Annotated in this window: 58 protein-coding genes (1 of these 58 cut by a window edge); 28 read left to right on the top strand and 30 right to left on the bottom strand. The window is 69.1% G+C overall.

Features of this window, described 5'->3' with window-relative positions:
• The 5 genes from sucB to B0F77_RS24025 all read left to right on the top strand — a co-directional run.
• On the top strand, positions 1-1,351 hold the 3' portion of the coding sequence (sucB, locus tag B0F77_RS24045; protein ID WP_086665232.1) for a 2-oxoglutarate dehydrogenase, E2 component, dihydrolipoamide succinyltransferase. 404 nt of this gene lie to the left of the window's left edge; 1,351 of the gene's 1,755 nt are visible here — the last part of the coding sequence; its start codon lies beyond the left edge, outside the window; it ends in the stop codon at positions 1,349-1,351.
• Between the two features lie 170 nt (positions 1,352-1,521).
• Positions 1,522-2,412, top strand: a complete 891-nt coding sequence (locus B0F77_RS24040; RefSeq protein WP_086665231.1) for a TIGR01777 family oxidoreductase — start codon at positions 1,522-1,524, stop codon at positions 2,410-2,412.
• Positions 2,409-2,987 (top strand): phosphatase PAP2 family protein, encoded by a 579-nt coding sequence (locus B0F77_RS24035; protein WP_086665230.1) that lies wholly within the window; start codon positions 2,409-2,411, stop codon positions 2,985-2,987. The genes B0F77_RS24040 and B0F77_RS24035 overlap by 4 nt, the downstream gene beginning before the upstream one ends.
• Complete coding sequence (gene lipB / locus B0F77_RS24030) at positions 2,944-3,687, top strand: lipoyl(octanoyl) transferase LipB (protein WP_086665229.1); 744 nt, start codon at positions 2,944-2,946, stop codon at positions 3,685-3,687. The genes B0F77_RS24035 and lipB overlap by 44 nt, the downstream gene beginning before the upstream one ends.
• A 43-nt stretch (positions 3,688-3,730) precedes the next feature.
• The gene (locus B0F77_RS24025; RefSeq protein WP_143466875.1) at positions 3,731-4,237 is read left to right on the top strand and encodes a hypothetical protein; all 507 of its coding nucleotides are present in this window, start codon (positions 3,731-3,733) and stop codon (positions 4,235-4,237) included.
• Between the two features lie 43 nt (positions 4,238-4,280).
• Here B0F77_RS24025 and B0F77_RS24020 read toward each other — a convergent pair whose 3' ends face one another.
• The gene (locus B0F77_RS24020) at positions 4,281-5,210 is read right to left on the bottom strand and encodes an LLM class F420-dependent oxidoreductase (protein WP_086665227.1); all 930 of its coding nucleotides are present in this window, start codon (positions 5,208-5,210) and stop codon (positions 4,281-4,283) included.
• Positions 5,211-5,292: 82 nt separating this feature from the next.
• Between B0F77_RS24020 and B0F77_RS24015 the strand changes: the two genes are divergently transcribed.
• A complete protein-coding gene (locus B0F77_RS24015) occupies positions 5,293-6,375 on the top strand; it encodes an epoxide hydrolase family protein (RefSeq protein WP_086665260.1) in 1,083 nt (360 codons plus the stop codon).
• On the opposite strand, the gene B0F77_RS24010 is transcribed toward B0F77_RS24015, so the two are convergent.
• Together B0F77_RS24010 and B0F77_RS24005 are read right to left on the bottom strand one after the other, a co-directional pair.
• On the bottom strand, positions 6,370-7,362 hold the full coding sequence (locus tag B0F77_RS24010; protein WP_086665261.1) for a CaiB/BaiF CoA transferase family protein: 993 nt from the start codon (positions 7,360-7,362) through the stop codon (positions 6,370-6,372). The two genes, B0F77_RS24015 and B0F77_RS24010, sit on opposite strands and share 6 nt — an antisense overlap.
• On the bottom strand, positions 7,359-7,649 hold the full coding sequence (locus B0F77_RS24005) for an antibiotic biosynthesis monooxygenase family protein (protein WP_086665226.1): 291 nt from the start codon (positions 7,647-7,649) through the stop codon (positions 7,359-7,361). The genes B0F77_RS24010 and B0F77_RS24005 overlap by 4 nt, the downstream gene beginning before the upstream one ends.
• A gap of 96 nt (positions 7,650-7,745) precedes the next feature.
• On the opposite strand from B0F77_RS24005, the gene B0F77_RS24000 reads away from it, so the two are divergent.
• Positions 7,746-8,522, top strand: coding sequence for a cyclase family protein (locus tag B0F77_RS24000; RefSeq protein ID WP_086665225.1), 777 nt, complete (start codon positions 7,746-7,748; stop codon positions 8,520-8,522).
• A gap of 157 nt (positions 8,523-8,679) precedes the next feature.
• Here the strand turns inward: B0F77_RS24000 and B0F77_RS23995 are convergent, their stop codons facing one another.
• The 8 genes from B0F77_RS23995 to B0F77_RS23960 form a co-directional block, all read right to left on the bottom strand.
• Positions 8,680-9,597, bottom strand: a complete 918-nt coding sequence (locus tag B0F77_RS23995) for an acyltransferase domain-containing protein (RefSeq protein ID WP_158102805.1) — start codon at positions 9,595-9,597, stop codon at positions 8,680-8,682.
• A 64-nt stretch (positions 9,598-9,661) separates the two neighbouring features.
• Positions 9,662-10,876 (bottom strand): ketosynthase chain-length factor, encoded by a 1,215-nt coding sequence (locus B0F77_RS23990; protein WP_086665223.1) that lies wholly within the window; start codon positions 10,874-10,876, stop codon positions 9,662-9,664.
• A complete protein-coding gene (locus B0F77_RS23985; protein WP_086665222.1) occupies positions 10,873-12,141 on the bottom strand; it encodes a beta-ketoacyl-[acyl-carrier-protein] synthase family protein in 1,269 nt (422 codons plus the stop codon). Before B0F77_RS23985 ends, B0F77_RS23990 begins: the two co-directional genes overlap by 4 nt.
• A complete protein-coding gene (locus B0F77_RS23980) occupies positions 12,138-12,833 on the bottom strand; it encodes a beta/alpha barrel domain-containing protein (protein WP_086665221.1) in 696 nt (231 codons plus the stop codon). Before B0F77_RS23980 ends, B0F77_RS23985 begins: the two co-directional genes overlap by 4 nt.
• Positions 12,834-13,019 (bottom strand): hypothetical protein, encoded by a 186-nt coding sequence (locus B0F77_RS23975; protein WP_086665220.1) that lies wholly within the window; start codon positions 13,017-13,019, stop codon positions 12,834-12,836. It lies immediately after the preceding gene.
• Between the two features lie 28 nt (positions 13,020-13,047).
• Positions 13,048-13,983: an aromatase/cyclase gene (locus B0F77_RS23970; protein WP_086665219.1), complete on the bottom strand. Its 936-nt coding sequence runs from the start codon at positions 13,981-13,983 to the stop codon at positions 13,048-13,050.
• A gap of 33 nt (positions 13,984-14,016) precedes the next feature.
• A complete protein-coding gene (locus tag B0F77_RS23965; RefSeq protein WP_086665218.1) occupies positions 14,017-14,268 on the bottom strand; it encodes an acyl carrier protein in 252 nt (83 codons plus the stop codon).
• A 167-nt stretch (positions 14,269-14,435) separates the two neighbouring features.
• Positions 14,436-15,245 carry an AfsR/SARP family transcriptional regulator gene (locus tag B0F77_RS23960; protein WP_086665217.1) on the bottom strand — a complete coding sequence of 270 codons (810 nt, stop codon included), beginning with the start codon at positions 15,243-15,245 and terminating at the stop codon, positions 14,436-14,438.
• Between the two features lie 208 nt (positions 15,246-15,453).
• On the opposite strand from B0F77_RS23960, the gene B0F77_RS23955 reads away from it, so the two are divergent.
• The 4 genes from B0F77_RS23955 (at position 15,454) to B0F77_RS23940 (ending at position 20,923) form a co-directional block, all read left to right on the top strand.
• Complete coding sequence (locus tag B0F77_RS23955) at positions 15,454-15,636, top strand: hypothetical protein (protein ID WP_143466874.1); 183 nt, start codon at positions 15,454-15,456, stop codon at positions 15,634-15,636.
• Positions 15,633-17,894: a TOMM precursor leader peptide-binding protein gene (locus tag B0F77_RS23950; protein ID WP_086665215.1), complete on the top strand. Its 2,262-nt coding sequence runs from the start codon at positions 15,633-15,635 to the stop codon at positions 17,892-17,894. Before B0F77_RS23955 ends, B0F77_RS23950 begins: the two co-directional genes overlap by 4 nt.
• Before the next feature lie 29 nt (positions 17,895-17,923).
• The gene (locus tag B0F77_RS23945; protein ID WP_143466873.1) at positions 17,924-18,565 is read left to right on the top strand and encodes a hypothetical protein; all 642 of its coding nucleotides are present in this window, start codon (positions 17,924-17,926) and stop codon (positions 18,563-18,565) included.
• A 129-nt stretch (positions 18,566-18,694) separates the two neighbouring features.
• On the top strand, positions 18,695-20,923 hold the full coding sequence (locus B0F77_RS23940; RefSeq protein ID WP_158102804.1) for a sensor histidine kinase: 2,229 nt from the start codon (positions 18,695-18,697) through the stop codon (positions 20,921-20,923).
• A 139-nt stretch (positions 20,924-21,062) separates the two neighbouring features.
• On the opposite strand, the gene B0F77_RS23935 is transcribed toward B0F77_RS23940, so the two are convergent.
• Positions 21,063-21,668 carry a response regulator transcription factor gene (locus tag B0F77_RS23935; protein WP_086665212.1) on the bottom strand — a complete coding sequence of 202 codons (606 nt, stop codon included), beginning with the start codon at positions 21,666-21,668 and terminating at the stop codon, positions 21,063-21,065.
• Between the two features lie 111 nt (positions 21,669-21,779).
• Between B0F77_RS23935 and wrbA the strand changes: the two genes are divergently transcribed.
• The 6 genes from wrbA (at position 21,780) to B0F77_RS23905 (ending at position 27,371) form a co-directional block, all read left to right on the top strand.
• Complete coding sequence (gene wrbA / locus B0F77_RS23930) at positions 21,780-22,367, top strand: NAD(P)H:quinone oxidoreductase (protein ID WP_086665211.1); 588 nt, start codon at positions 21,780-21,782, stop codon at positions 22,365-22,367.
• A complete protein-coding gene (locus B0F77_RS23925; protein WP_086665210.1) occupies positions 22,368-23,390 on the top strand; it encodes a ketoacyl-ACP synthase III family protein in 1,023 nt (340 codons plus the stop codon).
• 79 nt (positions 23,391-23,469) lie between these two features.
• Positions 23,470-24,288: an SDR family NAD(P)-dependent oxidoreductase gene (locus B0F77_RS23920; protein WP_086665209.1), complete on the top strand. Its 819-nt coding sequence runs from the start codon at positions 23,470-23,472 to the stop codon at positions 24,286-24,288.
• Between the two features lie 92 nt (positions 24,289-24,380).
• Entirely contained in the window at positions 24,381-25,454 is a 1,074-nt protein-coding gene (locus tag B0F77_RS23915; RefSeq protein WP_086665208.1) for a winged helix DNA-binding domain-containing protein, read from the top strand.
• Entirely contained in the window at positions 25,451-26,512 is a 1,062-nt protein-coding gene (locus tag B0F77_RS23910; protein ID WP_086665207.1) for a winged helix DNA-binding domain-containing protein, read from the top strand. The genes B0F77_RS23915 and B0F77_RS23910 overlap by 4 nt, the downstream gene beginning before the upstream one ends.
• A gap of 25 nt (positions 26,513-26,537) precedes the next feature.
• A complete protein-coding gene (locus B0F77_RS23905) occupies positions 26,538-27,371 on the top strand; it encodes an SMP-30/gluconolactonase/LRE family protein (RefSeq protein ID WP_086665206.1) in 834 nt (277 codons plus the stop codon).
• A gap of 49 nt (positions 27,372-27,420) precedes the next feature.
• Here the strand turns inward: B0F77_RS23905 and B0F77_RS23900 are convergent, their stop codons facing one another.
• Positions 27,421-28,011, bottom strand: coding sequence for a malonic semialdehyde reductase (locus tag B0F77_RS23900; protein WP_086665205.1), 591 nt, complete (start codon positions 28,009-28,011; stop codon positions 27,421-27,423).
• The gene (locus B0F77_RS23895; protein WP_086665204.1) at positions 28,001-29,365 is read right to left on the bottom strand and encodes a GMC family oxidoreductase; all 1,365 of its coding nucleotides are present in this window, start codon (positions 29,363-29,365) and stop codon (positions 28,001-28,003) included. Before B0F77_RS23895 ends, B0F77_RS23900 begins: the two co-directional genes overlap by 11 nt.
• Before the next feature lie 128 nt (positions 29,366-29,493).
• Between B0F77_RS23895 and B0F77_RS23890 the strand changes: the two genes are divergently transcribed.
• Positions 29,494-30,522 carry an MDR family NADP-dependent oxidoreductase gene (locus B0F77_RS23890; protein ID WP_086665203.1) on the top strand — a complete coding sequence of 343 codons (1,029 nt, stop codon included), beginning with the start codon at positions 29,494-29,496 and terminating at the stop codon, positions 30,520-30,522.
• 112 nt (positions 30,523-30,634) lie between these two features.
• Here the strand turns inward: B0F77_RS23890 and B0F77_RS23885 are convergent, their stop codons facing one another.
• The 6 genes from B0F77_RS23885 to B0F77_RS23860 form a co-directional block, all read right to left on the bottom strand.
• On the bottom strand, positions 30,635-31,807 hold the full coding sequence (locus tag B0F77_RS23885) for a nucleotide disphospho-sugar-binding domain-containing protein (RefSeq protein ID WP_086665202.1): 1,173 nt from the start codon (positions 31,805-31,807) through the stop codon (positions 30,635-30,637).
• Between the two features lie 13 nt (positions 31,808-31,820).
• A complete protein-coding gene (locus B0F77_RS23880) occupies positions 31,821-32,564 on the bottom strand; it encodes an NAD-dependent epimerase/dehydratase family protein (RefSeq protein ID WP_245848586.1) in 744 nt (247 codons plus the stop codon).
• A gap of 39 nt (positions 32,565-32,603) precedes the next feature.
• The gene (locus B0F77_RS23875; RefSeq protein ID WP_086665200.1) at positions 32,604-33,053 is read right to left on the bottom strand and encodes an ester cyclase; all 450 of its coding nucleotides are present in this window, start codon (positions 33,051-33,053) and stop codon (positions 32,604-32,606) included.
• A 104-nt stretch (positions 33,054-33,157) separates the two neighbouring features.
• Positions 33,158-34,741, bottom strand: coding sequence for an MFS transporter (locus tag B0F77_RS23870; protein WP_086665199.1), 1,584 nt, complete (start codon positions 34,739-34,741; stop codon positions 33,158-33,160).
• Positions 34,742-34,747: 6 nt separating this feature from the next.
• Complete coding sequence (locus B0F77_RS23865) at positions 34,748-35,923, bottom strand: nucleotide disphospho-sugar-binding domain-containing protein (protein WP_143466872.1); 1,176 nt, start codon at positions 35,921-35,923, stop codon at positions 34,748-34,750.
• A 110-nt stretch (positions 35,924-36,033) separates the two neighbouring features.
• Positions 36,034-37,443, bottom strand: a complete 1,410-nt coding sequence (locus tag B0F77_RS23860; RefSeq protein WP_086665197.1) for an NDP-hexose 2,3-dehydratase family protein — start codon at positions 37,441-37,443, stop codon at positions 36,034-36,036.
• A gap of 170 nt (positions 37,444-37,613) precedes the next feature.
• On the opposite strand from B0F77_RS23860, the gene B0F77_RS23855 reads away from it, so the two are divergent.
• A complete protein-coding gene (locus B0F77_RS23855) occupies positions 37,614-38,789 on the top strand; it encodes an acyltransferase family protein (RefSeq protein WP_211293973.1) in 1,176 nt (391 codons plus the stop codon).
• A 54-nt stretch (positions 38,790-38,843) separates the two neighbouring features.
• Here the strand turns inward: B0F77_RS23855 and B0F77_RS23850 are convergent, their stop codons facing one another.
• The gene (locus B0F77_RS23850; protein WP_086665195.1) at positions 38,844-40,055 is read right to left on the bottom strand and encodes a cytochrome P450; all 1,212 of its coding nucleotides are present in this window, start codon (positions 40,053-40,055) and stop codon (positions 38,844-38,846) included.
• A gap of 118 nt (positions 40,056-40,173) precedes the next feature.
• Between B0F77_RS23850 and B0F77_RS23845 the strand changes: the two genes are divergently transcribed.
• The 6 genes from B0F77_RS23845 to B0F77_RS23820 all read left to right on the top strand — a co-directional run bounded on the left by B0F77_RS23845 (position 40,174) and on the right by B0F77_RS23820 (position 45,415).
• Positions 40,174-41,289 carry an epoxide hydrolase family protein gene (locus B0F77_RS23845; RefSeq protein WP_086665194.1) on the top strand — a complete coding sequence of 372 codons (1,116 nt, stop codon included), beginning with the start codon at positions 40,174-40,176 and terminating at the stop codon, positions 41,287-41,289.
• A gap of 77 nt (positions 41,290-41,366) precedes the next feature.
• A complete protein-coding gene (locus B0F77_RS23840) occupies positions 41,367-41,918 on the top strand; it encodes an RNA polymerase sigma factor (RefSeq protein WP_086665259.1) in 552 nt (183 codons plus the stop codon).
• Complete coding sequence (locus B0F77_RS23835) at positions 41,915-42,697, top strand: cupin domain-containing protein (protein WP_086665193.1); 783 nt, start codon at positions 41,915-41,917, stop codon at positions 42,695-42,697. Before B0F77_RS23840 ends, B0F77_RS23835 begins: the two co-directional genes overlap by 4 nt.
• On the top strand, positions 42,697-43,509 hold the full coding sequence (locus tag B0F77_RS23830) for an ABC transporter ATP-binding protein (protein ID WP_086665192.1): 813 nt from the start codon (positions 42,697-42,699) through the stop codon (positions 43,507-43,509). The genes B0F77_RS23835 and B0F77_RS23830 overlap by 1 nt, the downstream gene beginning before the upstream one ends.
• Positions 43,509-44,855, top strand: coding sequence for a hypothetical protein (locus B0F77_RS23825; RefSeq protein WP_086665191.1), 1,347 nt, complete (start codon positions 43,509-43,511; stop codon positions 44,853-44,855). Before B0F77_RS23830 ends, B0F77_RS23825 begins: the two co-directional genes overlap by 1 nt.
• Positions 44,856-44,887: 32 nt before the next feature.
• Positions 44,888-45,415: a hypothetical protein gene (locus B0F77_RS23820; protein WP_086665190.1), complete on the top strand. Its 528-nt coding sequence runs from the start codon at positions 44,888-44,890 to the stop codon at positions 45,413-45,415.
• Between the two features lie 50 nt (positions 45,416-45,465).
• On the opposite strand, the gene B0F77_RS23815 is transcribed toward B0F77_RS23820, so the two are convergent.
• Genes B0F77_RS23815 through B0F77_RS23805 form a run of 3 tightly spaced genes read right to left on the bottom strand, consistent with a single transcriptional unit; the run spans position 45,466 to position 47,778 of the window.
• A complete protein-coding gene (locus tag B0F77_RS23815; protein ID WP_211293975.1) occupies positions 45,466-46,626 on the bottom strand; it encodes an NAD(P)/FAD-dependent oxidoreductase in 1,161 nt (386 codons plus the stop codon).
• Complete coding sequence (locus B0F77_RS23810) at positions 46,623-47,399, bottom strand: SDR family NAD(P)-dependent oxidoreductase (RefSeq protein ID WP_086665188.1); 777 nt, start codon at positions 47,397-47,399, stop codon at positions 46,623-46,625. Before B0F77_RS23810 ends, B0F77_RS23815 begins: the two co-directional genes overlap by 4 nt.
• A gap of 13 nt (positions 47,400-47,412) precedes the next feature.
• Positions 47,413-47,778: a 2Fe-2S iron-sulfur cluster-binding protein gene (locus B0F77_RS23805; RefSeq protein ID WP_245848585.1), complete on the bottom strand. Its 366-nt coding sequence runs from the start codon at positions 47,776-47,778 to the stop codon at positions 47,413-47,415.
• Between the two features lie 113 nt (positions 47,779-47,891).
• Between B0F77_RS23805 and B0F77_RS23800 the strand changes: the two genes are divergently transcribed.
• Complete coding sequence (locus B0F77_RS23800; RefSeq protein ID WP_086665186.1) at positions 47,892-49,310, top strand: alpha/beta fold hydrolase; 1,419 nt, start codon at positions 47,892-47,894, stop codon at positions 49,308-49,310.
• 43 nt (positions 49,311-49,353) lie between these two features.
• Here B0F77_RS23800 and B0F77_RS23795 read toward each other — a convergent pair whose 3' ends face one another.
• From B0F77_RS23795 to B0F77_RS23785, 3 genes are read right to left on the bottom strand one after another with little or no spacing between them, the layout of a single operon-like run.
• Positions 49,354-50,286, bottom strand: coding sequence for a Gfo/Idh/MocA family protein (locus B0F77_RS23795; RefSeq protein ID WP_245848584.1), 933 nt, complete (start codon positions 50,284-50,286; stop codon positions 49,354-49,356).
• Complete coding sequence (locus tag B0F77_RS23790) at positions 50,283-51,386, bottom strand: acyl-CoA dehydrogenase family protein (RefSeq protein WP_086665184.1); 1,104 nt, start codon at positions 51,384-51,386, stop codon at positions 50,283-50,285. Before B0F77_RS23790 ends, B0F77_RS23795 begins: the two co-directional genes overlap by 4 nt.
• Entirely contained in the window at positions 51,383-51,844 is a 462-nt protein-coding gene (locus B0F77_RS23785) for a nuclear transport factor 2 family protein (protein WP_211293972.1), read from the bottom strand. The genes B0F77_RS23790 and B0F77_RS23785 overlap by 4 nt, the downstream gene beginning before the upstream one ends.
• A gap of 152 nt (positions 51,845-51,996) precedes the next feature.
• Here B0F77_RS23785 and B0F77_RS23780 point away from each other — a divergent pair, with 152 nt between their 5' ends.
• Positions 51,997-52,485, top strand: a complete 489-nt coding sequence (locus B0F77_RS23780; RefSeq protein ID WP_086665183.1) for an SRPBCC family protein — start codon at positions 51,997-51,999, stop codon at positions 52,483-52,485.
• 62 nt (positions 52,486-52,547) lie between these two features.
• On the opposite strand, the gene B0F77_RS23775 is transcribed toward B0F77_RS23780, so the two are convergent.
• The 3 genes from B0F77_RS23775 to B0F77_RS23765 are packed head-to-tail and all read right to left on the bottom strand — an operon-like array spanning position 52,548 to position 55,371.
• Entirely contained in the window at positions 52,548-52,814 is a 267-nt protein-coding gene (locus tag B0F77_RS23775; protein ID WP_086665182.1) for an ACT domain-containing protein, read from the bottom strand.
• Positions 52,814-54,556 carry an acetolactate synthase large subunit gene (locus B0F77_RS23770; RefSeq protein ID WP_086665257.1) on the bottom strand — a complete coding sequence of 581 codons (1,743 nt, stop codon included), beginning with the start codon at positions 54,554-54,556 and terminating at the stop codon, positions 52,814-52,816. Before B0F77_RS23770 ends, B0F77_RS23775 begins: the two co-directional genes overlap by 1 nt.
• Positions 54,556-55,371, bottom strand: a complete 816-nt coding sequence (locus tag B0F77_RS23765) for an AfsR/SARP family transcriptional regulator (RefSeq protein ID WP_086665181.1) — start codon at positions 55,369-55,371, stop codon at positions 54,556-54,558. Before B0F77_RS23765 ends, B0F77_RS23770 begins: the two co-directional genes overlap by 1 nt.
• A 530-nt stretch (positions 55,372-55,901) precedes the next feature.
• Between B0F77_RS23765 and B0F77_RS23760 the strand changes: the two genes are divergently transcribed.
• Positions 55,902-56,179 (top strand): hypothetical protein (locus B0F77_RS23760; RefSeq protein ID WP_211293971.1); only part of this gene is annotated, 278 nt, incomplete at its 3' end.

Below are 56,179 nucleotides of genomic sequence, written 5' to 3'. Positions count from 1 at the left end.
CGACGTCACGATGCCCGCGCTCGGCGAGTCCGTCACCGAGGGCACCGTCACCCGCTGGCTGAAGCAGGTCGGCGACAGCGTCGAGGTCGACGAGCCGCTGCTCGAGGTCTCGACCGACAAGGTCGACACCGAGATCCCGTCGCCGGTCGCGGGCACGCTGCTCGAGATCACCGCCGGTGAGGACGAGACCGTCGAGGTCGGCGGCAAGCTCGCCGTCATCGGTTCGGGCAGCCCGGCTCCGGCCGCCGCGCCCGCCCCGGCGCCTGCTCCCCAGCAGGCCGCTCCGGCACCCGCGCCCGCCGCGGCTCCGGCCCCGCAGGCCGCCCCGGCACCGGCTCCGGCCCCCGCCGCTCCGGCCCCGCAGGCCGCGCCCGCTCCCGCCTCCGCTTCTTCGAGCGACGACGCGAACGGCACGCCGTACGTCACTCCGCTCGTGCGCAAGCTCGCGTCGGAGAACGGCATCGACCTGGGCTCGCTGAAGGGCACCGGCGTCGGTGGCCGCATCCGCAAGCAGGACGTGCTCGCCGCCGTCGAGGCCAAGAAGGCCCCGGCTCCGGCACCGGCCGCCACTGCTCCGGCCGCGCCCGCCGCTCGTACCGCCGCCCCGGCCGCGGTCGACAACTCGGGCAAGCGCGGCACCGTGCAGAAGCTCCCGCGCCTGCGCCAGATCGTCGCGCAGCGCACGCGTGAGTCGCTGCAGATGTCGGCCCAGCTCACCCAGGTGTTCGAGGTCGACGTGACCAAGATCGCCCGGCTGCGCAACCAGGCGAAGAAGGCGTTCGAGGCTCGTGAGGGCGCGAAGCTCACGTTCCTGCCGTTCTTCGCCAAGGCCGCCATCGAGGCCCTCAAGGCCCACCCGGTGCTCAACGCGTCGATCGACGAGGAGCGCAAGGAGGTCACCTACCACGGTGCCGAGCACCTCGGTCTGGCGATCGACACGGAGCGCGGCCTGCTCAACGCCGTGATCCACAACGCCGGTGACCTGAACCTGTCGGGCATCGCCCACAAGATCGGTGACCTGGCCGGGCGCGCCCGTTCGAACAAGCTCACCCCGGACGAGCTCACCGGCGGCACGTTCTCGCTGACCAACCTCGGCAGCAACGGCGCGCTCTTCGACACCCCGATCATCCAGCAGCCGCAGGTCGGCATCCTGGGCGTCGGCGTCGTGAAGAAGCGCGCGGTCGTCATGACCGACGAGGACGGCAACGACACCATCGCGATCCGCTCGATGATGTACCTGGCGCTCACCTACGACCACCGCCTGGTCGACGGTGCCGACGCGGGCCGCTTCCTCACGACGGTCAAGAACCGTCTCGAGGAGGGCGCGTTCGAGGCCGACCTCGGTCTCTGACGCCACTGAGCAGGACTGATATCCGATATATCGGATATCGCTGAACAGTGTGACCAGAAGGTGTGATCTGAAGGCCACCCCGGTTTGCCGGGGTGGCCTTCGGCACATCCTGGGGCCAGTAGGGGATCTGTGGCTGTGCATGCGGTGCTTGAGTGGGGAACGATCTACATATGCGAGTTGTCATCGCGGGATCGTCGGGCCTGATCGGAACGAGCCTGGTGGCGTCCATGCGCGCCGCCGGCCATGAGGTGCTGCGGCTGGTGCGCCGCAAAGCCGCTGCTCCTGACGAGCGCGGGTGGGACCCGTACGCCGGCCGCATCGACGACGGCACGTTCGACGGCGTCGACGCCGTCGTCAACCTCTGTGGTGCGGGCATCGGCGACAAGCGGTGGGACGACGCGCGCAAGCAGGTGCTGCACGACAGCCGTGTCGTGCCGGCCGAGGTGCTGTCGGCGGCGGTCGTCGAGCACGGCGTGCCCGCGCTGGTGAACTCGTCGGGCGCCCACTTCTACGGCGACACCGGATCCCGGCTTGCGGACGAGGACGCGCCGGGCGGCCACACGTTCATGTCGCGGCTGACCCAGGACTGGGAGGCGGCGACGTCCGTGGCCCAGGAGGGCGGCGTGCGTGTCGTACTAATGCGCACCGCTGTCGTCATCTCGCCATCGGGCGGTGTGTTCGGGCGGTTGAAGCCGGTCTTCCAGTTCTTCCTGGGCGGCAAGCTCGGGACCGGCGAGCAGTTCTTCCCGTGGGTGTCGCTGGACGACGTCGTGTCCGCGTACCGGTTCGTCGTCGAGCACGACGACATCCGCGGACCGGTCAACGTCGCGGGACCGACGCCGGTGACGAACGCCGAGTTCACCAAGGCGGTCGGCACGGCGCTGAACCGGCCGACGCCGTGGGTGGTGCCGGCGTTCGCGTTGAAGACGTTGCTCGGCGGTGAGATGGCGCAGGAGCTGTTGTTGAGCGGGCCGGGGCTGACGCCGAAGGTGCTGGAGAGCCGCGGCTTCCACTTCATGCATCCCGCGCTGCCGGCCGCACTGAACGCGGCGGTGGCATGACTCGTGTCGTCGCGGCCCTTCTGGTGATCTCCTGGATCTTGCTCGGCATGCCGGAGGTCACCTGGCTCGACGTGTGGGTGCACGACACGCTGCCGCGGCCGGAATGGCTTCGGACGACTGCATACATTGTGGGGCTGGTGCTCGGGCCGACGATCGGGTGGGGCTTCGCGGCGGTGTTGTTCGTGCTCGCGTGGCGGCGGCGCGATCTACGGCTGTGGAAGGCGTTGGCGTTGCACGGACTGTGTTGCGCGACGCTGCTGGCGCGGTGGCTGTTCGACCGGGTGCGGCCCATCGAGTACCACCTGCCGAGCTACCCGAGCGGGCACACGGTGGCGGTCGCGTCGGTCGGTTTCACGATGGTCGTGTTGCTCGGACGCGGTGTGCTGTGGGCCGCGCTGGCGGTGCTCGTGGCCGGTTTCGCCAGGGTCGTGCTGGAGATGCACTGGGTCACCGACGTCATCGGCGCGGTGCTGGGTGTGACAGGTGTCGGACTCGTGGCAGCGCTCGCGCTGGGGTTGGTAACGTCGGGTCGTGAACTCGTGCCGCACCTCGTCAGACCCCGTCGTCATCCGTGAGCTGGGGCTCATCGACTACATGGCGGCGTGGGACCTCCAGAAGGAGATCGTGGAGGTTCGCGCGGGTGGCACCGGGCCTGACACGCTGCTGTTGCTGGAGCACCCGCCGGTCTACACCTGCGGCCGGCGCACCCTCGACGAGGAACGCCCGCGCGGCGGCAGCACCCCCGTCATCGACGTCGACCGCGGCGGCAAGATCACCTGGCACGGACCTGGCCAGCTGGTCGGCTACCCGATCGTCAGGCTGGCCGAGCCGATGGACGTCGTGGACTACGTGCGGCGCATCGAGCAGGGCCTGATCGACGTCTGCGACCAGCTCGGTGTGCACACCGGCCGGGTCGAGGGCCGCAGCGGCGTGTGGATCCCGGCCGACGACCGCGGCCCGGAGCGCAAGGTCGCCGCCATCGGCATCCGCGTGCAGCGCGGCGTGACCATGCACGGTTTCGAAATCAACTGCAACGCGAGCCTTGAGGCGTTCGGCGACATCATCCCGTGCGGCATCAAGGACGCGGGCGTCGCTTCCCTCTCGCACGAGCTGGGCAGGGACGTCACGGTGGCCGAGGTGCTTCCCCTGGCCCGTGACGCCGTGCTTGCGGCGCTCGACGGAACACTCCCCCTGACGGACCGCACTTTGAGCCAGGCACATCACAAGCCGGTTGGCCCCGTCGCGCCGGGGATCACCTTCGCTAGCATTCCGTAGCCCCGCGGCGGGGAGCTCGCGGGATCGCGGAGGAGGGTGCGTCGTGAGACTTTCTCGACGCCAGTTGTTCACGGCTGCCGGAATCACGGCGCTCGCGTCATCAGGAACGTTCTCGGATGCGGCGGCGGCGCCGAAGAAAGTCACCGCACCCGTCCGCTCCTGGAGTGGTGAGATCAGCGTCGGCGACTGGGAGCAGTACTACCTCGGGCTCGACGGTGGAGCTCACCAGAAGGCGCTCAGCGCATTGGACATCGCATATCGCGACGGTGTTCGCGCTGACGAGCCGTACCTGATGGTGCCGGTCGAGTCCGTGCGACGAGCCGCGCTCGAGTTCGGCGACCACGCGGCCGCCGACGTGTTGCGCGACCGCTTCGAGCTCGACTCGCCGTCGATGCTCGGGCGTGGGCTGAAGCTGGTGTTCGGGCAGGACGGGCTGGAAAAGCGCTTCCTGGACGATCCCGCGTTGCAGCTGCGATATATCGGATATCGGCGGCGCTTCGCGAAGTACGCCATGCCGATGCCGGCAGAGGTTCACAAAGCGCTCGCCTGATATCCCATATATCAGTATCCCATGTATCAGGCCAACCGATATATCAGAGCTGGGGCGCGACGTCCTCGGCGATCTCAGTGATGTGGTCGAGGTCGGCCAGGTCCAGCATCTGCAGGTACACGCGCTGGATACCGGTCGCATCACGCCATGCGCCGATGCGGTCGACGATCTCGGCCGGGCTGCCGGCGAGGCCGTTCTGCTTGAGCTCGTCGACCTCACGGCCGATCGCGGCCGCGCGGCGGGCGACGTCGGCGTCGGTGCGGCCGACACAGGCGACGAGGGCGACCGAGCGGATGATCTCGCTGGGGTCGCGGCCGATCTCCTCGCAGGCCGCGTCGACGCGGGCGTACTGCTCGATGGCGGCGTCGATGCCGACGAACGGCAGGTTGAACTCGGTGGCGTAGGACGCGGCCAGTGCCGGCGTCCGGCGAGCACCCATGCCGCCGATCAGCACCGGGACGCGTTCCTGCGCGGGCTTGGGCAGCGCGGGCGAGTCGGTCAGCGTGTAGTGCTTGCCCTCGAACGAGAAGGTGCCGCCGAGCGGGGTCTCCCACAGGCCGGTGATGATCGCGACCTGCTCCTCGTAGCGCTCGAAGCGCTCAGCCAGCGACGGGAACGGGATGCCGTACGCGGTGTGCTCGCCCTCGTACCAGCCCGCGCCGATGCCGAACTCCACGCGGCCGCCGGACATCTGGTCGACCTGGGCGACGCTGATGGCGAGCGGGCCGGGGTGGCGGAACGTCGCCGCCGTCATCAGGGTGCCCAGGCGGATCGTCGTCGTGTCGCGGGCCAGACCGGCGAAGGTGATCCACGGGTCCGTCGGGCCGGGCAGACCGTCGACCGACCCCATCCTGAGGTAGTGGTCGGAGCGGAAGAAGGCGCCGTACCCGGCGTCCTCGGCCGTCCTGGCCACCCGGAGCAGGTCGTCGTAGCTCGCCCCCTGCTGGGGCTCGGTGAAGATGCGCAGTTCCACGACGAAGAACTTAGCCCTGCGAACGACATCCCCGTGTGAAGTGGGACCGAACCTGTCCTACTTCGAGAATAGCGTCACGGACATGACGATCACGCCGTTCCACCTCCACATCCCGCAGACCGACCTCGACGACCTGCACGCCCGGCTCGACCAGACGCGCTGGCCCCGGCAGCTCCCCGGCGAGGGCTGGAGCCGCGGCGTCCCGGCCGACTACCTGAAGGACCTCGCCCACCACTGGCGGCACAGCTACGACTGGCGCGGACAGGAACAGCGGCTCAACGCGTTTCCCCAGTACACGACGGAGATCGACGGGCTGCGCGTGCACTTCCTGCACGCGCGGTCGAAGAACCCGGACGCTCTCCCGCTGATCATCACGCACGGCTGGCCCAACTCGGTCGTCGAGTTCACCAGCACCATCGACCTGCTGACCGAGCACTTCCACGTGGTGGCACCGTCCGTGCCCGGCTTCGGTTTCTCCGACGCGCCAACGGAAACCGGGTTCGGCACCGCACAGGTCGGGCGCATGTGGGCCGAGCTGATGCACCGGCTCGGCTACGAACGCTATGGCACGCAGGGCGGAGACCTCGGGGCATACATCGCCCAGGAGACGGCGAAAGCCGATCCGGACGGCGTGGTCGGCGTGCACATCGACGGCGGCCTCGGCTTCCCCGACGAGAACGCGGACCTGACCGAGGACGAACGAGCCGCGTTCGCACAGATCGAGCAGTGGTCCAAGTACGCCGTCGACCACCACACGCTCCTGCGCGTCGCGCCGCAGACGTTCTCCTACGGCTGGACCGACTCACCGGCGGGGCTGCTGGGCTGGCTGATGCAGAAGTTCAAGGAGTTCACGTTCACGGCCGCGACGCCGGACCTGGCCATCGACCGCGACCTGCTGCTGACCAACGCGAGCATCTACTGGTTCACCGGCACCGCCGCGAGCTCGTCGTGGTTCATGTACGACAACACGCGGTTCGCCTGGCCCACCGGGCAACAGGTCGCGCCGACCGGTGTGTACAACGGGGCGCCGGGGATTCGCCGGCTCGCGGAACAGACGAACGACATCGTCCGGTGGGGCGAGGGCAACCCCGGCGGCCACTTCGTCGCGATGGAGGAGCCTCGGGCACACGCCGAGGACATCATCGAGTTCTTCGCCAAGCTATAGAAAGCGAGGTGCCGGAGCGGCGGCACCGTCCGAAGTGAACACGCCGCGTGCCACCAGGTGCGGGTGCGAGGCCGCTTCCTCCAAGGTCAGCACCGGTGTCACGCACGCGTCGGACGACGCGAACACCTCCGCCCACTCGTCGCGGGTCCGCGTGCGGAACATCTCGGCGAACGTCTTGCGCAGCAACGGCCATCCGTCGCGGTCAAGCTGAGCCGGCAGATCGTCCGCGGACAACCCCAAGCCGGACAACAACAACGCGTAGAACTGCGGCTCCAAGGACCCCACGGCGACCGAACGACCGTCCGCGCACTCGTAGATCGAGTAGAACGGGCACCCGCCGTCGAGCAGGTTGGCGTCCGGCGAGTCCTCCCACACCGACTGCGCCTTCATCGACCAGATCATCTGCGCCAGCGACGCCACCCCGTCGACGATCGCCGCGTCCACGACCTGACCGACACCGGTGCGCTGGCGTTCCCACAACGCCGCCAGCACGCCCACCACCAGGTACAGGGAGCCGCCGCCGAAGTCGCCGACCAGGTTCAGCGGCGGCTTGCCGATCGCGTGCAGCATCCCGGTCACCGACAGGTAGTTGATGTCGTGGCCCGCGCGCGGAGCCAGGGGTCCGGACTGGCCCCAGCCGGTCATCCGCGCGTAGACCAGCCCGGGATTGACCGCGAGACAGTCGGAAGGCCCCAGCCCCAGCCGTTCCAGCACCCCGGGGCGGAAGCCCTCGATCACCACGTCGGCGGCGGCGATCAGCGACAGCACCGAAGCACGGCCCTCCGCGGACTTCAGGTCCGCGGACACCGAACGCCTGCCGCGCAACAGGAAGTCGCGGGAGGCGTCCGGCACTACGGACAGGCCGCCGGACGAACGCTCGACGCGCACGACCTCCGCGCCGAGGTCCGCGAGCAGCATCGCACCGTGCGGACCGGGTCCGATGCCGCCGAACTCGACGACCCGCAAACCCGCGAGAGGACCCATCAGGCTTCGAACGAGAGGCGCGGCGCGAAGATCGCACCCGACGACTCGGCGAGGCCCCGCATCGCCTTGGCGTGGTTGCCGAAGTCCGGGTGCGCCAAGGCGGCACGCAGCGCGTCGGCGCTCTCCCACAACGCGATGTTGACGTACGACGCCGGGTCGTCCAGCTGGCGCGACAGCGTGTACTTGATCAGGCCCGGCTGCGCGCGCAGGAAGGCCGCCGTCTCGTCGAAGGCCTTCTCGAACTCCTCGGGGTCACCGGTGAGTGTGAAGCGGTTGACGAAGGTGATCATGCCAGGCACTCCCCTGCAGGAAACGGTGTCAGCTCCCCAAAACCATGCACACCGCGTCTTGAGACGTGCTCAAGGAACGCCCGCCAGGCTCGGTCCATGCGCATCATCGATCTGTCTTCCCACATTGACGCATCCGCGTACGAAGCGGACCCGGTGACGCACGAGGTGCTCACGGCCGCCCAGGGTGCCGAACACATGGCCGAGCAGCTCAAGGCACGGCTCGGCATCGAGTTCGACGTGTCCGTGCTGCGGGACTCCGAGTTCCTGACGCTGGACCGGATCAGCCTCACCTCGCACACCGGCACGCACGTGGACGCCCCGAGCCACTACGGCTCGAAAACCACGTACGGCAGCGGAATCCCGCGCCACATCGACGAGATGCCGCTGGAGTGGTTCCACAACCCCGGCGTGAAGCTCGACGTCCGCGGCCACGGCACCGGCGTCATCGGCGTCGAGGTGCTGGAGAAGGAGTTCGCCCGGATCGGCTACACGCCGAAGCCGATGGACATCGTCATCCTCGACACCGGCGCCGCCGAGCACGCGGGCACCCAGACCTACTTCACCGACTACACCGGACTCGACGGGCCCGCCACGAACTTCCTGCTGGACCTGGGAGTCAAGGTGATCGCCACCGACGCGTTCAGCCTCGACGCGCCGTTCCCGGACATCGTCAAGCGCTACCTGACGACCAAGGACGAGAGCGTGCTGTGGCCCGCGCACTTCGCCGGCCGCGACCGCGAGTACTGCCAGATCGAACGGCTCGCGAACCTGGAGGCGTTGCCGGCCTTCGGGTTCACCGTCGTCGCGTTCCCGGTGAAGATCAAGGGGGCCGGCGCGGGCTGGACCAGGGCCGTCGCCCTGCTCGACGACTAGCTCTCAAGTGAGAGCTGAATCACCGTACTTACCTTGGAACGTATGGAAAACAACGAAACAACACCACCCGAGAACGAAGACCACATCGTCCGCGGCATCGACTAGAAGATCCGCCAAAGGGCCGCCCTCCCAGCAGAGGGCGGCCCTTTTATACGTGCTAGACCAGGCGAGCGCGAGCAGCCTCGACGGAATCCGCGGCGTCCAGCAACGGCAACACCTGCGAAGCCCCGTGCCGCACTGCCTTCGTCCGGCGCGCGAAGGACGTCAGGGTCTGACCGGGACCGGCCTCGACCAGCAGCACGTCGTACATCGCCAGCAGGTCGTTCAACGCCGGTCCGAAGTAGACGGCGTCGGTCAGCTGACGAGTCCAGAACCGAGCGGACAACGCGTCCTCCGGGGTCATCAACGTGCCGGTATACCCGGAGTACACCGGCATGCGCGGCGCGGAAGGCGAGACGTTCCACGCGGACAGGGCCTCGTCCACGGCGGGCTGCATCGCCGGGCTGTGGAACGGTGTGGTGGCCGGCACGGTCACCACGATGAACTCGTCCGCCTCCAGCCGCGCCCGGACGAGAGCCAACGGTTCGTCGGACCCCGCCAGCATCGTCTGCCGGGCGGAGTTGACCGCCGCGATCGCCACGTCACCGGCCAGATAGGGCAGCAGCTCGGCCTCGGAGGCCGCCACCGCCAGCATCCCGCCGGACGGGATCGACACGGCCGACACCACCCGGTCCCGCACCAGCGACACCGCGTCCTCCAACGAGAAAACGCCGGCCAAAGTAGCCGCGACGACCTCACCCGCGGAGTGCCCGATCAACGCGACCGGCTTGACACCCCACGACAACACCATGCGCCCCAACGCGTAGTCGACCGCGAACAGCAACGGCTGCGCACGGGACACGTGATCGACATCGGCCCCGGACAGCCAGTCCTCACAGGCGACGGAACCCACTTCGCCGAACAGCTCGACCACCTCGTCGATCACCGAGGTGAACACGGCGTCCGTGCCGTACAGCGACGCCGCCATCCGCGGGTACTGCGATCCCTGGCCCGGAAACATCAGTGCTACATCCACGACACGCCTCCAGAAACGGCTCAAGGCCGTGAAGGAGACACCTTCACGGCCTTGAGGCATGACTTCACCTGTACTCGCGAACCACCATCGCGGAGTTGAACCCGCCCTTGCCGCGCCCGAGCACCAGAGCGGCCTTGACCTTGCCGTGCCGCGCCTCGTTCATCACGAGGTCGATCTCGTACTCCGGCACCGGGTTCTCGACGTTGACGGTCGGCGGGATCGCGCTCCAGTAGATGGAGAGGATCGCCGACGCCACGTCCAGGGACCCGCCGCCGGCGAACAGCCGCCCGGTCATGGTCTTCGGCGCCGTCACCGGCACGCCGAACGGCCCGAAGATGCCCTTGATCGCCTCGGCCTCCGCCTTGTCGAGCTCGGGGATGCCCGCCGCGTCGGCGAACACCACGTCGATCTCCGAGGCGTCCATGCCGGCGTCGCGCAACGCCAGCTCGGCCGCCCGCTTCAGCCCCGGCTCCCGCGACGGCATCCGCGAGTCGAACGTCGAGGCGTACCCGACGATCTCGCCGTAGATCCGGGTGCCTGGACGCCCGGCCGCCGACTCCGGCGTCTCCAGCACCATGATCGCGCCGCCCTCACCGGCGACGTACCCGGAGGCGTCGCGGTCGAACGGCAGGTAGGCGCGCTTCGGGTTGTTGTTGCGGGACAGGCAACCCGACGCCTGGTGCGCCACCCACGCCCACGGGCAGAGCGAGGAGTCCATGCCGCCCGTCAACGCCAGCTGCACGCCCTTGCGCAGCTGACGACGAGCGTGCCCGATGGAGTCGATGCCGCCGGCCTGCTCGGACACCACCACCGCGCCGGGACCGCGTGTGCCGTGACGGATGGAGATCTGGCCCGTGTTGACCGCGTAGAACCACGCGAACGACTGGTACGCCGAGACGTACTCCGGGCCCTGGTGCCACAGCTTCTGCAGCTCCCGCTGACCGAACTCGTACCCGCCCGCCGTCGCCGCGGTGATCACCGCGATGTCGGTGTCCGGGATGTCGTTGGGCTGCACACCCGCGCCGCGCAACGCCCAGTCCGTGCCCACCAGCGTCAACCGCGTCATGTGGTCCGTCTGCGGCAGCAGCCGGCCCTGCAGGTGCCGGCCTGCCTCGAAGCCCGGCACCTCACCGGCGATCTTCGCCCAGTAGTTGGCACTGTCGAACCGGGTGATCGGCTTGATCGCCGCCTCCCCGTGCAGGGTCGCCCGCCAGTACGCGGTCGGCCCCAGCCCGTTCGGCGACGCGATGCCGATTCCCGTCACCACCGCGCGAGTCACCGGCCTGCCCCTTCCACCTTCTTGAGCACCATGGCGCTCTGGAATCCACCGAAACCACTGCCCACGGTCAGCACCGTGTTCACCTTCTTCTCGCGCGCGACCAGCGGCGTGTAGTCGAGGTCGCACTCGGGGTCCGGCTCGTGCAGGTTCGCCGTCGGCGGGATGAGGTCCTCCTCGAACGCCAGCAGCGAGCCGACGATCTCCAGCGAACCGATCGCGCCGAGCGAGTGCCCGATCATCGACTTGAAGCCGGAGACCGGGGTCTTGTACGCGTGCGCGCCCAACGACCGCTTGAACGCCGCCGTCTCGTGCAGGTCGTTCTGCTTGGTGCCCGAGCCGTGCGCGTTGATGTACCCGACGTCCGTGGCGTCCGCCCGCGCCTGCTTCAGCGCGATGTTGATGGCGTCGGACATCTCGATGCCCTCGGGGTGCAGGCCCGTCATGTGGTAGGCGTTGCACCGCGAGGCGAAGCCGGCGACCTCACCGTAGATGTGCGCGCCGCGAGCGCGGGCGTGCTCCAGCTCCTCGAGCACGATGATCGCGCAACCCTCGCCCAGCACCAGGCCGTCGCGGGTCTTGTCGAACGGACGGCACGCGGTGGTGGGGTCGTCGTTGCGGGTGCTCGACGCGCGAATGACGTCGAAGCACACCACGGTGATCGGGGACAGCGGAGCCTCGGTGCCGCCGGTCACGACGACGTCCGCGGAGCCCTCCATGATCAGCTCGGCGGCGTAACCCACCGAGTCCAACCCCGAGGTGCACCCGGTCGAGACCACCGAGACCGGACCTTCGGCGCCCACGGTCCACGCCAGCTCCGTCGCCATCGAGGACGGCGTGAAGTAGTCGTAGAGGTGCGGGACGGCGTAGGACTGGTCGACCTCCCAGTACTTGCCCCGGTCGGAGCCGACGATGAACTCGCGCTCCAGCGAGGTCGTGCACCCGACCGCGGTGCCGAGCGAGACACCGATGCGGCCGGGGTCGAGCTGGTCGAACTCGATGCCGGAGTCGGACATCGCCTCCCTGCCCGCGACGACCGCGAACTGCGCGGCCCGGTCGAGCCTGCGGATCTCCTGCGGCGTAAGGCCTTCGCGAACTGGGTCGAAGTCCGCTTCACCCGCCATGCGCGAGCGGTACGGAGACGCGTCGAAGTGCGTGATGATGCGAGTCGCCGTACGCCCTTCGGACAGCAGTTTCCAATACGCCTTCGTTCCGATGCCACCAGGTGCGACCACGCCCACCCCGGTGATGACGGCGCGACGACTCATCGGACACCTCCAATCGCCTTCTGTGCGGACACGGTCTGCTCCAATCTCGGACAGGGCAATGGTGAAACGGCCCGATCGAGGCCACCTCGAACGTCGGCGTAGGACCCCTGTACGAGCCCAGCTCCCGCATCGGCCGCGAACAGCTGCTTCGCCGCCGATCCGCCGTCGTCGGGACAACCGAAACCAAGGGGCACACCGGTTTCCGCGACCGACCCGACGATCTCGCCGATCTGGTCTGGCCACAACGCACCCGCGGTGTCGTGCAGCAGCACGGTTTCCGCCCCAGCCTCGGCGGCTGTCAGCACGACCTCCAAAGCGTGTTCGGGGTCGATCAGCCAGCCGTCGAAGAAGTCCCGCGCCTCGACGATCACTCGTCGTTCGGCGCGCACGAGTTGACGCACGGCCTCTCGGAGAATCGAGAAGCCGTGCCCCTGAACAACTATCGCCACCGCGGGCGTTTCCGCGGCGAGCAGTGCGGTGAGGTCCTCCGGCCTGCCGGAGGCGATGAGGGTGGCGGCCCGCAACCGGAGTTCGATCGCGGCCCTGGCGTAGAACCAGCGGCCCGGCCTGCCTCCGTCGACGAACGTGACGCCGAGCGCGTCGAGTCGCCGTGCCGCGACCAGCCTGTCGGTGACGGACAACCCGATCCTGCCCGGTTTGGTTCCCCGCAGCGAGATGTCGTAGAGCTTCATCTAGAACCCCGACAGCAGCACGCGGGAGGCCTCGATCTCGTAAGCACAGGGCGCCACCTCCGAGGGACATCCCTTGCGCTGGTGCTCGACCGCGGCCTTCTCCAGGTACATCGACACCACGTAGAGCCCGTTGCGGCTCGCGGCACGGGCCGCGGCGGTCAGCAGGTCCACCCCGACCAACCCCATCGCCCATCACCTCCTCAAACCCGGCGGGTCACCCGTTCTCGGCGAACTCCTTGGCGTGCCGCAGGGTCGTGAGGCTGTTCGTCCCCAGCGCGTGGCGGATCAGCTCACGTGCGCGCTCGATCGTGCCGTCCGGGCCGAGCACCTCCGGCACGACCTCGGGACGGATGACGACGGTGTGGTGCGAGGTCGCCTCGATGCCGGCCTCGATGCCGTCGCCGATGTCCCGCAACGTCCACCGGCCGACGTGCGCGGCCATGATCGGCGGCGTCCTGGTCTGCTTGTAGACGATCGTGTCGTGCGGAGTGCACACCCGCACGGAGTGCGTCGTGTGGATCGAGCCGTCCGGGCTGCGCGTGTCCATCTCCATGGACTGCACACCGGTGACGGCCTCGGTGAGGTCGAGCCGGGCGACGTGCGGCAACCGCTGCGGCCACAGGTCCGACCGGTACAGGAACTCGTAGACGTCCCTGCGGGTCGCATGGATCGTGATGCTGTCCGAGAACGACAGCACGTACTTGTCGTAGTCGTCGCCGAGCTCGGCGGCGCGCTTGAGCGCCGCGAGCTCGGCGTCGCTGTTGTTGTTCACCGCCTTCAGGACCAGATCGACGGCTTCCGGCTGCGCGGTGGTGAAGTGGTGCAGGAGGTCGACGCGCGTCGCCGAGTCGGCGATCGGCACGATGCGCCACTCCCCTCCCATCGACTTCACCGGCGCCGCCGAACGCTCCTGCTCGAACTTGACGTGCAGGTTCGCCGAGTCCAGCTCACGGCGAGACGTCCACGTGCGCACGTCACCGTTGGCGAAGGCGTGCAGCCGCAACCGTTCGGTGGCCCCGTCGGTCTCGAACACCTCGGCGTGCACCGTGGGCCCGAAGATGTACGGCCAGCGCGTCACGTCCGCGATCAGGTCGTACACCACCTTGGCGGGGGCACCGATCATGACCGTGTGCGTGGTGGTGTGGGTCATGTCCCCGTGTCTCCGTTCTCGGCTCGCCGGCGGTCAGGCCGCGAGGTCTCCGTTGACCTTGGACAGCAGTTCGCGCGGGGTCTCGATGTCCGCGAGTTCGTCGTCGCCGACACCGACGCCGTACCGGCGCTTGATCAGCGCCACCGTCTCCAGCAGGGCCAGCGAGTCGAAGCCCAGCTCGAGGAACGGAGTGTCGAGAATGTCCTGGCCGGCCTTGAACGAGTCGTCCTCGCCGGCGGCCTCGTTGAGAATCTCCTTGAGACCCTCGATGGTCAGTGCGCTCACGGCTTTTTCCTTTCCTCACCGGGCGTTTCCGCTCGCCCACGAAGTGAGGTTGCCAGGACGCACTGGTAGTCCAGTGGAGGTTTCCTCGAACACCAGACCGAAAAAGCGTTGCCGCACAACGAAAAACGGCCCCCGCCACAGTGTGGCGGGGGCCGCTGGAGTCTGAATCAGGCCAGAAGTCCCTGCAGCTGACGGGCTTCCGCACGGTCGAGCCGCGGGTCGGACGTCACGATCGCGTGCTGCAGTTGCTGCAGGCGTGCCGACGGTTCCACGCCGAGCTCGTCGACCAAGGTGCGCCGCAACGCCCGGAACGCGTCCAGGGCCTGCCACTGCCGTCCCGCGCGGAACAACGAGATCATGTACTGCGCGCACAGGTTCTCGTTCATCGGGTTCTGCACCGTCAGCACGGAAAGCTCGCTCAGCAACGCCTTGTGCTTGCCCATCCGCATGTCCGCCTCGATGCGCATCTCCAGCACGCCGAGCCGGGACTCCTCCAGGCGCACCACCTCGACGCTGAGCGGCATGCCCGGCCGCACGTCGACGACGGCGGGCCCGCGCCACATCTCCAGCGCCGAGCGCAACAGCCGGGACGCGGACGCGTAGTCGTCGGCGTCGTAGGCGTGCTGGCCGGACCGCGCCAGTCGTTCGAACTCGTGCACGTCGACGGCGTCCTCCGGCACGTCGAGCAGGTAGCCGCCGTATCGGGTGACGAGCACTTCCTTGGCACCGCTCTCGTCGGACGAGGCCAGCGCTTCGCCGATCAGCCGGCGCAGCTGCAGGATGTAGGTCTGCAGCGTGGTGCGCGCACTGCGCGGCGGGCGGTCGTCCCACAGCTCCTCGATCAGCGTCGGCACGGACACCACGGAGCCGGAGTGCAACGCGAGCAGCGCCAGAATCTGCCTCGGCTTGGCCGCGGACGGCGTGACCGATCGACCGTTCACCTTGGCCTCGACCGGCCCCAGGACCTTGATCTGCATCGCCGTCCTCCTTCTGCTCGAACTTGAGAACCAGTGTGGTCCGCAGGTGGAGACGGCGTTAGTGCACCAGCCATCGATGTCAGGTGAGTTCTCCCCGGCGCGGGTATGAGAACTTCATACCGAGGCGCATTAGCCGGTAACTACCGATCCATTACCGCTGGTCGGCACGATTACCCCAACAATCGACACATAAACATCGGAGATGCACATGTACCCCACCGTCACCGTGGAGCACCTGTCTTCCGTTCCCTTCACCGACGACTCCGACGACATGAAGATCTACGAGTTCGACCGTGAAGCCACGCTGGACGTCTTCATCGGCGGCAGCAGCTGGACGAACACCATGCCCGGCAGCCGGTTCGTGAAGTACGAGGAAGTCCTCGCGGCATGAGACGCGACCTGGCCGAACCGGGTGAGCAACGCATCGGGTTCAAACGACATCTCCGCCCGCAGATCGTGCGGGGCGAAGCGGTGTACCTCTTCGGGGAGTCCGGGGTCACCGCGATCCAGGGCTCGCAGGTCGAGACACTGGCACCGCTGCTCGACGGCACCCGCGACCTCGCGGGACTGCTGCGCGACGCGGCCGAGGACCTCACCGCCGAGCAGGTGGAGCGCATGCTCGCCCGGCTCGCCGCGGCGGGACTGATCGGCAGCAGGGGCATGGAGGACGGTTCGGCCGACATCGAGGCCTCGCTCGCGTACTGGGACGCGGCCGGCCTCGATCCCGCGGACGCGGTGGCGGCGACAACGACGTCGCTCGTCTCCGTCGTCGCGATCGGTGAGATCGATCGCGACGACCTCGTGGACACCTTGCACCGCAACGGACTCGCGGTCACCTCGGGGAGTGGTGACCTGACGGTCGTGGCGTGTGCGGACTACCTGGCACCCGAGCTCCGCGACATCGACGCCGCACATCGCGCCACCGGTACCCCGTGGTTGCTGGTCAAGCCGGTCGGTGCACAGGTGTGCGTGGGTCCCTTCTTCACCCCCGGCGACGGCCCGTGCTGGCGCTGCCTGGCCACCCGGCTGTCGGCCAACCGGTCGGCGGAGGCCCACGTGCGGGCGCGCTGCGGGGAGCGTGGCCCGGCACCGCGGGCCGCCATCGGGCTGCCGTCGCTGCGGTCGACCGCGCTGGAGATCGCCTCGGTCGAGGCGGCCAAGTGGCTCGCGGGCCTGCGCCAGGACACCCAGCGGGCCATCTGGAGTTACGACAGCCTGACCATGCGGGTCACTCAGCACGAGGTGCGGGTTCGCCCGCAGTGCCCCGGCTGCGGTGACCCGGGACTGGTCGCACGCCGGGCGTTCGAGCCGGTCGAGCTGACGAGCCGGGTCAAGCGCTCTTGTGACGGCGGCGGCCACCGGTCGTCGTCGCCGCAGGAGGTGCTCGACACGTACCGGCACCTCGTCAACCCGGTCACCGGGATCGTGCGGGACATCCGCCGCAACGCCAACGGTCCCGCCTTCTTCAACTCCTTCTGGTCCGGCTCGAACATCGCGGCCGCGGGTGACGGGTTGGAAGGTCTGTGCGCGTCGTTGCGGGTCGAGACCGGCGGCAAGGGTGTGACGCCGCTCGACGCCGAGGTCGGCGCGTTGTGCGAGGCCGTGGAACGACGCAGTGGCGCGTTCTGCGGCGACGAAGCTCAGGTGAGCGGCAGCTACCGGTCGCTGGGCGAGCGGGCGATCCACCCCGACACCGTTCAGCAGTACCACCCGCGCCAGTTCGCGGACCGCGACGCCTGGAACGCGAGCCACTCGAAGTTCCAGCACGTCACCACCCCGTTCGACGACGACGAGGTGATGAGCTGGACCCCGTACTGGTCGCTCACCGAAGGGCGGCACAGGTTCCTGCCCACCGGCATGTCCTACTTCGGCGCCCCCTGCCCGCCGAGCGTCTCGTCGAACTCCAACGGTTGCGCCGCCGGCAGCAGCCTGGAGGACGCGGTGCTGCAGGCCCTGCTGGAACTCGTCGAACGCGACGCGGTCGCGATCTGGTGGTACAACCGCACACCGCTGCCCGGCGTGGACCTGGACTCGTTCCACGACCGGTGGATCGACGAGTGCCGCGAGGTGCACGCGCGTCTCGGCCGCGAGGTGTGGCTGCTCGACGTCACCGCCGACCTGGGCGTGCCCGTGATGGTGGCCGTGTCCCGGCGCACCAACGGTCCCCGCGAGGACATCATGCTCGGCTGCGGTGCGCACCTGGACCCGCGGGTCGCAGCCCGCCGGGCGCTGACTGAGCTGAACCAGTGCATGCCGATGGTCTGCGAACCGGTGCGGCTGGAGAAGTTCGACCTCGACACGCGGAACTGGTTCGAGCACACCCGCGTCGCCGAGCAGTCCTGGCTGGCCCCCGACCCCGCCGTGGCGCCGCGGGACGCGATGCACCACGGCTACCAGCACCGGCGCGACCTCGCCGACGACATCCGCGCCATCCAGGACACCCTGGAGAGTCGCGGGATGGAGGTGCTCGTGCTCGACCAGACCAGGCCCGACATCGGGCTCCCCGTCGTCCGCGTCGTCGTGCCGGGACTGCGCCACTTCTGGTCGAGGTTCGCTCAAGGGCGCCTCTACGACGTCCCGGTACAACTTGGTCGACTGGACCGGCCGCACAGACTCGAAGAGCTCAACCCGATCCCGTTGTTCATGTGACTCATCACCTGCCGGAGCGGAGGCGCGCCGTGGTGCCCACGCGATCGCACGTCCCAACGGGACGCCCGCTGTGGTCGTTGCTCGAGGACGCGTTCGTCGACGAGAGCGCGGAACACCTCACCGTGCACGGTCGATGGGGTGCGATCCACCTCGTCGACACCAGCCCGATCGTCCGGGAGGCGTTGCACCGGATGAGCCTCGGTCCGGTCGCGCTGGAGAACATCTCCGCGCTGCACGAGAACTTCGTGCGCTGGAAGACCGGCAGCGGGCCGTGTCTCGTCTGGCGCAAGCTGAAGAACACGCTCGACCAGCTCGGTGGCTGCGTCGTGCCGTCGCTGGGCCTGGACGACGGCGCCGGGCCGATCCTCTCGGTGGTGGCGGTGACCGGTGACGCCGTGTTCACGTTGCCGCACATCGAGGACGACGAGGCCGTCGCGATGCGGCCGGGCACCGAGATCGAGCGGCTGAACGGCGACCAGGCGCTGACCTGCGTGGGTCAGCAGTACCAGGCGATCCTGCACAGCGCGCCGGCGACGGAGATCGCGAAGTCGTTGCTCGACGGGGAAACCACGATCACGCACATCGCGGACGCGCTGCAGGTCAGCAGGACGCTGGTCGCGGACGTCGTCGCCTACCTCGCCGGTGCGCAACTCGTCGTGACGAGGTGCTGAGACGTCGTCATGTTGCTCCGAACGAGGTTCGCGAAACGCGAGATTTCCCAGGAAGCGCCCGTATCATGGCCGCGTCCCGACCCTCGCGTGGGAGCTGCTGCTGTGACTCTGCGACAGGAACGCTCATCGGTGTCCCGTCGCTTGGCGTATGTCGTGATCAGCGTGGTGTTCGCCAACTTTCTCGGCAACGCGTTCTCCTACGTGCTGGAGGCCGGTGCCACGCCGGTGCGCATCGCGGGGTCGCTCGCCTGCCTGTTCGCCATCGGGTACCTGCAACTGCGCGTGTTCAGCAGGCCGGGCGCGGACCTGCGGTCGGGCCGGGCGTACCTGGCGCTGGGCACAATGGCGGTCCTGGTGTATGCGCCGATGGCGTTCTTCCCGAACGCGTGGACCGGGATGCCGGGATTCCTCGCCGGCAGCGCGTTGCTCGTGCTGCCTGGCCGGGTCCGGTGGCTCGTGTTCGGCGCGGTCGCCCTCAGCAACCCCGTGGTCCAGTACGCGAACGGCGTGCAGGTGGCGGTGCAGCTGCTGTACTACGCGATCCTGCCGATGGTCGCCGGTCTGGTCGTGTACGGCCTGTGCCGGCTGCCACCCCTGGTCAAGCAGCTGGAGACCGCCCGGTCGCGGCTCGCCGAGTTCGCGGTGTCGCAGGAACGGCTGCGGTTCGCCCGCGACCTGCACGACCTGCTCGGCTTCAGCCTGTCGGCGATCACGCTGAAGGTGGAACTCGCCCGCAAGTTGATCGGGGAACACACCGACCGGGCGGCGCAGGAGCTGGCCGAGATCCTCGGCATCGCCCGCGAGGCCCTGACGGACGTTCGTGCGGTGGCGTCGAGCTACCGCGAGCTGTCGCTGGCGGACGAGATCGACTCGGCCCGGTCGGTGCTCGCCGCGGCGGGGGTGACGGCCACGATCGAGACGGACCACGCCGAGCTCTCCCCGCGATCCCGGACCGTGCTCGCGACCGTGCTGCGCGAGGGCGTCACCAACCTGTTGCGGCACAGCGACGCCACCCTGTGCTCCATCGAGATCACCGGCACGGGCCGGCTGGTGTCGATCGACATCGTCAACGACGGCGCGCCCGCCGAGGCCGGCACCGACCACGGCAGCGGCCTCACCAACCTCGCCACCCGCACCACCGCGCTGGGCGGCTCGCTGCTCGCGCGGAGGTCCGCGGACGGCACCTACCGGTTGCACGCCGAGGTGCCGGCCGATCCCTCGCCGGAGGAGCCCACGAGCGACCCGCGGCCGGTGGGCCCGCCGATGGCGACGCGGTTCGCACAGGTCCTGGTCACCGCGGTGGTGATCGGCTACGTGGCGATGTCGATGCTGGTGGCGGTCTACGAGTACAGCAAGGTCGGCGTGTTCGGGGTCTTCGCCGCCGTCGCCGGCATCGTGGGCACCGGCGTGCTGACGCTGGCCCTCGTCCCCCGCCAGCACGACCGGCTGACCGCACGCACGGGCACGCTCCTCGCCGCGATGGCCGCGTGCGTCTACGCGCCCCAGCTGCTGTACGGCGACCCGTACCTCGCGGTGCCCGGCTTTCTCGCCGGGGCGGCGGCGCTGGTGCTGCCCGGACGCGCGGGATGGGTGGCGTTCTTCGCGGTCGTCATCGGCCAGGGCGTCATCTACGACGCGCTCGGCGCACACCCCGTGGCGGTCGGCTACGGCGTGATGGCCACGATGAACCACGGCCTGGCTCTGTACGCGCTGACCCGCCTGCGGTCCATGGTGACCGAGCTGCACGAGGCGCGGGAGGAACTGGCGACGGCGGCGGTCACGCAGGAGCGGTTGCGGTTCGCGCGCGACCTGCACGACCTGCTCGGGTACAGCCTGTCCGCGATCACGTTGAAGAGCGAGCTCACCCATCGGCTGCTCACGATCGATCCCGACCGGGCCAGGCAGGAGCTCACCGAGGTGCTGGACATCTCCCGGCAGGCGCTGGCGGACGTGCGGTCGGTGGCGCTGAGCTACCGCGAGCTGTCGTTGAACGAGGAGACCCAGTCGGCGCAGGCGTTGCTGTCCGCGGCCGACATCGAAGTGACCGTGCGGATCGACGCGTGCGACGAGCTGCCCACGGACGTGCGGGTCACGCTGGCGACGGTGCTGCGCGAGGGCGTGACGAACCTGCTGCGGCACAGCAAGGCCGAGCGCTGCGAGATCGTGCTGTGCAGCTCACCGCGGCTGGTGACGATGGACATCATCAACGACGGGCTCGCGACGACGGACCGGAACTCCCGCGACGGCAGCGGGATCGGCAACCTGACCACCCGCGTCTGCGCCCTGGGCGGCAGCCTCGACGCCGGTCCAACGTCCGAGCGCACGTTCCGCCTGCACGCCGAAATCCCCCTCGCCTAACCCCTGTTGCCGGCCGACACGCGGGGGCCTCTCGTACTGTCAGAGCGAACGAAAGCTCCCCGCGTGTCGCAAAATGGGGCTGACGGGGTTCCTGTGGGTGAACGGGTGGTGCTTCGGGCCGGCCGTCCAGATCCAGCGTCTAGATCCAGCCGGCTTCTTCGGCGATGCGGATGGCGTCGACTCGGTTGCGGCCGTTCAGCTTGGTGATGATGGTCGTCATGTAGTTGCGCACGGTTCCCGTCGACAACGACAGCGCGACCGCGATCTCCGGCGCGTCCGAACCCGCCGCGGCCAGGCGCAGCACCTCCAGCTCGCGGTCGGTCAGCGGGCACTCCCCGCGGTCCCAGGCGGCCAGCGCCAGCTGGGAGTCGACCACCCGCTTGCCGGCCGCCACGTCGCGGATCGCGTCGGCGAGCTGGCCGGGCGGGGCGTCCTTGAGCAGAAACCCGTCCACGCGGGCGGCCAGCGCCTTGCGCAGCGTGCCTGGGCGGCCCAGTGACGTGAGCATCAGCGTCCGGACCTCCGGCATCGTCTCGCGGATCTTCGCGGCGGCGCTGAGACCGTCGAGGATCGGCAGGTCGATGTCGATCACGGCGACGTCCGGTTTGTGCTGCCGCGCCATCGGCAGGATCTTGTCCCCCGAGCTCACCTCGGCGACCACTTCGATGTCCGGTTCGAGATTGAGCAGCGCGATGAGGGCACCGCGCACCATGTGCATGTCCTCGGCCAGCAGAACCCTGATCATTGCGCCCCTCCGGCGAGACACCATATCCCGCGGCGTTCAGGCCGCGCTCGACGCCGCGTCGAGGTGTACCGGCAACGGTGGTGGGGACCTGCCTGCGAAAGGGATCCCGCCATGGAACGCAGCGTCAACGTCACCGTCGTCTACTACTCGTCCACCGGGACGATCCACCGCATCGCCACCGAGATCGCCGAGACGGCGGAGAAGGCGGGAGCCGAGGTCAGGCTGGTCAGGGCGGCCGAACTCGCGCCGCAGGCCGCCGTGGACTCACGGCCAGCGTGGGCGCAGCACCTCAGGGCGACCGAGGACGTGCCGATCGCCCAGGTCGACGACGTCCTGTGGGCCGACGCGGTCCTGTTCGGCACGCCCACGCGGTTCGGCAACATGTCCGCGCAGCTCAAGCAGTTCATCGACACGCTGGGGCCAGCGTGGTTCCAGGGACGCCTGGCGAGCAAGGTGTACAGCGCTTTCACCTCCGGCGGCAGCACGCACGGCGGCATGGAGACCACGATCGTCTCCATCTACAACATGGTCTGCCACTTCGGCGGGATCATCGTGCCGCCGGGGTTGAACGAGAACCCCTACGGCACCTCCCACGTGCTCGGCTCGGACAGCGCGCCGGTCAGCGAGATCGCCTTGCAGTCCGCCCGTGTGCAGGCCGACCGGGTCGTGCGCGTCACCCGTGCGCTGAAGGAGGTCTGAGTGCGCGTCGACGGCATCTACGTGCGGGGCAACGGAATCCGGCTCCCCGCGACGCTGGACGTGCAGGACGCCATCGACTCCGGTGAGTGCGAACCGAAGCTGGTCGCGCGCACGGACGTCACCAGCGTCGCGTACTCCCCCGACGAGTCTGCGGCCGAGATGGGCGTTCGCGCGGCCCAGCAGGCACTTGCGCGGGCGGGCAGCACCGGTGACCACGTCGAGTTGATCCTGCACGCCACGACCTACCACCAGGGCCAGGACCTGTGGCCGGTCGGCAGCTACATCCAGCGCGAGACCGTCCGCAACAGCTGTCTGGCGCTGGAGATCCGGCAGATGTCCAACGGTGGCATGGCCGCGCTGGACCTCGCCGTCCGTTATCTCAGTCCGGGTCGCGACGCGCTGCTGACCACGGCCGACCGGTTCTGCCTGCCCGGCATCGACCGGTGGCGCACCGATCCCGGCACGCCTTACGCGGACGGTGCGAGCGCTCTCGTCCTCTCCCGGCGCGGCGGGTACGCACGGCTGCTTTCCTTGGCCATCAACGCGGATTCCGATCTGGAGCCGTTGCACCGCGGTGACGAACCGATGGGGCTCGCTCCGTTCGAGCACCGCATGCCGGTGGACTTCGAGGCCGCCAAGCACGCGTTCGCCAGGAAGTTCGGGCTCTCCTTCGGCATCAACCGGGCCAACGCGGGCCAGGCGGCCGCGGTCGAGGAGGCGCTGGCGGACGCGGACATGAAGCTCGGTGACGCGGACTGGGTGGTGCTGCCGCACTTCGGCCGGCGCCGCCTGGACGTGAACTACCTGCGGCCCTACGACATCGACCCCGCGCGCACGACGTGGGAGTGGAGCCGCACGATCGGGCATCTCGGCGCGGGCGACCAGTTCGCGGGGCTCGGCCACCTCGTCGACACCGGCCAGGCCCGACCGGGGCAGCGGGTCGTGCTGTTCGGCGTGGGCGCCGGATACAGCTGGGGATGCGCGGTCGTCGAGATCGACGCGAAGCCGTCCTGGGCGGCCTGAGTGCGGTTCTAGTGGGATACCAGTCCGCTTTGGCTGGATGTAGGCGACACCCGGTGGCATTTCGAAAGGAACTCAGACCATGTCCGACCAGCCGTTTGAAGGCCAGCGAGTCGTCGTCACCGGTGGTGGCACCGGAATCGGCAAGCACGCGGCCGTCGAGTTCGCGAAGCTCGGCGCCGCGAGTGTGATCATCACCGGTCGCCGCAAGGAACGGCTGGACGAGGTCGCCGAGCTGCACCCGAACATCGTCCCCGTGGCCGCCGACGTCACCACAGCCGAAGGCGCGCAGGCCGTCGCCGACGCCGTCGAGACCAACGGCGCCAAGCTGGACGTGCTCGTGCACAACGCCGGCATCTTCCGCAACACGCTCGCCGAGTACTTCGACGAGAAGGCCAGCAACGAGCTGCTCAACATCAACCTGCTCGGCCCGGTCCGTCTCACCGGCGCGCTGTACCGGTTCCTGGCCAAGCCGGGCGGCAACATCGTGTTCGTCTCCTCGGTCGCGGGCCACAACCCCGAGCCCGGCGCCGCCCTGTACGCGGCCAGCAAGGCGGGCATGCACAGCCTCACGCTGACGTGGGCACGCGAGCTCGCCCCGCTCGGGATCCGGGTCAACGCCGTCGCCCCGGCCGGCGTGCGCACCGAGGTCTACGCGGCCAACGGGCTCAACGAGGAGGAGACCGACGGGATCTTCGCGACGCTGGCGGACATCATGCCGCTGGGCCGCACCGGCACGGTCGAGGACATCACGCCGTGGATCACGCAGCTCGCCAGCCCCGCCAGCTCCTGGGTCACCGGCCAGATCATCACCATCGACGGTGGCCAGGACCTCACCGCCGGCACCGACCACCTGTTCATGTCGTGGTTCCGCGCCCGTCTCGAAGGCGACGCGGCCTGATCAGCACCGTCACCAGAGCGGTCGTCACCGGTAGTCTCCGGTGACGGCCGCGTTTCCGCGTTTCCAGAAGTAGTTGCAGAAAGGGCCTTCCCGTGCTGGACCGCCGCGCGATCAACCGAGCCACCCTCGCGCGCCAACTTCTGCTGCGGCGCCACGACCTGAGCGTGCTCGACGCCACCGAGCGGCTCGTCGGACTGCAGGCGCAGCTGCCGTTCCCGCCCTACATCGGGCTGTGGGCGCGTCTTCAGAGCTTCGACCGCAACGAGTTGTCGAAACTCATCCTGGACCGCCAGATCGTGCGTTCGTCGCTCATGCGCTACACCATGCACCTCGTGACCACACCGGACCTGCTGTGGCTGCGGCCGTTGCTCCAGCCGGTGCTCAACCGGGCGCAGAAGGGCTTCTTCGGCCGCCAGACCGAGGGCATGGACCTCGGCGAGATCGCCGAGCACGGCCGGAAGCTGCTGCGCGGCAAGGCCCTCACCCAGGTGCAGCTGCGCGAGTCGATGAGCGAGCGGTTCCCGGGCCGCGATCCCCTGTCGCTGGCCTACTCCGTGCAGTACCTGGTGCCGCTGGTGCACGTACCGCCGTGGGGCAAGGGCGGTTCGGTACCGTCGACGCTCGCGGAACCGTTCCTGGACGAGGAGTTCGTCTCGGATCCGGACCCGAAGCAGCTGGTGCGTCGCTACCTCGCCGCGTACGGGCCCGCGACCGTGAAGGACCTCCAGGCGTTCACCGGGCTCACGTTCATGGCCAAGGTGTTCAAGGACATGGGCGACGAGCTGGAGGTGCTCACCTCGGACACCGGCCAGGAGCTCTACGACCTGCCGGACGCGCCGCGGCCGGACGGTGACACGCCGGCGCCCGTCCGGTTCCTGCCCGAGTACGACAACCTGATGGTGTCGCACTTCGACCGCACGCGGGTGATGGACGACGACATCCGCAAGAGGGTCTGCGTCGGCGCGGGCATCGCGGCCACACTGCTGGTCGACGGGTTCGTGCGCGGCATGTGGAAGATCAAGGAGCAGAAGAAGACCGCGACCCTGACGCTGACCCTGTTCCAGCCGCTGTCCAAAAAGGACCTCAAGGCCGTGGAGAAGGAAGCCGACGGGTTGTTGCGGTTCGCGGCACCGGACGCGACGACGCGGGAGTTCGTGGTCGAGTGAAGCTCAGCGCACGGCAGCTCAACCGGGCGTTGCTGGCCCGGCAGTTCCTCCTGGAACGCACCGGCAAGACACCGATCGAGGTCGTGGAACACCTGGTGGGCATGCAGTCCCAGGTCCCGCTCTCGCCGTACGTGGGCCTGTGGTCTCGCATAAGCGACTTTCAGCCGTCAGACCTCGCCACCACCCTGGAGAACCGCGAAACGGTCCGCATCGTGCTGATGAGGGCCACCATCCACCTCGTGAGCGCACGTGACGCGCTTCTGCTGCGGCCACTGGTGAAACCCGTGCTGGACCGCACGAACTTCACCGGCCACAACGGCAAGCAGATCGCGGGCATCGACCCGGACGAGCTCGCTCAACGCGGTCGCGAGCTGCTCGAAGCGCAACCGCGCACCCGCGAGGATCTCGGCAAGTTGCTGAAAGAGCACTGGACGGGCCACCAGGCGACCGCGCTGGCCTATGCGGTGCAACTGCTCGTGCCGCTCGTCCAGCTCCCGCCACGGGGGATCTGGGGCCTCGCACCTGGCCGTGGCGCGCACGCCATCCTGAACACCTGGCTGGGCGCCGAATCCCTGCCGGAGCCGTCGATCACCGAGGTGGTCTCCCGTTACCTCAGGGCGTTCGGCCCGGCGAGCGTGCAGGACGTGCAGACCTGGTCCGGGCTCACGAGGTTGTCGGAGGTGGTCGAACGGCTGCCGCTGCGCAGGTTCAGCGACGAGAACGGCCGGACGCTGTTCGACCACGAGGACGCGCCGCGCCCGGACGAGGACACCCCGGCGCCGCCGCGGTTCCTGCCCGAGTTCGACAACATCGCGCTGTCGCACGCTGACCGCACGAGGATCATCTCCCCCGGCTTCAACGGTTCCTCGACGCGCGGGAGCTTCACCGTCGACGGGTTCATCAGCGGCACTTGGAAGATGGCGAAGAAAACCCTGCTCATCGCGCCGTACCAGCGCCTGCTCAAGCGCGACACCGCCGCGGTCGAGGCTGAGGGACGCCGGTTGCTGAAGTTCGCCGCACCGGACGCCGAGCACGCCGTGGTGTTCGAGCAAACCTAGAGCACGCTGCGGTTTTCTTGCCGGTATGACGACGATCGCGCTGCCGGACGGATTCCGGCCAGAGTCGATGACGATCGGGCCCGGTCCGTTCGCGTACTTCGGTTCGCTGGCCGACGGGTCCATCTACCGCGCGGACCTGATCACCGGCGAGGGCAGGACCATCCACCCCGGCCCCGGCACCGCCGCGGCCGGGGTGAAGATCGACCGCCGGGGCCGCCTGTTCATCGCGGGCGGTTTCGCCGGCGACGCGCACGTGATCCACGCGGCCTCCGGCGCCACGCTGGCGTCGTACCCGCTCGCGGGCCTGGTCAACGACTTCGCGCTGACCCCGACGGCCGCGTGGGCCACCGACTCGGTGCTGCCGGTGCTGTGGAAGCTGCCGCTGGGCGGCAACGGCGAGCTGCCGGAGCCGGAGCAGGTCGAGCGGCTGGAGCTCACCGGCGACATCCGGTATCTCGAGGAAGGCTTCAACGCCAACGGGATCTGCCGCACCCCGGACGGCACGGCGTTGCTCGTCAACCAGTCCAACACCGGCGGACTGTTCCACGTCGACACCGCCACCGGCCGTGCCACGAGCGTCGACCTCGGCGGCGAGGACCTGCTGGACTGCGACGGCATGGTGCTCGACGGCGACCTGCTGTACGTGGCGATGGGCGTGCGCAACGAGGTCGTGCTCGTGCGGCTCAACCACGAGGGCACGGTCGGCAAGATCCTGCGCCGGGTGAGCGACCCGCGGTTCGACATCCCGAGCTCGCTCGCCCTGCACGACGACCTGCTGTACGTGATCAACGGCAGGTTCACCACCGAGGCGACGCCGGAGACGACCTACACGTCGGTCGCGATTCCCCGGCCCAGATAAGCGAAAAGAAGCCCCCGCCAGTCCGGCGGGGGCTTCTTCTTGCGGCAGGTCAGGCGGCGGTGACGACCTCGTCGTACTCGAGCCGCGGCGACCGCGGCCACCAGGCGTTCTCGCCGGGCTTGCCGATGTTCATGACCAGCAGCACCTTCTGCTTGCCGTCCGGGAAGAACTCACGGTTCACCGCGTCGGCGTCGAACCCGATCATCGGCCCGGCGCACAGGCCGGCGGCGCGGATGCCGAGCAGGAAGTACGCGGCCTGCATCGTGCCGTTCTGCACGGCCGAGGCCTCGCGGATCGCCGGGTCCGCGAACATGTCCTTGGCCTCGGGGAAGTGCGGGAAGAGCTTCGGCATCAGCTCGTGGAACTCGAGGTCCGCCGCCAGGATCGCGACCAGCGGCGCCTGCGCGACCTTGGCGCCGTTGGGCCCGTACATCGTCTTCACCAGCCGCTCACGGGCGTCGTCGGAGCGGATCAGCACCACGCGCAACGGCTGCTGGTTCATCGACGTCGGGGCGTACTTGACCAGGTCGTAGACGGCCTGCATCGTCTCGTCGGAGACCGGTTCGGACGAGAACGTGTTGGCCGTGCGGGCTTCCCGGAACAGCAGGTCCTGGGCGGCGGCGTCCAGCTCAAGCGACATGGCGCGACTCCTCGATCAGTACCGCGGAGATGCGCTCCGCGAGCATCATGGTGGGCAGATTCGTGTTGGCGGCAGGAACTTCCGGAATGACCGAGGCGTCCGCGACCCACAGGCCGTCCACGCCGAACACCTGCCCGTCCGGCGACACCACGGAACCCATCGCGCACGTGCCGACCGCGTGGTGGTAGGTGCCGGCGTTCGCGAAGATCCACCGGTCCAGCGCCTGGTCGTCCGAGAGGTCGGCCGGCGGGCTGTTGAGCGGCGGGCCGTCGATCTCCCCGGCGAACGGCTTGGTGCCGACCAGGCGCAGCAGGTCGCGCACACCCGACCGCATCAACGCCCTGTCCTCATAGGACCGCAGCAGGCCGAGGTCGATGAGCGGCGCGTCGGTCGGGTCGGCCGAGCGCAGCCGCACCCTGCCCCGCGAAGAGGGCTTGAGCAGCGCCACCGAGATGATCAGGTTCGCGCCGGTAGTCTCGGCGGGTGACGGCGTGCCCGGCAGGAACTGCAGTCCGGACCGGGTCGTCGCGACCGCCTGGTACAGCGCCGGACCACGACCCATCAGCTTCACCGTGACCAGCGGGTGGTCCTGCAACCCCTGCCCCACCGGCAGGTCCGCGACGACCGCGATGCCGAGCGCCGACAACGCCGTGGCCGGCCCGATCCCGGACCGCATCAGCACGGCGGGCGAACCGTACGCGCCCGCGGCGACCACCATGGTGTGCGCGGACACCGTCTCACCGCCGAGCAGCACCACGCCGACGGCCCTGCCGTCCCGGACGAGCACCTTGCACACCAGGGAGTCCGGCCGGATCGTCAGGTTGCTCCTGGACCGCGCGGCCGCGAGATAGGTGACGGCGGTGCTCTGCCGCACACCGCCGATCTCGTTCAACGGCACCGGTCCCGCGCCGATCGCACCGGGCGCGTTGTGGTCCTCGACCCGTTCCATGCCGAGGGAGACCGCGGTCTCGATGAACGCCCGGTTGGTGGACGTCATGTCGTCGGCGGGCCGGCGGATCGGCACGACCGACTCCACGGCCTCGAAGTACCGTGACGCCAGGTCGAACGACCACGGGCCGGGCCACGCGTCGTAGTCGGAAGGCGCACCGCGCAGGGCGATGCACGCGTTGACCGCCGAGCACCCGCCGACGATCCTGCCGCGCGGCAGGTTCAGCGGCTCGCCACCGACCTGCGGTTCGGACCGGTACATCCAGTTGTGCGTGGGGCCCGCGACGGGGTCGTCCGGTCCCGCTTCCAGCAGCAGCACGCGCCGAGAAGGGTCCTCCGACAGCCGTGCCGCCAGAACGCCGCCCGCCGAGCCGCTGCCGACCACGATGACGTCGAAGTCAGCCATGACCCCTAGTCAGCCAGTGCGCCCTGCAACCCCGCTCGCACGTGCCTTGAGATGGCTCAGGTTCCTCTCAAGGCAGGCGAAGCCGTGCTCGGGGACGGTGAAAACCCCACTGTGAAAAGGAGACCCGTATGAGCGCCGAAGCGATTCCTGCGACGTCGCGGGAGCTGCGCCTGGTTTCGCGCCCGGCGGACCGGCTGACCCAGGAGAACTTCGAGCTCGTCGAGGTGCCGACGCCGACACCCGGCGACGGCGAGGTGTTGGTGCGCAACGAGTGGATGTTCCTCGGCTCGGTGTACCGCGACCTGATGAACGAGGAGACCGCGCTGCCGATCCCCAACTACGAGATCGGCAAGACCCCGTGGTGCACCACCGTCGGCACGGTCGTGGTGTCCAACAACGAGGACCTGCCCGTGGGGACGTTCATCCTGCACTACGAGGGCTGGCGCGAGTGGGCGGTCGTGAGCCCGGGGTTCGGCGTGAAGAAGCTCGACCGCTCGCTGTTGCCGGGGGCGGAGTACTACCTCGCCAACGGACCGACCGCGTGGCGCGGCATCGTCGAGATGGCCGACGCCGGCGAGGGCGACGTGGTGTTCGTGTCCGGCGCGACCGGCGCGGTCGGCACGCTGGCCGGTCAGATCGCGAAGGCCCGCGGCGCCAAGCTCGTCATCGGTTCCACCGGCAGCAAGGAGAAGGTCGACTTCCTGCTGAACGAGGCCGGCTTCGACGCGGCGTTCGACTACCACGACGGCCCGGTGCTGGACCGGCTGCGCGAGCTCGCCCCCGACGGCATCACGGTGTGCTTCGACAACGTCGGCGGCGACCAGTTCGAGGCCGCCGTCGAACACGCCCAGCCCGGTGCCCGGTTCGCCCTGTGCGGCGCGCTGAGCGGCCAGATCGGTGGCACGGACGGCGACCACCCGCGCCTCGCCCTGATGCGCGCCATCGCCAAGCAGCTGACGTTCCGCGGGTTCGCCACCTTCGACACCGAAGAGCAGCTGGCGGCGTGGAACCAGACGTTCTCGACCTGGCTGAACGAGGGGAAGATCTCCTTCGCCCACACCGTCGTCAAGGGCGGCGTGCCGGTCGCGGCGGAGGCGTTCATCGCGTTGCTGGACAAGAAGTACGCGGGCACGGTCGTGCTACAGCTCAACGACTGAACGCGCCCGCGAAGATGCCCCCGGCTCGCGAGCCGGGGGCATCTTCGCGCTGCGGAAATGGCGTCTGCAAGTACTACCAGCGGTGCTGTTGGTAGTACTTGCAGACGCACCATCAGACGGCCGCGAGGGCTTCCAGCTCCGGCACCAGCGCGGCCGGGGACGGCGCGTTGTGGATCTCGTGCTGCAGCGCCAGCGACGCCTCCTTGGCCTCGGGCTTGTGGATCAGCTCCTCCAGGCGGTCCTGGATGAACCCGACGTCCTGCTGCTTCTCCACGCCCTCGACGTACGCACCGGCACCGGTGGCCTCCAGCCGCTCCGCCCACGGGAAGTGGTCGGCGAACTGCGGCAGCACCAGCTGCGGCGTGGCGGCCTCCAGCGCGGTCAGGCCCGTGCCGGAACCGCCGTGGTGCACGATCACCGAGCACGTCCGCATGAACAGGTTCAGCGGCAGGTGCGACGACGAGATCACCTTGTCCGCGATCACCGAGTGGTCCTCGGCGTCGATCCCGTTCGGCACGGCGAGGACGACCTCGACGTCACCGAGGCGTGCGATGGCCTCGTAGACCCAGCCCAGCACCTTGCGCATGCCGAGCTCCTTGGGCATCGAGCCGAAGGAGACGCAGATCCGCGGCTTCGACGGCTGCTCCAGCGCCCAGTCCGGCACGGCGCCGAACCCGTTGGACGGCAGGTACCGCACGGGACGGCCCTTCTCCAGTCCGGGCAGCTGGAACGACGGCGGGCACGGGTCGATGGTCAGCTCCGGCTCCGGCAGCCCGGTCAGGCCCATCTGCTGCGCCACCGGGTCGAGGACCATGTGGGCGGTCTCCTCGAACGCCTCCGTCAGCGGGTCGACGCCCCAGCGGTGCCGCACGACGGGCACGCCGAGGATGCCGCCGAGCAGCCGCCCGGAGAGGTCCATCGGGTCGGTCAGGATCAGGTCGGGCGCGAACGCCTTCGCCTTCTCCAGCTGCAGCGGGAGGATCTCCGCGGTGCGGCCGGCGGGACCGTAGGCGATGTTGCCCCAGAACTGGCGGTCCGGCCGCGGCAGCGCCTCGGCCGGGGAGGCGTTCTCGCCGGCCTGCTGGATGATGCCCTGCAGCATCATCTTCTGGTCCTGCTCCTCGCCGAGCGCGATCGCGTCGAGGCCGGTGGACTTCACGAAGGGCACCAGGTGCCGGGGTGTGGTGACGATGACCTCGTGACCGGCACCGCGCAGTGCCCAGCTCAGTGGGACGATCGGCTGCAGGTGCCCGCTCGCCGGCCACGTGCTGATCAGTACTCGCATTGCCGTTGCTCCTTCATCCGGCTGACGGTAGGTCTTCGAGCGGCACGCCGGTCGTGGCGCTGAGATAGCGGTCGACGACGCGCCGGTAGTAGTCGGGGCCGAAACCCAGTTCGCGCACGACGGGCGCGAGGCGGGTGAGCTTGGCCAGGGAGATGTCGTGCCGCGCGTACGCCTCGCGGTAGGTCTTCCGCAACGGCACGCGCAGCCGGTTTTCCAGGTGTGCCACCACGTCCTCGACCGGGACGGGCACGCCGCTGGCGACGTTGACGACCTCGTCGAACACCCGGATGGTCAGCAACGCGTCGAGCAGCCGCACCACGTCGAGCACGTCGATGAGGTCACGATGTGCTCCGCGCCAGACCTCGATCTCGCCGGAACGCACCTGTGCCACCAAAGTCGGCATCATCTGATGTGGACGCTGGTCCGGTCCGACGAGATGACCCAGGCGCACCACCAGATACGCCACCCCGGAGGCGCGGATCAACGCCTCCATCGCGAGCTTGTGGCGCCCGTAGGCGTTGCCGGGGTACACCGGCCCGTCCTCGGTGCCCGGCGAGTCCGGTGAGCCGTACATGGCGGCGGACGCGGTGGAGAAGTACACGAACAGCTTGCCTTCGGCCCGGCACCTGCGGATCTGGTCGTGCAGGATGCCGGTTTCGCGACCGAACTCGTCCGCCGACGTGGCGACGGTCGAGGAAGATCCGGCCGCGAACGCGACGACGTCATGATGCTTGCCCGCGATGCGTGCGAGGTTCATGGCCAGAAAGCCACGCCCGATGACGTCCATGGAAGTCCCTTACTGGGAGATGTCCTGCTCGCTGCGGACACCGATGTGCTGCACCAGAAGGCCGTCGCGGCCCTCGAAGAAGTGCGCCTGCGCGTAGGTGAAACGCGTGCCGACGGGTGCCGGCTGACCCTCTTCGGTCTCGGTTCCGGTGAAGCGGACGCGCAGCACGACCGTGGTGCCCTCGGCGACGGCCTGCTGCACCTCCCACTTCGCGTCCTTGAAGCGGCGGTTGAGCCACAGGATGTGCTGCCGCACGCCTTCCGGGCCGTCGGGGAACATTCCGGGCGGGCCGGTGACGTCGAAGAAGTCGTCGTGGATGAGCCCGTCGACCAGGCTGAGGTCCTGGGTGTTCAACGCGACCTGGAGCTTGAGCGCGAGGTCCTTGTAGTGCTCGCTGATCGACTTCTTGTACGTCGCGGCGAGCGCGACGTACAAGGAAGGTTCGGTGACGGCCGTCATTTGAGTCTCCCTCGAAGATTCCTGGAAAAGAGCCCATCACGGGCGGAAGGCCCGCCGATCGCAGTGATCGGCGAGCCTTCCGGAGAGAAAATCCGGTGTAGCGCTTACTTCTTGGCGTCCGCGTTCCAGTCGGCCGCAGCAGCGTTGTCGCCACCGCCCCATTGCGCCGCGGCTTCGGCACTCCACTCGCCGCCGCCGTCGCCGCCTTCCCACTGGGACGGGTCCCAGGCGGGCTTCGGCATCTTCGGCAGGAAGAAGATCAGCGCGGCCGCCACGGCCTCGAGGGCCACGACCACCCAGATGCTGGTCTCGATCGCCGACAGGTAGCCGGAACCGCCGACCACCGCGAAGAACACGGTGCCGAGGACCGCGACGCCCAGCGCGCCACCGAACTGCTGCACCGAGGTCAGCGTGCCGGACGCCGAGCCCGTCTCCTGCGGGTCGACACCCGCGAGGATCAGCTCGAAGAACGGCGCCATCGCGAGACCCATGCCGATGCCCGCGAAGAACAGCGACGGGGACATCGCCCAGCCACCGACGTCGGGACCGCCCAGCTTGATCGTGAGGAAGAACGCGACCAGGCCGAGGATCATGCCGGCGAGTCCGATGTGGATCAGGCGGCGGCCGAGCTTCGCGGCCAGACCGGCACCGGACGCGGCGAAGCCGAACGTGGAGCCGATCGCCTGCGGCAGCACCGCGAGCGACGCACCCAGGGCGCTGAACCCGAGCCCCAGCTGCAGGTAGACGCTCAGCACCAGCGAGAAGCCGGTGAGCGCGGAGAACAGCGCGAGGCCGGCGCCCAGACCACCGTTGAACGCCTTCTTCTTGAACAGCGACGGCACGACGAGCGGCTCGCCGCCCTTCTTGTCGCGGCGTCCCTCGTACCAGCCGAACACGAAGAACGTGAGCACACCGGCCACGATGGACACGAAGGTCCACGCCGGCCAGCCCTCCTCACGTCCCTGCACGACCGGGACGACCAGCAGCGCGGCACCACCGGAGGCGAGCAGCGCGCCGACCAGGTCCAGCTTCTTCGCCGTCTTGTTGGCCTTCGGGAAGCACTTGATGGCACCGAAGACCGCCAGCAGGCCGAGCGGCAGGTTGATCAGGAAGATCATCCGCCAGCCGGTGCCGAACAGGTCGAGGTTGATCAGCCAGCCGCCGAGGATCGGGCCGCCGATGGTCGCGAGACCGAGGATCGGGCCGTAGGCGCCGAACGCCTTGGCCATCTCCTTGGGCGGGAACACCTCGGTGATGACGCCGAGCCCCTGCGGCAGCATCATCGCGCCGAACAGGCCCTGGAACACGCGGGCGGTCACCAGGACGCCCGGTGTCGTCGCGACGCTGCACAGCGCCGAGGCGATCGTGAAGCCGGTGGCGCCGACGACGAACATCTGCTTCTTGCCGAAGATGTCGCCCAGCCGGCCGCCGATGATCAGACCGCACGCCATGGCGAGCGTGTACCCGGCACCCAGCCACTGGATGAAGGTCGCGCCGCCACCGATGTCCGCCACGATGGACGGCGCGGCGATGACCGTGATCAGCGAGTCGAGAATGTCCATCGCGGTGGCCAGCAGGATGACGCCGAGTGCCAGCCAGCGCCATTTGAACGGCTCACCCTGGCTCGCGTTGGCTCCCGGCCAACTCTGCGCACCCGAATCCGGCGCCGCGTCGATGTTCTGGGTCATAGCTCCTCACTCAGTTTCTTCCGCTGCGCCAACGGCGCGGTGACGGACGAAGTCCTCGATCACCGGCACTACCGCGCCGGGCGAGGGCATTTCCTCTATCGCGTGCTTCAACTGACTCGCCCGATCCCGGTAGGACGCGTCCTCCAGCAACGCCCGGCAGGCCTCGAGCACCTCGACCGGCTCCACCTCCTGCGACTGGAGCTGCCGGGCAGCACCGAACTCGCAGAGACGCTGTGCGGAATCCCGTTGCTCCGCCATGACTCCCGGAGCGAGCAGCTGCGGAAGTCCGGCGATCAGGGAGGACATGGTCGATCCCCCACCCGCGTGGTGCACCGTGAGATCACAGGCGGGCAGCACGGAGGTGAGCGGCATCCACCCGGCGGCGACGACGGCGTCGGGCAGCGGAGCGAGTTTGGCGACCGCCTCGTCCGGCATCGCGAGCACGAGCTCCACACCCAGCGAGGGCAGGGTGCGGACCAGCTCGTCGAAGATGGCCGGGCCCGCGGGGGAGTTCGGCAGGATGGTGCCGAGTGTGATCATGATGCGCGGGCGGTCGCGTTTTTCGAAGACCCACGAGGGAACCGGGGCCGGTGTGTCGTACTGGACGCAGCGCATCGGTCGTCCCGCAACGACATCAGCGGGCCGGATGAGCGCCGGGCAGGTGTCGAGCACCATGTCCGGTTCCGGCAGGGAGTCGAACCCGAGCCTCTCCAGCTCGGGGGCGAACTCCACGGCCGTCCAGCCGTCGATGTCGGAGCGGTAACCGATGCCGATGCCGTTCTCGAACCACGGGATCCCGTGGATCTTCGCGGCCACCCCGGCCGAGAACGCGTGGGCCTCGCCGATGATCGCGTCCGGTTGCCAGGCCTCGGTGATGGCGAGCATGCCGTCGATCGTGCGGGCGGCGAGCCGGCCGAACCCGCGGCCGACCTGCTCCAGCAGGCCTTCCTCGGTACCGGCCTGCGCGAGCTGGTTGCCCGCTCGGTCGTGCAGCATGACCTCGCGCATGTGCATGGGCCCGTAGGTGGCCACGTGCGGGAGCCCGGAGCCGTTGACCGTGGCGGCCATGCTCTCCGGGCTCGCGACGAGCACCTCGTGACCCGCCGCCCGCAAGGCCCACGCCAGCGGGACGACCGGGAAGTAGAGGCCGAACGACGGACCGCTACTCACTAGGATCTTCATGTCGTCCACGCTATTCAAGCCGGATCGGGTGGCACTCGAATCGCGCTGGAGCCGCGTAACCCGATCGTGTTTTTCCCAGGTGGCACAGGTAGTATTTCCGGTCCGCTCGACTAGCCCAGCGCGTTGAGCGCCGCGACCAGGGTCCTGGCCTGCACGTTCACGTAACGCCCGTGCCGCAACAGGTCCGTCAGCTGCCCGACGGTGACCCACGTGTACTGCGGCGGGACCTCGGCGGGGAACGATTCGTCCGCTTCGACGACGAGATAGTCGCTCTCGGTGTCGAGGAATCGCCCACCCTCCTCGGAATGCACCGTCGAGTAATGGATTCTCGACTTCTCCGCGGCCAGCACGTGGTCGAGGAACGGCGGCCGTTCGGCGTCGTGGTAGTTGCCGGGCACGCACTGCACGGTCGGCCCCAGCTCCACCGTGTCGAGGAACCCGCCCTCCAGCCGCGCGTGCACCAGCACGTGCAGCACACCGGCGAACTGCTTCACGATGAACGCCGCGACGCCTCTGCCGTGCTGTTCGAACAACGGCTGCGTCCAGCTGGTCACCTCGCGGTTGCCCGCGATCGCCCGCACCGCCACGCACCGGAAGAACTTCCCGTCCTCCCGGCTGATCTCGTCCTCGGTGCGGATCCAGCCGGGCACCTCGCCCAGCGGCACGCGGGAAACCTCGATGTCGTGGTCGGCGCGCTGCCCGGTGAACCAGCTCAGCACGTCCGGCGTCGCCGACAGCGCGCCGGCGTGCGGGTCGCGCGACGCCAGCAGCGCGGCCTGGAAGTCGTTGGCGGGCTCCGCGTAACCCGGGGCGGGCAGGCAGGACAGCACCGTGCGCGAGTCCATGTTGACGAGGTTGTCCCGGTGCAGCAACGCGTTCACCTGGCCGAGCGTGAGCCAGCAGAAGTCGTCGTCCAGCGGGACGTCCTCGGTCACCTCGACGACGATGTTGCGGTTGCTCTTGCGGTAGAACCAGGACCCGTGCTCGGACTGCAGCACGTCGACGATCACCTTGCCGCGCTGGGCACCCTCGGCGAAGTACTCCAGGTACTTCACCTTGGCGCCCTTGTGCACGCGGGTGTAGTTCGACTTCGTGGCCTGCACGGTCGGCGAGAGCTGCAGCAGGTTCGGGTTCCCCGGCTCCATCTTCGCCTGCATCAGGCAGTGCAGGACGCCGCCGAACTCCTTCACGAGGATGCCGAGCATCCCCACCTCTGGCTGGCGGATGATCGGCTGGCTCCACGACCGCGTCGGCGTGTCGACCTTCAGGCCCTCTACCGTGAAGAACTTGCCGCTCTGGTGCCGGATGTTGCCGGTCTCCGCCTCCGTGTACCAGAGGTCCAGGTCGGCGAACGGAATGCGCTCGACGCGGAACGCGTTGGCGAGCCAGCGTTCGGTGAGCCACAGGTCGAAGTGCTCGGTCTGCAGGAACGCGCCCTGCTCGGTGGCGGCGGACTTCGCGAGCCTCGTCGGGAGGTCGGTGTCCTCCCGCCTGCGCAGCTCCGTGGTGGACGGTGGCACGGCAACCTCCCTGGGAAACTCCCTCGACTCCGAAACCGTGTCCGCGCACGCTCAAGCGCGAATCGGGAAGTGGCTGAGGAAAAGGCTTTCGAGCAGGTCGCGAGCCATTCGCGTTGGCGAGTTCTCACCATCGGGCGACCCAACATCGTCGTTTCCGAAAGGTCCCCACCGTGTCGAGCCAAGTAGCGAGTTCGTCGAGACTCCCGTCGCTGACGGGCATGCGGTTCGTCGCCGCGGCAATGGTCTTCGTCTTCCACGGCAGCCTGGAGTTCCTCTTCCGGACTCCCGAGGTCGGTTTCCTGTACATGATCGCGACGAGCACCGCCGGGTTCGTCGGTGTGTCGTTCTTCTTCATCCTCAGCGGATTCGTGCTGACCTACTCGGCGCGGCCCGGTGACACGAAGGGGAACTTCTTCCGGCGGCGGTTCGCGAAGATCCTGCCCAACCACGTCGTCACGTTCGTCGCGGCGATCATCCTGCTGCTCGTGTTCCGCCAGGCGGTCGACCCGGCCGCCGCGGTCGCGAACCTGTTCCTGGTGCAGTCGTGGATCCCGAACTACGACGTGCTGCTGTCCGGCAACGGTGTCGCGTGGTCGCTGTCCGTCGAGGCGATCTTCTACCTGTCGTTCCCGTTCCTGCTGGTGCTGATCAACAAGATCCGGCCGTCGCGGCTGTGGTTCTACGCCGGCCTCACGGTCCTCGCGGTACTCGCGGTGCCGTTGCTGGCCAAGGCTCTGCTGCCGTCCACGCCGGTGTGGCCGTGGGGTCCCGCTTCCTACGCCCAGATCTGGTTCGTCTACAACTTCCCGGTCACGCGTCTGTTCGAGTTCACGCTCGGCATCATCCTGGCGCGGATCGTCATGACCGGGCGGTGGATCGGCCTGGGCGTCAAGTGGGGTATCGCGCTCGCGTTCGCCGGCTACGTCGCCTCGCTGTTCGTGCCGTTCCTGTACGCGTTCGTCGGCGCGACGATCATCCCGCTGGCGCTGCTGATCCCGGCCGCGGCCGTCGCGGACGTCAAGGGGCGCAGGACGTTCTTCGCGCGGCCGAGCATGGTGTGGCTGGGTGAGGTGTCGTTCGCGTTCTACCTGGTGCACCGGCTCGTGCTGACGTACGGGCACTGGGCGTTCGGCACGGAGATCAACGCGTTCGGCGCGCTGGGCGGTAAAGCGTGGTCAGCTCCGGTCGCGCTGGCGTTCCTGGTGGCGGCCTTCGCGGTGTCCCTGCTGGTCTCCTGGGCGCTGTTCGCCTGGGTCGAGGCGCCGTTCATGCGACGCTTCGGCCGCACGCAGGTCTTGCCCCTGCAGACCTCGCCGCAGGAGGATGTCGTTGGCGCGGTTCGATAAGGACACAACGAGAAGGGCCCGCCGGTCGCGACCGGCGGGCCCTTCTCGTTGTCGTCACCAGGTGACGGGCATCTCGTAGACGCCGTACATGACCGCGCCGTCCTTGTACTGCAGCTCGTTCCACGGCTTGGCGAGCTTCAGGTTCGGGATGCGCTGGAACAGCTTGGTGAGCACCACGGTGAGCTCGACGCGGGCGATCTCGGCGCCGATGCAGTGGTGCACGCCGTAGCCGAACGCGACGTGGTTGCGCGCGTTCGGGCGGGTGATGTCGAACTTGTCGGGCTCGGGGAAGGCCTCGGGGTCGCGGTTGGCCGCGCCACCGCAGATGATCATGCCCTCCCCCTCCTTGATGGTGACCGGGCCGGCGTCGATGTCGGCCAGGGCGACGCGGGAGGACGCGAGGTCGCCCGGCGTGAGGTAGCGCAGCAGTTCCTCGACTGCGTTGGGCGCGAGGCTCCAGTCGTTCTTCAGCTTCTCCAACTGGTCGGGGTGCTCCAGCAGGGTCATGGCGCCGATCGCGATCATCGCGGCGCTGGTCTCGTGACCGCCGTTCAGCAGCAGGCGGACCAGGTTGACGAGCTCGCGGCTGTCGTAGAGACCGGCCTCGTGGAAGCGGACGACGATGCGGCTGATCAGGTCCTCGCCCGGCTCCTTGAGCTTCTTCTCCAGCAGGTCCGCGAGGTAACCGTTGAGCTCGGTGATCGCGGCCATCCGCACCTCGGCGGAGGACCTGCCGCCGAACAGCTTGTCGGTGCGGTCGTGCAGGTAGTCGTGGTCCTGGTGCGGGATGCCGAGGATCTCGCAGACGATCGTCAGCGGCACCGGCAGCGCCAGCGCGGTGACGAGGTCGACCACCGGGCCCTGCTCCAGCATCGCGTCGATCCGCTCGTCGACGATCTGCTCGATGCGGGGCAGCATCGCGCGGACGCGCTGCTTGGTGAACTCACCCGAGACGGCGGCCATCCGGCGGTAGGCCGTGTGCTTGGGCGGGTCCCAGCCGATGAACGAACCCTCGGTGCGGAACTGCGGCGGGATGTCGATGTAGTACGGGAAACCCTCGTGGCCGCGGTCGGAGCTCGCGTTCGGCTCGGTGAGGAGCTTGCGCACGTGCTCGTAGCTCGTGACCACGTACGCCTCGCGACCGGTGCGGAGCCCGACCTTCGCGATAGGGGTTTCCGGCCGAAGCTGCGCATATTCCTCCGGAGGCTGGTACGGGCACTTGCGGTGCCAGGGGAAAGGCGTCAGCTCTGTCTCGGCGTTGGTCATGGCGGTTCCCTTCTCGTCAGCCGCGCTTGACCGTGCCAGCCCCGCGTGGAGATGCCCTGGATGTCCGCTCAACCGCTTTCGAGGTCGCTTCGAGGCCCGATCCGTAACGTGCCCACGCATGAACGTCACCGAGTTCGAGGTCACCGTCCCTGAGTCCTCTGTGGACGATCTGCGCACCCGTCTGTCGCTGACCCGCTGGCCCGACGCGGAGACGGTGTCCGACTGGTCGCAGGGCGCGCCGCTGTCCTTCGTCCGGTCACTCGCGGAGCACTGGGAGCACAAGTACGACTGGCGTTCGGTCGAGTCCCGGCTCAACGCGCTGCCCCAGTTCCGCGCCGAGATCGACGGGCTGGGCATCCACTTCCTGCACGTCCGCTCCCCGCACGCCGGCGCCACGCCGTTGCTGCTCACGCACGGCTGGCCGGGTTCGGTGCTGGAGTTCCTGGAGGTGATCGAGCCGCTGACGAACCCCGCCGACCCCGCCGACGCGTTCCACGTCGTCGTGCCTTCCCTGCCGGGCTACGGGTTCTCCGACAAGCCGGCCGAAACCGGTTGGGGCGTCGAGAGGATCGCTCGCGCCTGGTCGTCGTTGATGACCGGACTGGGCTACGAGCGCTACGCGGCGCACGGCGGCGACTGGGGTTCGTTCGTCACCGCGGAACTGGGCCACATCGACGCTTCCCGGTTGATCGGCATCCACCTCACGATGGTGTTCGCCGGCCCGCCCGTGGCACAGGTCGAGCTGACCCAGCGCGACTACGCCGGACTCTCGGCGCTCAAGGAGTTCCAGGCTCGCGAGGCCGGCTACTCCGCCATCCAGATGACCAAACCGCAGACGATCGGTTACGGCCTGCACGACTCCCCCGTCGCACTGCTGGCGTGGATCGCGGAGAAGTACTACTCGTGGACCGACCACGACCGGCCCTTCGAGGAGTTGGTGCCGGTCGACAAGCTGCTGGACGCCGTGTCGATCTACTGGTTCACCGGGACCGCGACGTCGGCCGCGCGGCTGTACTGGGAGTCGCACAACCGCGTGCCGATGCACCAGGTCTCCGTGCCGACCGGCGTGACGATCTTCCCGAAGGACGCCCGCATGCCCCAGGCGTGGATCGAGGCCAGGTTCACCGATCTGCGCTACTGGAAAGACGCCGAGGCCGGCGGCCACTTCCCCGGCATCGAACGCCCGGATGTGCTCGTGTCCGAGCTCCGCACCTTCTTCCGGCACGTCCGCTGATCACCATGCTGTGACGCACGCCACAGCGATCTGAGAACCCGGCAGCGGATCTCCGCGTCTTGCGGAGTGTGAGAGCAATCCGGGGTGAGCCGGCCGGCCTGGACGAGGAGCAGCTCGTGCGCCGGGTCGCACGAGGTGACCGCAGGGCGTTCGAAGAGCTCTACCGCCGCACGTCACCGTGGCTGACGGTGCGGCTGCGCAGGCGGTGTTCGGACGAGCAGATCGTCGCCGAGGTGCTCCAGGAGACCTACCTCGCCGTGTGGCGGGCCGCCGACGCGTTCGCCGGCACCGCCGTGGGCGGCAGCGCGGTCGGCTGGCTGTGGTCCATCGCCGCCCGCAGGCTGGTCGACGCGTTCCGCAGGCGTGCGCACCACGCCCAGCCGCCCGCCACCGCGGCCCCCGAGCACAGCGTCCGCGCCGCCGAGGACGAGGCGCTCGACACGGTGCTCGGGGACGAGATCGGCGACGCGTTGCGGACGCTCGCCCCCGAACTGCGGCAGGTGCTGCGGGCCATGGTGCTCGACGGGCTGTCGGTGCGGGAGACCTCGGTGCTGCTCGGGGTGCCGGAGGGCACCGTCAAGACCCGCGCGAGGCGGGCGCGAATCGCGATGCGGGAGGCCCTGTCATGACCGCGCACCACCCCGGCGAGCAGCTGCTGCGCCAGTACGTGCGAGGTGACGACATCCCCGCCGACCAGCTGTGGGCCGTCGAGTCACACCTCGAGGGCTGTGCTCCGTGCCGCGACCGCCTCGCTCCCGATCCGATCGCCGAGCTGGTGTGGGCCGATCTCGCACCGGCGCTGGACCGCACCCCGCAGATGCCGCCGGCCCGGTCGTGGTTGCGGCACGTCAGCCACTGGGTCTCCCCCGTGGCCGGGCCGTGGCTCGCGATGATCCTGCTCGTCACCGCCACCGCCGTGGTGCTGGACCAGGCCGGATCGGTGGCGCGCGGGCAGATCTCGCTGGTGCTGCTGGTGGCACCGGTGCTGCCGGTGCTCGGGGTCTCCGTGTCGTGGGGCCGGGCGATGGACCCCGCCCACGAACTCGCCGCCTCCACCCCGCGTGCCGGCCTGCCGCTGGTGTTCCGCCGAACCGTGGCGGTGCTCGCGGTGGTCGTGCCCGGTCTGCTGGTGGCGAGCTTGCTGACCGGGGCCTCGCTCACCCAGTGGATGCTGCCGTGCCTCGCGTTCACCACGTGCACGCTCGCGCTCGGTGGCCTGATCGGCATCACCCGTGCCGCCATCACGCTCATCGCGGGGTGGGCCGCCGGGATCGTCCTGCCGACTATCGCGCTCAGCCGCACGTCCGTCGCGTTCGACGGCGCCGCCGCACCGGTGTGGGCGGCCGTCCTCGCGGCAGGGCTGATCGTGATCGCCGTCCGTTTCCGTACCCAGTCGAGGAGTTCGTGATGCGTGCAGTGGGAGCCGAGGAGGTCGCACCGACCTCCCATCCCTGGGAGATCCAGGCCGACGGTCTGGTGGTGCGGGTGGGTGGCAGGCGTGGCCGCAACGCGGTGAACGAACTGACCCTGCGACTGGGCAGGGGCGTGCACGGACTGCTCGGTCCGAACGGCGCGGGGAAGACGACGCTGATCAGGACGCTGGCGACGGTGCAGAAGCCCAGCGCGGGGTCGCTGTCGCTGCTCGGCACCCCGCTCGGCGGCTCCACCGGATTGCGGAAGCTGCGGCGGAAGCTGGGCTACCTGCCGCAGCACTTCGGTTACTACAAGCGGTTCACGGTGCGGGAGTTCGTCGAGTACCTGGCGTGGTTGAAGGAGATGCCGCGGGAGGCGATCCCGGGCGCGGTGCAACGCGCGCTGGAGAAGGTCGGGCTGGCCGACCGCGCCGACGACCGGCTCAAGACGTTGTCCGGCGGCATGCTGCGCCGCGCGGGCATCGCGCAGGCGATCGTCAACGACCCCGAGATCCTGCTGCTGGACGAACCGACGGTGGGCCTGGATCCGGCGCAGCGGCTGCGTTTCCGCGAACTCGTGGCCGAACTGGGACAGCAGTCGTGCGTGCTGATCTCGACGCACCTGGTCGAGGACGTCGCGGCGGCGTGCACCGACGTGGTGCTCGTGGCGGAGGGATCGCTGGTGTTCCAGGGGACTCCCGCCGATCTCGTCGCCGCCGGGACGGAGGACCACGTGGGCGACAGCCCGATCGAACGCGGTTACTCGGCGTTGATCAGTGCGGCGCCGGGCAAGGGTGGTGGCTGGTGATGGGGCTGCGGATCGAGCTGCGGCGGTCGTCCGCGATCTGGGCCGGCCTGCTCGTGATCGTGTCCGGCACGGCGATGCTGGTGCTGCTCACGACGACGGGCGCGAAGTGGCAGGACAACTCGACTTCGGCGGTGCTGGAGCTGCGCAAGCCGCTGGCGTACGTGTGGGCGCTCGTGGTCGGTCTGGCCGTCCTGCAGGGCATGCGGGACGGCCGGGCACGGGTGGACGAACTGTTCGCCACGACCTCCCGTCCCGGCTGGGTCCGGCTGGGCACGCTCGCCTCCGCGGTGGCGGGTGTGGTCGCGGCGGCCACGTTGCTGCTGTGCGTCGGTGTGGTCGTTCGCGTCGCCGCCGGCAGCGGGTTCGTCTCGACCGGGTTCGTCCCGCTGATGCTGACCGTGGTGCTCGCCTTGGCGGGCAGCGTCGTCCTCGGCCTCGCGGTGGGACGGCTGCTGCCGCACCCGCTGGCCGTTCCGGTGGCGTTGGTGGCGACGTTCACGCTGGCCATGACGGCCGCCCAGGCGCAGGACGTGCGGTCCGCCGACGGCGTGATGCCCCGCTTGGCGCTGCTGGCGCCCGTTCTCAACCCGCCGAGTTCGGACCTGGTGACCACCTCCACGTCGGTGGACGTCGGCCAGATCGTGTGGTTCACCGGACTCGGGGTCACGGCGTTGCTGTTGCTGGTGTCGCGGTCGTGGCGCGGACGTCTGGTGGCGCTGGTTCCCGCCGGGCTCGCGCTGGCGCTCGCGGTCTCGATCCTGCCGGGCAGGTTGTCCGACGTGCTGGTGACCGACTCGATCGCCGGGCAGCTGGTCTGCGACGGTGAGGTGTGCGTGAGCCGGGTGCACGAAGCCGGGCTTCCCGCGGCCGCCGAGGTGGGCCGCGACGTGCTGAAGAAGCTGTCGGTGCTGCCCCATCCGCCCACCGCGGTCCGGGAGGACACGTCGGCGATGGCTCACTTCGAGGTGCCGCGCCGCAGTGGCGATGTCGTCTACCTGAACTCACAGCTCCATCCCTCCGTGCTGACGATGTCGCCGGAGCAGATGCGGCTCGAGATGCTCGCCGGAGCGGGTGTCCCTCCTTGCGCCGAACCGAACTCCGTCGACAGCCGGGAGTCCGCGGTGCGCTACCTGACCGCCGCCTACTTCACCGGGGAACTGACCGCGCTGGCCTCGGACCCGTACGTCTGGGGCAGCTCGTCCATGCGCTCCGCCGTCGAGGAGGACTGGCGGGTGTTCCGGAGCCAGTCGCCGTCCGAGCAACTGGGCCGGGTGGCGAAGGTGCGGGAGATGTTGCTGACGTGCCAGGATCCCGCGCGGATCCACGACGTGCTGGTGGCGCGATGAGGCCGGTTGCTTTGTACGCGCGCTCTCGCAGCGTGCCGGCTGCCCTTGCGGCACTGCCGGTGGTGGTGTTCCTCGCGTGGTCCGCGATGCACTCGCCGTGGACGCCGTTGAGCGCCTCGCTGACGTCGCTGGCGGCGGTGCTGGTGATCACGGTCGGTCTCGCCGGGCAGGACCCCGAACTGGACCGGTCCACCGCGGTGCCGTGGCCGGCATGGCGGTTCTGGCACCTGGTGCTCGCGGGCGTGCTGGCGGCGATCCCGGTGCTGCTGGTGCAGGAACTCGGGTCCGAGACGTTCGGCTTCGAGTTCGTCGTGCGCGACACAGCGGGCATGGTCGGGCTGGCGGGACTGGCCGCGACGGTGATCGGGGCGAGGTTCGCCGCCGCCGCGCCGGTGCTGTGGTGGGCCGTGAGCGCGATCATGCCGCCCGCCCAATCGGTGCCCGGCCGGATTCTCACGTGGCCGCAGTGCACCCCCGACGACGCGGTGGCGTTGTGGACGGCAGGTGTGTTGTTCCTGAGCGGAATCACCGCTTACGTGGTGCGCGGCGGGCGGCGCTGAGCCAGCCCGCCGCTGAGCCAACCCGCCGCTGGGCCACCCGTCGCCGGGACTCAGGCCGCGGTGCGCAGGTCGAAACCGGGGACGGCGACCATCTCCGGCCGGATCGGGCAGTTCGCCGCGATCAGCCGCCGCGCGAGGACGTGGTCGACCGGCTTGTTGACCGACTCCACGCCGAGCAGCCTGTCGCCGACGAAGCAGAACACCGAGAACGCGCCGGAAATCGGATCTCCGGTGACCACGACGTTGTCGTGGCCGTCGGTGACTCCCGCGATCTGCACCTTCATCGCGTACTGGTCGCTCCAGAACCACGGCACCTGCGCGTATGGCTCGGCCGACCCGGTGATCACGGCGGCGACCGCGCTGGCCTGGTCGACGGCGTTCTGCACGCACTCCAGCCGGATCTGCCGCGCCCCGTGGTGGAAGCGCGCGCAGTCACCCACCGCGAAGATCGCCGGGTCCGAGGTGCGCAGCCACGGGTCGACCACGATCCCGTCGTCGACGGTCAGCCCGGCCTCGGCGGCCAGTTCGGTGTTCGGCACCACACCGATGCCCGCCACGACGAGATCGGCGGGCAGCACCGTGCCGTCGGCGAGCACGACCTCGTCCGGCCGCACCTCGGACACGGTGGCGTTGAAGAGGAACTTCACCCCGCGCCGCCGGTGCACCTGCACCACGTGCTCGGCCGTCTGCTCGGACAGGACCCGTGACAGCGCACGGGGTTGTGCCTCGATCACCGTGACGTCGCATCCGGCTTCGCTTGCCACAGCGGCGTGTTCGAGGCCGACGAACCCGGCGCCGATCGCGACCACGCGACCTCGTGGACGGGCGGCGTCGGCGTCCCCGATCGTGCGGATCGTGTGCGCGCCGGGCAGCGGGCGCGGGCGCGAACCCGTTGCCAGCACGAGGTTCTCGTAGCCGACGACGCGGCCGGAGCGCAGCACCACGCATCGGGCCGCGCGGTCCACGGAGACCGCGGGGTCGTCGAGCACCAGGCCGATGTCGTGCTCGGCGTAGTAGGTCTCCGGCCGGAACACCAGGTCACCGAACCCGATGTCCCCCTGCAGATAGGCCTTCGTGAGCGGCGGACGCTGGTAGGGCAGCACACCCTCGTCGCCGATCAGCGTGATGGCGCCGCGGTGTCCCCGTTCTCGCAGGGACACCGCGGCCTGGCATCCCGCCTGGCCCGCTCCCACGATGACAACGGTCATCAGTAGTTCCCCAGACCGCCGCAGACGTTGAGCGCCTGCGCGGTGATGGAGTTCGCGGTCTCCGTGGTCAGGTACGTGACCAGGCCGGCGACCTCCTCGGGGGTGGAGTAGCGGCCGAGCGGGATCTTGGCGTTGAACCTCTCCAGGACGTCGTCCTCGGTGATGCCCCAGTGGTTGGCGTAACCCTGGCGCACCTTGCCGGCCATCGGCGTCTCGACGTAACCGGGGCAGACGGCGTTGACCGTGATGCCGGTCTTCGCGAGCTCCAGCCCGACGGCCTTGGTGAAGCCGACGACACCGTGCTTCGACGCGCTGTACGGCGAGGCGTAGATGACGCCCTGCTTGCCGCCGGTGGACGCGATGTTGATGACGCGGCCCCAGTCGCCCTGGTTCATCTGACCGGTGGAGAGGACTTCCTTGGTGACGCGGAAGACGCTGTGCAGGTTGGTGTCGATGACGTCGGTCCAGATGGCCTCGTCCAGCGTGGCGATCTCGCCGCCACCGCCGCGACCGGCGTTGTTGACGAGGATCTCGATGCGACCGAACGTCTCCACTGCCTTCGTGACGGCCTTGCGAATGTCCTCTGTGGACTTGACGTCACAGGTCGTGCCGCCGGCCTCGTACCCGTCCTCGCGCAACTGCTTGACCGTGGACGCGACGTTCTCCGCGTCACGCGCGACCACGAACACCGCGTGGCCCGCCGCGCCGAGCGACTCCGCGACCGAGAGGCCGATTCCGCTGGTTGCGCCCGTGACGAAGGCGACCCGTCGAGTCATGGTTCAACGCTCCTCAGAGTTGCTTCTCGGGAAGGTGCACGACGAGCCCGTCCAGCTCCTCGGTGACCGGGATCTGACAGCTCAGCCGGCTGTTGTCCTGACGGGGGCTCGCGGTGACGCACAGCAGCCCGTCCTCCAGGTCGTGCATGGCGGGCAACGGTTTGGTGTTGTCCTTGTCCACGTAGATGTGGCAGGTCCCGCAGGTCGCGCCACCGCCGCACTGGGCCAGGATGCCTTCGACGTTCGCCAGCTTCGCGCCGCGCATGATCGAGTTGCCCGGCTCGACGTCGACGACCGACGACGTCCCGTCCGGGTGGACATAGGTGATCTTGGCCATCGCGGTGTCTCCCCACGGGTCGGCTCGCCGGACTCCAGTCACGGTGCCGGGATGGCCTGGGGATCGCCTGGAACTCCCCTCGAACGGGTTCGAGATCTCCTCTAGGGCCTTTTGCGACCCTCACAACCCGACGCAACCGACGCGGAGGTCTTACCGTGCCCGACGCACTGCACGAGTTCTACGAACAGCGACCGCAATGGTCCGCGCCGTCGGCGGAAGACGGCCTGGAGCGCGCCACCATCTCGGTGCCGCGCGACTACGGCGACCCGCGAGGTGCTCAGCTCACGATCGCACTTTCCCGCCTGCGCGCGACGAACCCCGACAAGCGCCGGGGTGTGCTGTTCTCGGTGAACGGCGGTCCCGGCGGCGACAACGGCGAGGGACTCAAGCTGCCGCTGGAGTTCCCTGCCGAGGTGCGCGAGGCCTACGACCTGATCGGGTTCGACCCGCGCGGCATCGGCGAGTCCACCAAGCTCTACAGCGAGGTCGCGGTGCCCGTGGCACCGTTCGACTCGCGGCCGCCGGACTCGCTGTTCGAGCAGATCGCCATCGACATGCGCGAGCGCGAGCTGGCCTGCGCACGGGCGGGCGGCGACCTGCGCCCGCACATCACCACCCGCAACATCGCGCGGGACATGGACGTCATCCGCGGCGTGCTGGGCGAGGACCGGATCAGCTTCGTCGGGTACGCGTACGGCACGCTCGTCGGCGCGGTCTACGGGTCGATGTTCCCTGCGCGCCTGGACCGCAGTGTCCTGGACTCGTGCGTGAACCCGAACTGGACGTGGCGCGAGCAGTTCGTCACGCAGGCCGAGGCCGTGTACCGCAACGTGCAGAAGTGGGCGCAGTGGACGGCCGAACGCAACGTCCACTTCGGACTCGGCCGGTCCGCCGCCGCGGTGCTGGAGACGGTCGAGGAGGTCGTCTCCGCACTGGAGGAGATGGGTGCCGTCCACCTGCGCACGTTGTTCGACGGCGCGGTGGGCACGCGCGCCACCGACCGCGCGCAGTGGGACTCGCTGGGCTACCTGGTCGGCGACCTGCGCAAGGCAGAAGACGTTGCCACCGCCCAGAAGCTGATCGCGGGCAACGGCACCTGGCGTCCGCAGGACACGACCGGTGAGCTCAGGATCGGGGTGCTGGAAGCCATCACGATGGAGACGGAGTGGCCGACCGACCTCGAGGTCTACTTCGCCGACATGCGTTACCACCGCGAGCACCACCCGTACGGCTTCGGTGTGCTGCGCGCACAGCCGTGGGTCGGCGCGTTCCGCACGTTCGAGAACCTCGAGGAGCCGACGTACCTCAAGCGGGTCGGTTATCCGGTCGGGCTGTGCGTACAGGCGGACGGCGACCAGTTCGACCGCTACGAGGGCGGTGTCGCGATGGCCGAACGCCTGGGCCACCACCTGGTCGTCGTCGAGGACTCCGGTGACCACGAGGTGTACGCGTTCGCCGGCAACACCGTGCTCGACGACATCGTCAACGCCTACCTGGTCGACGGCGTGCTGCCGGACAAGCGCGTCGGCGTGCCGGGTTCGACCCCTCGGCCGGACATCCCCGCGGATGCCTGAAAACGACGAAGGGGCCCGGAGTGATCCGGGCCCCTTCGTCGTTTCACCTCGCCGCTTCGCTCACCGCGTCCACGAGCTGGGCCAGCTCCACCGACTCGCCGGAGGTGGGGCCGCCGGTCCGGACCGCGGACACGAAGCTGCGGGCCGCGTTCGTGTACTGGTCGTCGGGTTCGAGCGAGAGCTCCTCGCCACCGAGCCGCACGATCGGGGTGAGATCGGCGGGCGGGGCGTAGGCACGGTCGACGCTGATGTGGCTTTCGCTGCCCCACACCGCGTAGCTCGCCCGGTAGGTGTGCTCCATGCCGAACGTGAGCTGCGCAGTGACGCCGCCCGGTGCGCCCAGCAGCACCGATCCGGAGACGTCGACGCCGTAGGTGCTGTCGACCTTCAGGCTCGCGCCGAGCACCCGCAGGCCAGGACCGAGCATCAGCATCGCGGCCTTGAGCGGGTAGACGCCGACGTCGAGCAACGCCCCGCCGGCGAGATCCTTGCGGTACCTGATGTCCCCGGACGGCCGCGGCGGGATCGTGAACGCCGCCTCGAACGACCGCACCTCGCCGACCGCGCCCGCGAGGACGAGCCGGCGCACCTCGTGGTGCTGGGAGTGGAACGGGAACAGGAAGTTCTCCCGCAGGACGAGCCCGCACTCCCTGGCCTGGGCCACGAGATCGGTGGTCTCCTCCAGCGACGGCGTGACTGGTTTCTCGGCCAGCACGTGCTTTCCGGCGCGCAACGCACGTTCGATCCACACGGCGTGGTGCGCCGCGGGCAACGGTACGTAGACCGCGTCGAGGTCCATGCCGAGCAACCTGTCGTACCCGGTGACGGCCTCACAGCCGTAGTCGGCCGCGAGCTTGCCTGCCTTCTCCCCGTCCCGGCTCGCCACCGCGACGATGTCCACATCGGACAGTCCAGCGAACGCGGGCAGCATCCTGCGGCGGGCGATGTCCGCGCAGCCGACGACCCCGAGCCTCACTCGCCGATCAACGCCGCTGGCCATGTCCGCGCTACCGCCGTCTCGTACCGCAACGCGACGTGGCTCGACGCGCTGACGATGTCGCGCCAGAACCGCTGCAACGGCGAGGTCTCGCTGAACCCGCTCGTGCCCGCTGCCCTGACGAGGGTGCCCACGGCGTCGACGAGGCTGTCCGCGGTGAAGGCCGCGTTGCGCTCGCAACGCGCCATCAGCCTCGGCGTGAACGTGCGCTCGTCGAGCACCTGTGCGTTCTGCTCCACCAGGAACCGCGCGGAGTCGATCTGCGCGGACGCCCGGCACAGGTCGACGCCCTGGGTGGTGTTGACCTTCTTGCCCCGCATGGCGTTCGCGGCCGCGTTCAGCGCGCCGTACGCGGCACCGACCGCGGGAGCGACGAACGTGAGGCCGCCGACCGCCTGGAACGGCGCGTTGTGCGCCGGCAGGTCGCTCGTGGTGTTCTTACCGGAGATGAAGTCCGCGCGCCGGAACGACAGGTGTTCCGGCACGAACACGTCGTCGACGATCACAGTGTGGCTGCTGGTGGCGCGCATGCCCGCGTTGTCCCAGCCCTCGATGACGGTGAAGTCCTTGCGCGGCAACGCGAAGAAGCGCGCCTCGGGTTCCCCGCCAGAATTGGTCTCTGGCGCGACCATGCCGCAGACCAGGGCCCAGTCGGCGAAGTCGACGCCGCTGACGTACGCCCAACGCCCGCTGAGCCGGTGTCCCTCGTCGGTTTTCGTGGCTTTGCCGAGCGGTGGCTGAGCGGTGACGACGAACGTGTCCGGGCTGGTGCCCCACAGTTCGTCGTGCCCCAGCCGCGGCAGATGCGTCGCATATCGGGCGGAAAGCGCGGAGAGCGAGGCGCACCAGGCCGTCGAGGCACAGCCTTCGCCGACCGCGATGACGGCCTGCGTGAGCTCGCCGAACCCGCCTTCGCTGCCACCGTAGGACTTCGCGACGAAGTGCCGGGCGAACCCGGCTTCCCGCACGGCCGCCACGACCTCCGGCGCGAGCTTGCGCGTCCGATCGGCTTCCTGGGCGTGCTCGGCGGCGAGCGCACCCACCTTCTCCGCTACCGGGACGAGACCGGTGTCGTTCATGCGGCTCCTTCCCTGGCGGCCGCCGCCGCGGCGATGGCGACGGGCGAGGGCTCGTCACGGTGGATCGTGCGAGACCGGGCCTGCAGCTCGCCGTCGACGCGGACCAGCACGTCCTCGATGAAGAACGTGGGCTCGAACGTGACGTTGCCCGCCTTGTCGGTCCTGGTGACCAGCGAGCAGTACGAGACGTTGATCGTGTTCTCGTCGACCTCTTCGATGACGTAGTGGTCGTTCCAGTGCCGCACGGCTCCGTTGGCGTAGCGCGGCAAGGCGGCGTTGGCGCCTGCGATGAGCTGCGCCCTGCCCACGACCTTCTCGCCGCGGTGGGCGTGGTCGGTGACGCCGTCGACGGTGAAGGTAGCCGCGTACCCCTCGATGTCGAGTGCATCGAGCAGCCGCATCTGCAGCGCGTAGAAGGTCTTCACCTCGATGTAGGTGTTCACGCTGACTGGGGACACTACGACTCCCTCCTCCTGTGATCTGTGCCATCGACGATCCACAACGGTGCTGGAAGACCGGTGGAGGAAGCCTCGTTCGAGGGCGCTTCTAGTTGCCGTGCAGCGGTTTCGCGGATGCTCGGTCCGATTTGTCCATCACACCTGGAGGGCTCATGTCGGAGGCAACTCCCGATGTCGCCAAGTCCGTCACGGTCGAGTGCTCGATCGAGCAGGCGTTCGCGATCTTCGCGGAGCACCCGCTCGACTGGTGGCCGGAGAAGCACGTCTTCGTGCGGGACCGTCAAGCCATCACCATCGAGCCCGTCGTGGGCGGCCGCTACTACGAGACCGGCGCCGACGGTCAGGAGATCGCCTGGGGCACGATCACCGAGTGGGACCCGCCGACCCGCCTGGTGATGACCTGGCGCGTCGGCCCTGGCTGGCAGCCGATCTACGAGGACACCAGGGCGTCGTTCATCAAGGTGGACTTCGAGGCCGTCGGCCCGGCCACCACGAAGGTGACGCTGACGCACGCCGACCTGGACCGCCACGGCCAGCCGCTGGCAGGCCAGATCTTCGGCGCGCTGGACGGCCCCAGCCCCGGCGACACGCTCGCCAAGTTCGCGACGGCGGTGCTGAAGCACGCACCCGCGAAGGTGTGATCCCGCCGCGCGACGAAGAGGCCCACCACCCCGAAGGCTTGGGGTGGTGGGCCTCTTCTTTCTCAGGCGCCGATCTGGTCCCGTGCGGGATCGGCGACCGCCACGACGCTCTTCACGTCGACCAACCGGGAAAGCTGCTTCACCAGCTGATCGGGAGAACGTCCGGCCGGCAGCCCCACCACCACGTCCATCCGGGAGACGTCGCCGCGCTCGGTGGGGTCGAGGCTGAGCGACTCCACGTCGACGCCGCGGGTGGAGAACAGCACCACGACCCTGGCCAGCGCGCCAGGGACGTTGCTCAGCACCATCGACAACGCATGTCTGGTCATCACAGGTCCTCGTCGAACAGGGGCTTGATGCCCCGAACGGTCATGATCTCGTCGTTGCCGGTTCCGGCGGCCACCATCGGCCACACCTGGGCGTCCTCGCCCACCACGAAGTCGATCACCACCGGCCGGTCCCGCACCTCGATGGCGCGCATGATGGTGTCGTCCACTTCGGACTTCTCCGAACACCGCAACCCGACGCAGCCCAACGCTTCGGCGAGAGCGACGAAGTCGGGCACGCGCTGGTGGGTGGACAGGCCGGTGTTGGAGTAGCGGCCGCGGTAGAAGAGGTTCTGCCACTGGCGGACCATGCCGAGGTTGCCGTTGTTGATGACGGCGACCTTGATCGGGATGCCCTCCAGCGCACAGGTGACGAGTTCCTGGTTGGTCATCTGGAAACAGCCGTCACCGTCGATCGCCCACACCGCGCGGTCCGGCACGCCGCACTGCGCGCCCATGGCGGCGGGCACGGCGAACCCCATGGTGCCGAGCCCACCGGAGTTGATGAACGAACCCGGCCGCTCGTACCCCACGTACTGCGCCGCCCACATCTGGTGCTGACCGACGCCCGAGGTGTAGATCGCCTCGGGGCCGACGAGCGTGCCGATGCGTTCGATCACGTGCTGCGGCGCGAGTTTCCCGTCGGCCGGCCAGTCGTAGCCGAGCGGGAACCGGTCGCGCAGGCCGTCGAGATACGCCCACCACGATGTGAGCACCGGCGTCTGCCGCACGGCCGCGTTCAGCGAGATCAGCACGTCCTTGCAGTCGCCGACGATCGGCACGTCCGCCTTGCGGTTCTTGGAGATCTCGGCGGGGTCGATGTCGGCGTGGATCACCGCGGCGTTCGGCGCGAACAGTTCCAGCACGCCCGTGACGCGGTCGTCGAAGCGGGTGCCGAGCGCGATCAGCAGGTCGGACTGCTGCAGCGCGGCGACGGCGGGCACCGTGCCGTGCATGCCCGGCATGCCGAGGTGCTGGCGGTGCGAGTCGGGGAACGCGCCGCGGGCCATCAGCGTGGTCACGACCGGGATGCCGGTGCGTTCGGCCAGCGCTTTGAGCTCGGCCGCGGCGCCGGCGCGGACCACTCCCCCGCCGATGTAGAACACCGGGCGCCGTGAAGAGGCGATCAGGTTCGCCGCGCGGCGGACCTCGTTGGCCGCGGGCGTCACCCGCGGGTTCGGGACGGGCGATGCCGGCGTGTACGTGGTGGTGGCGGCCAGGACGTCCTTGGGGATGTCGACCAGCACCGGGCCCGGCCGTCCGCCAGCGGCGAGCGCGAACGCCTCCGCGATCACCGCCGGGATGTCCGCCGGCTCCGTCACCTGGAACGCGTGCTTGGTGATCGGCAGGGAGATGGAACGGATGTCGGCTTCCTGGAAGGCGTCCGTACCGATCACCGACCTGTTGACCTGGCCGGTGATCGCCACGATCGGCACGGAGTCCATGTAGGCGTCGGCGAGCGGTGTGACGAGGTTCGTCGCGCCGGGACCCGACGTCGCGACGCACACCCCGACCCTGCCGGTGGCCTGCGCGTAGCCCGACGCGGCGTGCCCGGCGCCCTGCTCGTGCCGCACGAGCACGTGCCGGATCTTCATCGAGTCCAGCAGCGGGTCGTACGCGGGCAGGATGGCCCCGCCGGGAATGCCGAAGATGACTTCACACCCGGCGTCCTCGAGCGCGCGGACCAGCGAGCTCGCACCGGTGACGGTATCCACTTTTCTGGCTCTCCCCGATCGATTGCCGATCAACCGGCGAGCTGACGCTCCAGCTGAAGCGCGGACGTCGGACCGTTCAGCGTCGGCTCGGAGCTGAGGATCGCGCACTGCAGCTGGCGCAGGCGCTCCGACGGCTCCAGGCCGAGCTCCTCGATCAGGGTGTCGCGCAGCGACTGGTACGCCTCCAGAGCACGCCACTGACGACCGGCGCGGTAGAGCGCGAGCATGTACTGCGCGCACAGGTTCTCGTGCATCGGGTGCTGCGCGGTCAGCACGGACAGCTCGCTCAGCAACGACTGGTGCTTGCCCAGCCGCAGGTCCGCCTCGATCCGGGCCTCCAGCACGCCGAGCCGCGACTCCTGCAGCCGCGTGACCTCCATGCCCAGCCGGACACCGATCTGCACGTCCACGAGCACCGGCCCGCGCCACACGTCGGTGGCCGACCGCAGCAACCGTGACGCCGACTCGAGGTCACCGACCTCCAGCGCGCGCTGACCGGCGACGGCGAGCCGCTCGTAGCTGCGCACGTCGATGGTCTCCGGCGCGACGTCGAGCATGTAGCCGCCGTAGCGGGTGACGAGCACGTTCTTCGCGGCGCCCGCGCTGCCCTCCGGCAACGCCGCCTCGATGCGCCGGCGCACCTGCAGCACGTATGTCTGCAGTGTGGTGAGCGCGCTTCTCGGCGGCGTGACCCCCCAGAGCTCTTCGATCAGCGTGGGCACCGTGACGACGTGCCCGGCCTGCAACGCGAGCAGGGACAGCACCTGACGCGGCTTGACCGCGCTCGGCGTGATCGAGATGCCGTTCTCCCGTGCCTCCAGCGGTCCGAGAACTTTGATCTCCATGATGGGAGCCCTCCCCAGTTCCAGTTTCAGCGGCGGCTTGCTGTTGTTGTGCCATCAAGTTCACCTGAGCGGGGCTATCGAACGCCACGTAGCGCGGCATGACTCCGAGATGGCGAACTACCGCTGTGGATGTGAGATATTCACGGGCCCGGACGTACCCAAACAAATCCTATGGGTAACCACTCGAACACCCGTCGTGATCAGCCCGAGAAATACTGGTCCTTTCGAGCGAAATCCGCCCGAACCATGAACTTCGACAGTATGCTCTGTACCGGTTCAGAACATGATCCGCAGCGGGACCGCACTGTCTAGCATTTGCCCTGGGTTCGCCGAGCAGCCGAAGGAGCGAGCTCGGTTCGCTTGGGGGAATCGTGAATGAGTCGCCTGAACCGCCGAGACTCGGCAGGATCATCCACGTCCCGGTAGTCGCCGTAGTGGTCGTCGCAGTAGTCGCCATCTGCCTGGCCGACCTCGCACGACTGCTTCTGAGCGACCGGGAAACGACTCATTCCGCCATATATCTCATCGCATTGACCTTGGTTCTCGCACTGCAGTCACTCCAATTCGGCCGACTGAACACACCCGCCCGCCGCATCGCTCTGGCCGCACAAGCAGTGCTCACATTCCTGCCGTTCTTGCTGGTCGGACACATCTGGATCGCGGTGCCAGGCCTGGTCGCCGGCAGCGCGCTGGCCCTGTTCACCCCGATCGCGGGCTGGACCACCTTCGGACTCACGGTCGCGGCGACGACCCTGCTGCAAGCCCCGCTCGAACCGTCCTCAGCCCTGGTCGCCGCGATCGCGGCGAC

It is taken from the genome of Lentzea kentuckyensis (assembly GCF_002150765.1).
Classification (GTDB): domain Bacteria; phylum Actinomycetota; class Actinomycetes; order Mycobacteriales; family Pseudonocardiaceae; genus Lentzea; species Lentzea kentuckyensis.
The sequence above is the reverse complement of the archived record's forward strand: the minus strand, read 5'-3'. Positions and strand labels throughout refer to the sequence as shown.

Coding starts and splice junctions, on each gene's coding strand:
- B0F77_RS24040 (WP_086665231.1), top strand. CDS start 1,522: ATGCGAGTTGTCATCGCGGGATCGTCGGGCCTGATCGGAACGAGCCTG.
- B0F77_RS24035 (WP_086665230.1), top strand. CDS start 2,409: ATGACTCGTGTCGTCGCGGCCCTTCTGGTGATCTCCTGGATCTTGCTC.
- B0F77_RS24015 (WP_086665260.1), top strand. CDS start 5,293: ATGACGATCACGCCGTTCCACCTCCACATCCCGCAGACCGACCTCGAC.
- B0F77_RS24005 (WP_086665226.1), bottom strand. CDS start 7,649: ATGATCACCTTCGTCAACCGCTTCACACTCACCGGTGACCCCGAGGAG.
- B0F77_RS24000 (WP_086665225.1), top strand. CDS start 7,746: ATGCGCATCATCGATCTGTCTTCCCACATTGACGCATCCGCGTACGAA.
- B0F77_RS23985 (WP_086665222.1), bottom strand. CDS start 12,141: ATGAGTCGTCGCGCCGTCATCACCGGGGTGGGCGTGGTCGCACCTGGT.
- B0F77_RS23980 (WP_086665221.1), bottom strand. CDS start 12,833: ATGAAGCTCTACGACATCTCGCTGCGGGGAACCAAACCGGGCAGGATC.
- B0F77_RS23975 (WP_086665220.1), bottom strand. CDS start 13,019: ATGGGGTTGGTCGGGGTGGACCTGCTGACCGCCGCGGCCCGTGCCGCG.
- B0F77_RS23970 (WP_086665219.1), bottom strand. CDS start 13,983: ATGACCCACACCACCACGCACACGGTCATGATCGGTGCCCCCGCCAAG.
- B0F77_RS23960 (WP_086665217.1), bottom strand. CDS start 15,245: ATGCAGATCAAGGTCCTGGGGCCGGTCGAGGCCAAGGTGAACGGTCGA.
- B0F77_RS23955 (WP_143466874.1), top strand. CDS start 15,454: ATGTACCCCACCGTCACCGTGGAGCACCTGTCTTCCGTTCCCTTCACC.
- B0F77_RS23950 (WP_086665215.1), top strand. CDS start 15,633: ATGAGACGCGACCTGGCCGAACCGGGTGAGCAACGCATCGGGTTCAAA.
- B0F77_RS23935 (WP_086665212.1), bottom strand. CDS start 21,668: ATGATCAGGGTTCTGCTGGCCGAGGACATGCACATGGTGCGCGGTGCC.
- wrbA (WP_086665211.1), top strand. CDS start 21,780: ATGGAACGCAGCGTCAACGTCACCGTCGTCTACTACTCGTCCACCGGG.
- B0F77_RS23920 (WP_086665209.1), top strand. CDS start 23,470: ATGTCCGACCAGCCGTTTGAAGGCCAGCGAGTCGTCGTCACCGGTGGT.
- B0F77_RS23905 (WP_086665206.1), top strand. CDS start 26,538: ATGACGACGATCGCGCTGCCGGACGGATTCCGGCCAGAGTCGATGACG.
- B0F77_RS23900 (WP_086665205.1), bottom strand. CDS start 28,011: ATGTCGCTTGAGCTGGACGCCGCCGCCCAGGACCTGCTGTTCCGGGAA.
- B0F77_RS23895 (WP_086665204.1), bottom strand. CDS start 29,365: ATGGCTGACTTCGACGTCATCGTGGTCGGCAGCGGCTCGGCGGGCGGC.
- B0F77_RS23890 (WP_086665203.1), top strand. CDS start 29,494: ATGAGCGCCGAAGCGATTCCTGCGACGTCGCGGGAGCTGCGCCTGGTT.
- B0F77_RS23885 (WP_086665202.1), bottom strand. CDS start 31,807: ATGCGAGTACTGATCAGCACGTGGCCGGCGAGCGGGCACCTGCAGCCG.
- B0F77_RS23880 (WP_245848586.1), bottom strand. CDS start 32,564: ATGAACCTCGCACGCATCGCGGGCAAGCATCATGACGTCGTCGCGTTC.
- B0F77_RS23875 (WP_086665200.1), bottom strand. CDS start 33,053: ATGACGGCCGTCACCGAACCTTCCTTGTACGTCGCGCTCGCCGCGACG.
- B0F77_RS23870 (WP_086665199.1), bottom strand. CDS start 34,741: ATGACCCAGAACATCGACGCGGCGCCGGATTCGGGTGCGCAGAGTTGG.
- B0F77_RS23865 (WP_143466872.1), bottom strand. CDS start 35,923: ATGAAGATCCTAGTGAGTAGCGGTCCGTCGTTCGGCCTCTACTTCCCG.
- B0F77_RS23850 (WP_086665195.1), bottom strand. CDS start 40,055: ATGACCAACGCCGAGACAGAGCTGACGCCTTTCCCCTGGCACCGCAAG.
- B0F77_RS23845 (WP_086665194.1), top strand. CDS start 40,174: ATGAACGTCACCGAGTTCGAGGTCACCGTCCCTGAGTCCTCTGTGGAC.
- B0F77_RS23835 (WP_086665193.1), top strand. CDS start 41,915: ATGACCGCGCACCACCCCGGCGAGCAGCTGCTGCGCCAGTACGTGCGA.
- B0F77_RS23830 (WP_086665192.1), top strand. CDS start 42,697: ATGCGTGCAGTGGGAGCCGAGGAGGTCGCACCGACCTCCCATCCCTGG.
- B0F77_RS23825 (WP_086665191.1), top strand. CDS start 43,509: ATGGGGCTGCGGATCGAGCTGCGGCGGTCGTCCGCGATCTGGGCCGGC.
- B0F77_RS23810 (WP_086665188.1), bottom strand. CDS start 47,399: ATGACTCGACGGGTCGCCTTCGTCACGGGCGCAACCAGCGGAATCGGC.
- B0F77_RS23790 (WP_086665184.1), bottom strand. CDS start 51,386: ATGAACGACACCGGTCTCGTCCCGGTAGCGGAGAAGGTGGGTGCGCTC.
- B0F77_RS23780 (WP_086665183.1), top strand. CDS start 51,997: ATGTCGGAGGCAACTCCCGATGTCGCCAAGTCCGTCACGGTCGAGTGC.
- B0F77_RS23775 (WP_086665182.1), bottom strand. CDS start 52,814: ATGACCAGACATGCGTTGTCGATGGTGCTGAGCAACGTCCCTGGCGCG.
- B0F77_RS23765 (WP_086665181.1), bottom strand. CDS start 55,371: ATGGAGATCAAAGTTCTCGGACCGCTGGAGGCACGGGAGAACGGCATC.